This window comes from Nonomuraea mangrovi (assembly GCF_042681425.1).
GTDB classification, from domain to species: Bacteria; Actinomycetota; Actinomycetes; order Streptosporangiales; family Streptosporangiaceae; genus Nonomuraea; species Nonomuraea mangrovi.
Genome location: NZ_JBHUFV010000098.1, coordinates 57,672 through 114,738 on the forward strand (window position 1 = coordinate 57,672; position 57,067 = coordinate 114,738).

Genomic DNA, 57,067 nt, shown 5'->3' on the forward strand with positions numbered 1-57,067 from the left:
CCTGTGCTCGCCCGACGGGCGGCTGCTCGCGGCCGAGGAAGAGGCCATCGACATCGCCTCAGGCCCCGCGGAGGTCTTCGACGCGGTCGCGCAGGCGTTCGGGCGGCTCAGGTCGGCGGCAGCACCGGGACAGGCGATGCTCGGGATCGGCATGGCGCTGCCCGGTCCCGTCGAGTTCCCGCTCGGACGGCTGATCGGCCCCGCCCGCATGCCCGGCTGGAGCGGCTTCGACGCTCACGCCCACCTCAGGGAACGCTTCGGCGTGCCCGTGGTCGTCGACAACGACGCCAAGGCGGCCGCGATGGGCGAGCACATCGTCCGCGGCAGGGACACCGGCGACATGATCTACGTCAAGGCCGGCACCGGCATCGGCGGCTGCCTCGTCAGCGGCGGCCAGATCTACCGCGGCGGCCGCGGGCTCAGCGGCGACGTCACCCACGTCCGCGTGGCCGACAGCGGCGAGCGCGAGTGCTCCTGCGGCAGCCGAGGGTGCCTGGAGACCGTGGCCAGCGGCGCCGCCCTGGCCCGCCAGCTCGAGGAGCGGGGCCTGCCGGTGACGACGACCAGGGACGTCATCGCCGCAAGCGTCAACGCCGAGCCGTCCGTGGTGACGATGGTGCGCCACGCCGGCGGCCTGCTCGGGGTCGCCCTGTCCGGCCTGGTCAACTTCCTCAATCCCGACGCCGTCGTCATCGGCGGAGCGCTGTCCAGCCTCGACGTCTACGTCGCCGCGGCCAGGAGCATGCTCTACGAGCGCTGCCTGCCCTCCATGACCCAGTCCCTGTCCATCGAGGCCAGCGTCGCGGGCCCGGATGCGGCCCTGTTCGGCCTCGGGCATCTGGTGCGCGCGTCGGCCGACGTCCGACCCTCCTGAGGAGCCCCGCCCGTGTCCCGTCCCCTCCGCGTCGCCATCGGCGGCGTGCACATCGAGTCCAGCACGTTCTCGCCGCACCTGAGCACCGCCGGTGACTTCGAGGTCACCCGCGGAGACGCGCTTCTGGCCAGGTACGGCTGGCTCTCGCCCGCCGAACCGTGGGCCGCCGACGTCGAATGGGTGCCTCTCGTGCACGCACGGGCCCTGCCCGGCGGCGCGGTCACCCCCGAGACGTACGACGCCTGGCACGCCGAGATCCTCGACGGACTGGCCGCCGCCGGCCCCTTGGACGGGATCCTGCTCGACATCCACGGCGCGATGAGCGTCGTCGGGCGCGACGACGCCGAGGGCGGGCTCGTCACCGCCATCCGGTCGCTCGTCGGTCCGGAGCCGTTCGTCTCCGCGGCCATGGACCTGCACGGCAACGTCTCTCACGCGCTGTTCGACGGGTGCGACCTGCTGACGTGCTACCGCACCGCGCCCCACGTCGACGTGTGGGAGACCCGCGAGCGCGCGGCGCGCAACCTGGTCGACGCGCTCCGCCGGGGGCGGCGCCCGCACAAGGCCCTCGTCCACGTGCCGATCCTGCTGCCCGGCGAGATGACCAGCACGCGGCTCGACCCGGCCAAGGCACTGTACGCCCGCGTCCCCGAGATCGAGGCCAGGGACGGAGTCATCGACGTCGCGATCTGGATCGGCTTCGCCTGGGCCGACGAGCCCCGCTGCAGCGGCGCGGTCGTCGCCACGGGCACCGACGCGGCCGCCACGGCCGCGGCGGCCCGCGAGCTGGGCCGGCACTTCTGGGAGGCGCGCGACGACTTCACGTTCGTCGCGCCCACCGGCACCATGGACGAGTGCCTCGACGAGGCCCTGGTGGCCGTCAAGGATCCCGCCCGGCGCCCGTTCTTCATCAGCGACTCAGGCGACAACCCGGGTGCCGGCGGCGCCGACGACGTGACCTTCGCCCTCGAGCGGATGCTGACCCGGCCCGAGATCGCCGACGGCTCGGTCAGGGCGGTGTACGCCTCGCTGGTCGACCCCGACGCCGTGGCGCGGGTCGCGGACCTGCCGCCGGGCTCACCGGTCAGCGTGCGCGTCGGCGGCCGCATCGACCCGCGCGAGCCCGGCCCCCTTCCGATCGAGGGCGTCCTGGAGGCCGTCGCCGACGACCCCGACGGCGGGCGGTGCGTGAGCCTGAGGGTCGGCGGGCTCAGCGTCTTCGTCACCTCGCGCCGGATGCAGTACCGCGAGCTGGCCTCCTACAGGCGTCTGGGCGTCGAGGCGGGCACGGTGGACCTCGTGGTCGTGAAGATCGGCTACCTCGAGCCCGAGCTGTTCGAGGCGGCGGGCGACTGGCTGCTGGCGCTGACGCCGGGCGGCGTCGACCAGGACCTGCGGCGGCTGCCGTACGAGCGGCTGCTGCGGCCGGTCTTCCCCCTCGACCGCGACTTCGCCGCGGACCTCACCGTGGTGGCGCGGTGACCGTGATCACCTGAAGGGGCCTCGGCGCAGGTTGCTCGGGGCGGTGCCGCGGACGCGCTTGAAGGCGGCGCTGAAGGTGAACGGGTCCCGGTAGCCGACCCGGCGGGCCACGGAGGCGATCGCGGTGTTCGGCTCCCGCAGCAGATCGGCGGCCGGCGTCATCCGCCAGTCGGTGAGGTATCCCAGCGGCGGCCTGCCGACGAGTTCGGTGAACCTGCGGGCGAAGGCGGCCCGGGACATGCCGGCCTCGCCGGCGATATGCGGCGCGTGGGCCTGACCGGGCGAGTCCGCCGCCCAGGCCTCACCGGTTCGTACGGCGTGCCGCGGGAGCCGCGGGTCCGTCGGCGCCGCCGATGACGGCCTCGCGGCGGTACCTGCCGGGCGCGATGCCGTACTCCCGCTTGAAGGCGTTGGCGAACGCGAACTCTGAGGTGTAGCCGACGCGCCCCGCCACCTCGCCGAGCGGGGCGTCGGAGGCTCGAAGAAGTCCTGCCGCGCTGGTCAGCCGCCACCACGTCAGATAGGTCAGCGGCGGCTGCCCCACCAGGGCGGTGAAGCGGCGCGAGAAGGCCGCCCTGGACAGCCCGGCCTCGGCGGCCAGCGTCTGGACGGTCCACGGGTGGGCCGGGTCGCGATGGACGGCGTGGAGGGCCGCGCTGACCGGAGGATCGGCGAGGGCCGCCGCCCAGCCCGTCGCCCTGGCCCGCTCGGGCGGCTCGTCGAACCATGCGCGCAGGATGTACAGCAGGAGCATGTCGAGCAGGGCGAGCACGATGATGTCCGCCCCGGGCCTGGGGTTGCCGATCTCGTTGCCGAGCAGGTCGACGGCGGCGCGGAGCTCGGGGTGGTGGCCGAACCTGGCGGGCAGGTGGATGGCCTCGGGCAGGTCGCGGAGCAGCGGGTGGGAGTGACGGGGGTCGAGCCGGTAGCCGCCGCACAGCGTCACCGTGACCGGGCCGTGGCCGCCCACGAAGTCGGAGACGAACAGCTCGGCGTCCTCCAGCGGGTCGCAGACGGGCTCGGCCGGAGTCGCGGAAGGGCTGTCGGCCAGGACGTACCCGTGGCCGTGGGGGAAGAACACCACGTCGCCGACGCCGAGCGCCACGGGATCGCCGGAGGGTGGGATGAGCCAGCACGAACCCCTCAGGATCACCTGGAAGCCCGCGGATCCCGGAACCGAGGGGAAGCGCTGCGCCCATGGGCCGTGCCAGGCGACCCGCGCCGAGCGGGGCCGCCCCGAACGCATGAGCGCGATCACATCACTGAGCACATCCACAGACTGACGCTAGCACGAGACGATCGCGTATGAATCGCGCACTCTTGAGCATTGGTCGTCTCATTGCCGCCTCCTACGGTTGACCACCAGGAACAACCTTCACGGAGGGGATTCGGATGGGACGAAGCATTCTGGTCATCGGGGCGACGGGGACCGTCGGAGGCCGGGTGATGGCGCACCTGCTGAGAGCGGGCGCGGGCGTCCGCGCGCTCACCCGGACGCCGGCGGATCTCCCGCTCGGAGCCGAGCGCGCACTCGGTGATCTGTCGGAGCCCGGCTCGCTGCACGACGCCGTCGACGGGGTCGAGGCGGTGTTCCTGGTCTGGCCGTTCGCCTCGGCCGACGGGCTCGAGGCGGTGCTGAAGGTGATGGCCGCGCACGCCCGCAGGATCGTCTACCTGTCGTCGGCGGCGGTACGGGAGCACGAACGGCAGGCCGAGTCGCTGATCGAACGGTCGGGGATGGAGTGGACGATCCTGCGCCCGCACGCCTTCGCGGCCAACACGCTCCGCTGGGCCGGGCAGGTCCGCGCGGGCGACGTCGTGCGCGGGCCGTACGGCCAGGCCGCCATGTCGCTCGTCCACGAGGACGACATCGCCGCTGTCGCGGTGCGGGCCCTGACCGAGGACGGGCACGCGGGCGCCGTCCACGAGCTGACGGGCCCACGTTCGCTCACCCAGGCCGAGCAGGCGCGGATCATCGGGGAGGCCATCGGAAGGCCGGTGCGATGGGAGGAGACCGACCCGCGCGAGGCCAGGCGCGAGATGCTGGCCCGCGGCTGGCCGGCCGGGGTCGTGGACGGCATCCTGCGCGCCCAGGCCGAGATGACCGCCGATGCCGCGCCGGTCACCGCCGCCGTGGCGGAGGTCACCGCGGGCGCGCCGCGTACGTTCAGGTCCTGGGCCGACGAGCACGCGCACGCCTTCCGCGCCGGCGCGCGTGCCGCCCGCATCCACGAGTACGGCAGCGCCGAGGTCATCCGCCACGAGGAGGCGCCGCTTCCGGCGCCGGGCCCTGGCGAGGTGCTCGTCCGCGTGGCCGCGACGTCGTTCAACCCGTCGGAGACGGGCCTGCGGGCGGGCCTGCTTCAGGCCGTGCTGCCGTACACGCTGGGGTGGGACGTCTCGGGCACGGTCGTGGCCGTCGGCGCGGGAGTGACCAGGTGGAGCCGGGGAGATCGGGTCATCGGCCGGCTGGACGGGGGAGGGGCCGCGGCCGAGTACGTCGCCGCCCCCGCCGCGGCGCTGGCCGCCGCGCCACGCGCGATCCCGCCGGCCGACGCCGCCGCGATCCCGGTCGCCGCGCTCACCGCGTGGCAGGCCGTGTTCGAGCACGCGGAGGTGAGCGCGGGCACGCGCGTGCTCATCAACGGCGCGGGCGGCGGGGTCGGCGGCTTCGCCGTCCAGCTGGCCAAACGGGCGGGCGCGACGGTGATCGCCACGGCCGGCCCCCGCAGCGCCGGGGTGGTCCGCTCCCAGGGCGCCGACCGGATCGTCGACTACACGGCCGAGCCACTGCCCGGCGGGGTCGACGCGGTGATCAACCTGGTGGGCGTCGACGAGGGCAAGGCCGCCGAATTGGCCTCGCTCGTACGGCCGGGCGGGGTCGCGGTCTCCATCGCCACGCCCCTTCCCTCGCCCGCCGCCACGCATTTCGTGACCCGCAACGACCCCGCGCAGCTCGCGCAGATCGTGGCACTCGTCGACGCCGGAGACCTGACCGTCGACGTCGCCGAATCCCTTCCCCTGTCCGAGCTGGCCTCCGTCCATCGCAGAAGCGAGGCGGGGCTGACGCGGGGAAAGATCATCCTCATCCCCTGAAACGACGGCCCTGCCACCGACGCCGGCAGCACCGGTCAAGGACCCGACGGTGAGACACCGGCGGGTCCATGACCTGGTCAGGGGCGTTGCACGGCGGGTCGCGCCTAGGACCATGGGCGGAGACGAGTCCGGGACCATCGGCTGATCCGCCCGGCACCCGCGCGTGCCGATACTCGTCGTCATGCCGACCGCCCCCACCACCACGCGCGTCCCTGGCGCGCGGCCGTTCCTCGCCGGGATGTTCGTCGACGCGCTGGGCAACGGGCTCTACGTCCCGCTCACCCTGCTGTTCATCCGGGAGGTGACCGGCCTGCCCATGACCACCGTCGGCCTGGGGGTGACCATGGCGGCCCTGGTGGGACTGGCCGCCAACCCGGTGGCGGGCGCGCTGATCGACAGGTTCGACGCGCGCGGCGTGCTCATCGGCACCTACGTGCTCCGTGCTCTGGGCTTCGCCGCCTACCCGCTCGTGGACGGCTTCGCCGCGCTCGTCGCCGTCGCCGCCGTGGTCGCGGTCGGCGACCGCGCCTACTACCCCGCCTCCGGCAGCTACCTGTCGGTGCTGGCCCACGGCGCGGCTCGCGACCGGCTGTACGCGCTCATGGCCACCGCCAGGAACGTCGCCTTCGGGCTCGGCGGGCTGCTGTCGGCGGGGGCGATGTCGCTCGCGGGGGCGACAGGGTTCGTGCTCATCGCCCTGGTCAACGCGGCCAGCTTCGTGGTCGCCACCGGGTGCCTTGTCCTCTCGGGACGGCACGCGGGAGCCCCTCCCGCCGAGCCGCGGCGGGAGGGGTACCGGCGGGTCCTGGCCGACCGCCCGTTCGTCGGCCTGGTGGCGGCCGAGCAGGCGTTCACGCTCGCGCACATGATCCTTCCCGTCGCGTTGCCGGTGTACGCGGTCGCGGTCCTCGGCGCCCCCGCCTGGCTGCTGGGCGTGCTGTACACGCTCAACACCGTTCTGGTGGCGGCCGGTCAGCTCCCGGTGCGGCGGTGGCAGCGCGGTGCCCGCCGTACCCATGCCATGGCGCTGGGCGGGGCGGTGCTGATCGTCGCGTGCGGCCTGTACGGCGTGGCGGCGCTGCTGCCTCCGGGCCCGCCGCGCGTGTGGGGGCTGGTGGCCGCCACGCTCGTGTTCACCCTCGGCGAGCTCCTGCACACCACCCCCTCGTGGGCGATCGCCGCGGCGACGGCGCCCGCCGCGCTCAGAGGCCGCTACCTGGCGATCCATCAGCAGACCTGGGCGGTGGCGGCCGTCGTCGCGCCCGCGGGCTTCTCGGCACTGCTCGGCACGGCGCCGCCGCTGCTGTGGACGACGCTCGGAGTGTCGCTCGGATGCGCCTGCCTCGCCGTGCTGCGCCTGTCCCGCCGCCTCCCCGCCGAAGCCGTCGCCGCGCCAGGAGCCTGACGGCCCCCGAGATCGGGTGAAGTCGTTCGACCGGGTCCCGGTGAGGCCGTTCATCTGGTGAGACGGTCCGGTGGCTGACCACTTTCCGGCTGTCCCGAAGGTGAGCGACTCTTTACGTCCGGCCATCCGTCTGTAACACTGCCGATTCTGTAAGCGCTTACACCCGCAGGGGTGTAAGCGCTTACAGAAGGAGGAGCCGGGCAATGGAAGTGACCATCTACGAGGTCGCCCAGCGGGCGGGCGTGTCGATCGCCACCGTGTCGCGCACGCTGCGCGGGACGGGTCCCGTGGCGGACAAGACCCGCCAGAAGGTGCTGAAGGCGGTCGAGGAGCTGAGCTTCACCCCCAGCAGGCTGGGCGTGAGCCTGGCCGAGGGCAGGCACGCCGCCAACGGCATCGTCTTCCCCAACCTCGCGGGTCCGTACTACACCGAGGTGCTGCTGGGCTACGAGGAGGTCGCCTCCGAGCTGGGCCGGTCGGTCCTCATCCTGTCCACGAAAGGCCGCAGCCAGGTCCGTGACCTGGTGAAGGACCTGGCCGGCCGGGTGGACGGCATGGTCGTCTTCGGCCAGACCGTCCCCGAGGACCTGGTGGCCGAGCTGATCGCCGCCGAACTGCCGCTCGTCTTCCTGTCCCGCGACCCCGTCCCCGGCGCGGCCACGCTGCGCAGCGAGAACACGGCCGCCGCGACGCGCCTGGCCGAGCACCTGCGCGGCCACGGCTATGACTCCTACGCCTTCCTCGGCGCCCCCTACGCGGTCGGCGACGACGTCTCCGAGCGCTGGGCGGGCGTCTCTGCCGTGCTGGGCTCGGCGATCGAGCCGGTGCTGACGACCGAGTACACCGTCGAGAGCGGCTACGCGGCCGCGCTGGAGCTGCTGCGGTCCCGGCACAGGCCGCGCGCCCTCATCTGCTCGGACGACGAGGTGGCGCTCGGCGCGCTGCTGGCCGCCGAGGAACTGGGCCTGGCCGTACCCGATGACCTGGCGGTGACCGGCTGGGACGACATCATGGCCGCCCGCCACGCCCGCCCCGCGCTGACCACCATCCGCCAGCCCATGCGCGAGCTGGGCGCCAGGGCCGCCAGGACGCTGGACGAGCTGATCACCGGCGGCCGGGCCGCCGCCTCGACCCACCACGTTCTCTCCACCGAGCTGGTCGTGCGATCCAGCTGCGGCGTACACCCCCTGGAGGAATCCCCATGAACACCTACCCCCGGCGTTCCGCGGCCGGCCTGCTCGCCGTCGCGCTCGTGCTGGCCGGCTGCGGCCGCGAGGCGAGCAAGGCCCCCGAGCAGGCGAGGGACGTCACGACCGGCAAGATCGCCGGCGAGGTGACCGTCTGGGCGATCGGCGAGGAGGGCAAGGCCCTGGACGCCTTCGCCGACGACTTCGAGAAGGCCAACCCCGGGGTGAAGATCACTGTCACTCCCATGGGCTGGGACGTCGCGCACGACAAGATCACCTCCGCGATCGCCGGCGGCGCCACCCCGGACGTCACCATGATCGGCTCCACCTGGTCCGGCGAGCTGTCGAAGACCGGAGCCCTCGACCCCACCCCCGCCGACCTCTTCGACCAGGCGGCCTTCTTCCCCGGCGCGTGGGAGACCGTGAACGTCAACGGGACCGCGTACGGCGTGCCCTGGTACGTGGAGACCCGCGTCCTGTACTACCGCAAGGACGTGGCCGAGAAGGCGGCGGTGAAGGCCCCGGCCACCTGGGCCGACTTCACCGCCTTCGTCAAGGCCATGAAGGAGAAGGGCGGCGCGGACAAGGGCTTCAACCAGGGCTACCGCGCGGGCTCGTGGCAGGAACTGCTGCCGCTGATCTGGCAGGCGGGCGGCGACATCGTCAAGGACGGCGCCTACACCTTCGACACTCCCGAGGCGGTCACCGCGCTCAAGCACTACGCCTCGCTGTTCGAGCAGAAGCTCGCCCCCAACGACCTGCCCGTCGGCGCCTTCCCGCAGACCTTCATCAAGGGCGAGGTCGGCGCCTTCTACTCCGGGCCGTGGATGGCCGGCGTGCTCGCCAACGACGGCGGCGACGGATTCAAGGACAAGTTCGGCCTCGCCCTCTACCCCAAGGGCCCGGTCACGGGCACCAGCTTCGTCGGCGGCGCCGACATGGTGGTGTTCAAGAAGGCCAAGAACCGCGACGCGGCGTGGACGTTCCTGCGGTGGCTGACCGACCCCAAGGTCCAGGCGACCTGGTACACCAAGGTCAAGGCGCTGCCCAGCGTGCGGTCGGCCTGGCAGGAGCCTGCACTGACCGCCGACCCGCAACTGGCCGTCTTCGGCGAGCAGCTCAAGGACGCCAAGACCCCTCCGCCGTTCCCGACGTGGGAGCAGGTCGCCAGGGTGATCGAGACCGAGCTGGAGAAGCTGGCTCTCGGCAGGTCCACCGCCGAGGAGACCGCCAAGGCCATCCAGTCGCAGGCCGACACCATCGGCACCGGCCTGTAAGCCATGGCCATCCTCACCAGGGACCGGGAGGCGGCCGCGGCGCCCGCCCCCGTCAGGATCAGGAGCCCGCTCCGCCAGGCGGGCGTCGGCTGGATCTTCGCGGCGCCGTTCGTCGTGCTGTTCGCGGTCTTCTACCTGGGGCCGCTCCTGGTCGGCGTGGGCATGAGCTTCACCGACATGCGCAGCACGGACGTGACCGACCCGCTGGGCGTCGACGTCGTCGGCGTGGACAACTACCTGCGGCTGGCCGGCGACGAGGCGATGCGGAAGGCGGCGGTCAACACCGTGGTCTTCGTGGTCACCGCGCTGCCGCTGACCATCGGGCTCGGACTCGCGGCGGCGGTGGCGCTCAACTCCGGCATCGGGCGGCTGCCCGCGGTGTTCTTCAGGCTCGGTTACTACCTGCCCAACATCACCAGCATCATCGGGGTCGCCGTCGCGTGGAAGTTCCTCCTCGAACCCGACGCGGGGCTGGTCAACCGGCTGCTGGAGCTCGTCGGAGCGCACGGCCCCGCGTGGCTGGAGAACGAGTCCACGGCCCTGCCGTCGATCATCGTGATGACGGCGTGGCGCAGCTTCGGCTTCGACATGGTCGTCCTGCTGGCCGCGCTGCAGGCCATCCCCCGAGAGCTGTACGAGGCGGCGGAGACGGACGGCGCGGGTCGGTGGGCGAAGTTCCGATCCGTGACGGTCCCGGCGCTGCGGCCCGTGCTGATCTTCTGCTCGGTCTACAGCTCCGTCGGCTTCATGCAGTTCATGGAGGAGCCGCTGATCATGACCCAGGGCGGGCCGCTCGACTCGACGCTGTCCGCGTCCCTCGCGATCTTCAAGCAGTTCGGCGTGGGCAACTACGGCTACGCGGGAGCGGCCTCGACCGCCCTGTTCACCGTCATCGTGGCGCTGGCCGTCCTGCAGTTGCGGTTGGGGAGGAGACGATGAAGCGCACCAGAGGCCGGCACGCGGTGATCCTGGCCGGGCTGGGCGCCGGCCTGCTCCTGGTGGCAGGGCCGTTCCTGTGGACAGCGCTCAGTTCGGTCAAGCCCGAGGCGGAGATCCGGCGCGACCCGCCGACGTTCTGGCCCGAGACGTTCACGCTCGGCAACTACGCCGAGCTGTTCGACCGGGTGGACATGGGCCGGGCCTTCTTCAACAGCATGCTGGTGGCCCTCGTACTGGTGGCGGCCAACCTGCTGTTCTGCTCGATGCTCGGCTACGCGCTGGCCAAGCTGCGCTTCCCCGGCAAGAACGTGGTGTTCGCGCTGGTGCTGGTGCAGCTCGCCATTCCAGGGATCGTGCTGATGATCCCGCAGTTCGTGCTCATCGCGAAGCTGGGCATGGTCAACACCTTCATCGGGATCATCCTGCCCACGATGGTCACCCCGCTGGGCGTGTTCATGATGCGGCAGTTCATCGCCGACCTGCCCGACGAGCTGATCGACGCGGCCAGGGTGGACGGCGCGAGGGAGATCCGCATCTTCCTCAGGATGATCCTCCCGCTGTGCGGGCCGCCGCTGGCCACGCTCGGGCTGATCACCTTCCTCGGCGCGTGGAACAACTTCCTGTGGCCGGCCGTGGTGGCCCAGTCGCAGGAGATGTACACCCTGCCCGTGGCGCTGAACATCCTCAACGGCCACGAGGGAACCCACTACAACCTGCTGGTCGCCGGCTCGGTCGTGGTCATCGCGCCGATCCTGCTCCTGTTCGTCTTCCTGCAGCGCTTCTTCGTCCAAGGCATCGCCACCACCGGCATCAAGTAGCTACAAGGAGCCCCCATGCGCAAGGCGGTCCTCTCCTGCGTGCTCTCCACCGCTCTGGTCGCGACCCCGGCGGCCCACGCCCACGCCGACGCGCCGCAGCGGCACGACGGCCGGTTCTCGGCGGCCGACCTGGCCACCATGCGCCGGTACGCGGCCGACACATGGCGTTCGATGCGGGCGATGGTCGACCCCCGCACCGGCGTTCCCGCCGACAAGGTCACCGGCGACCTGCGGACCCGCGCCCGCGTCACCTCGCCCACCAACATCGCCGCCTACGTCTGGAGCACGCTCGTCGCCCGCGACCTTCACCTCATCGGCGGGTCCGAGGCCGTCCTGCGGATCGGCAGGGTGCTCACGGCGCTGGAGAAGATGACGCGCGACACTCCCACAGGGCAGTACTACAACTGGTACGACCCTGCCACCCTGGAGCTGGTGCGCGTCTGGCCCGACAACGGCGACCAGGTCAAACCGTTCGCCTCCAGCGTCGACAACGCCTGGCTCGCCGCGGCGCTCATGATGCTCCGCGAGGCCACGCCCGCCCACGCGGCCAGGGCCGACCGGCTGGCGCGGAGCATGAACTTCGCCGCCTACTACGACGCCGCCGCCCGCCCCGACGCGGGGACCGGCCTGCTGCGCGGCGGCTTCTGGCCGGACAGGCCCGACGGCTGCTCGATCGAGACCGACTACGCGGGTACCGGCGTGAAGGTCTACTCCACCTGCCACACCTACGGCGCTCCCGCCGAGACCCGCATCGCCACCTACGTCGGCATCGCCCTGGGCCAGCTCCCGCGCGAGCACTACTTCGGGATCTACCGCACCTTCCCCGACAGCGGCTGCGACTGGGCATGGCAGGAGCAGAAGCCCGTCGGCTCGTGGAAGCGGTACCTGGGCGTCAACGTCTGGCAGGGAACCTACGGCTACCGCGGCATGCGCTATGTCCCGAACTGGGGCGGTTCGATGTTCGAGGAGCTGATGCCCGACCTGGTCGTGCCGGAGGCGGCATGGGCGCCGAAGAGCTGGGGCCGCAACCACCCGGTCTTCGTGCGCGCGCAGATCGAGCACGGCCTGGCCGAGGCGAAGTACGGGTACTGGGGCTTCTCGCCGTCCAACGACCCGCACGGCGGCTACCGGGAGTACGGCGTCGACCCGCTCGGCATGGACGCGGCGGGCTACACCTCCGACAAGGAACGGACCGGCACCGACCCAGGCTACGAGGGCTGCAGGCCCGCCCAGCCCGAGCCCGCCTCCTACGGCGACGGTGTGGTCACCCCGCACGCCGCCTTCCTGGCGCTGCCGTACGCGGGACGCAGGGCGCTGGACAACCTGGCCGCGCTGAAGAGGAACTTCGACTCCTACGGCAGGGGCGGCTTCTACGACGCCGTCGCCGTCCGCTCGGGAGTCGTGTCCACCTACCACCTCGCGTTGGACCAGGGCATGGTGATGGCCGCCCTGGGCAACGTCCTGGCCCGCGACAACCTGCGGCGCTACTTCGGCGGCGCCGAGGTCGAGGCCAGGCTCCGCCCCGTGATGGAGCTGGAGGAGTGGGACGTCGTCGACACCACCACAGATCGGGGATGACTGGATGAGCAAGGCTGAGGCCGCGCGCCGCGACTGGCGGGAGCGCGTCTACCAGGCCTCGGGCGAGGTCGCGCAGGGAGCGAGGATCGAGCTCGCGGCTCCCACGGCGCTGCGGGCGACCCCCGGCGCCGGGCACGTGACGCTGACCTGGGACCCGGTTCCCGGCGCGATCGGGTACCTGGTGCACAGGGACGGCGCTCCGGTGACGCAGCCCGACGTCGACGTCGCCGCGGTGCCCGCCTGCCGGTACGTGGACACCGGGCGGCCGGGCGCCGCGTACGCGGTGGCCGCCGTCTCCGCGATGGAGGCCACGGGGCCGCTGTCGGCCGCGGTCCACGCCAAGCCGCTGGAGACCGGCGAGGCCCGGGTGAGCGTGGACGTCGACACGGAGACGGTCACGCGGCCGCTGCCCAGGCCGTGGCGGCCGATGATCGGCTCCGAGCACCTGTCCCACCTGCTCAGCACCGAGCGCACGGGCGGCAGGCCCATCGGCGCCGAGCTCACGGAGGCACTGCGGATCTCCCGTGAGGAGCTCGGCGTGCGGGCGGTGCGCGCGCACGCGATCCTGTGCGACGACCTCGGCGTCTATCGTGAGGTGAACGGCGCGCCCGTGCACGACTTCACCAGGGTCGACGAGGTGTACGACACGATCACCGGCATGGGCCTGCGGCCGGTCGTCGAGCTGTCGTTCATGCCGCGCGAGCTGGCCGCCGACCCGTCGAAGACGGTCTTCGGCTACCAGGCGATCATCTCTCCGCCCAAGGACTACGAGCGGTGGGCCGACCTGGTCAGGGCGCTGACGGCGCACCTGGTCGAGCGGTACGGCGAGCGGGAGGTCGTCGACCACTGGGCGTTCGAGGTGTGGAACGAGGCCAACCTGGAGGTCTTCTGGTCCGGCACCCCCGAGGAGTTCTTCCGCCTGTACGACGTCACCGCCGCCGCCGTCAAGTCCGTCCACCCCGGACTGCGGGTCGGCGGCCCGGCCTCGGCGGCCAACGGCTGGGTGGAGGAACTGCTCGACCATGTCGACGTCTCGGGCGCCGCGCTCGACTTCGTCTCGACCCACACCTACGGCAACGCGCCCCTGGACTGGCGCCCCGCGCTTGCCGGGCACGGCCGCGAGGGCACCCCGATCTGGTGGACCGAATGGGGGCCGACCCCCACCCACTTCCACGGCATCGGCGACGGTCCTTTCGGGGCGACGTTCCTGCTGCACGGCATGAAGTCGGCGGCCGGCAGGGTCGACGCGCTCGCGCACTGGGTTGCCTCCGACCACTTCGAGGAACTCGGCCGCCCGCCGCGGCTGCTCCACGGCGGCTTCGGCCTGCTGACCGTCGGCAACCTGCGCAAGCCCAGGTTCTACGCCCTTGCGCTGGCCGAACGGCTCGGCCAGGAGGAGCTCGCGGCAGACGTCGGAGGGGACGCGGCGGGGGTCGAGGCGTGGGCGGCCAGGCACGAGGACGGCACCGTCGGCGTGCTGGTGTGGAACGGCACGCTCAACCACGGCCAGGCGGGCGGCGCCGCCGAACTGTCCAGAACGGTGGTGCTCACCCTCGCGGGGCTGGCCGAAGGGCCGTACGAGCTGCGGCACCTGCGCATCGACGAGGAGCACAGCAACATCGGCGCCGTCTGGCGGGCGATGGGCGGCGCCGACTGGCCAGGGCAGGACCAGTGGGCCGAGCTGCGCGAAGCGAACGTCCTGCAGGACTACGAGCCTGCCCGCGTCGTCGAGCCGCCGGTCCAGGTCGTCTTCGAGCTGCCGATGCCGGGAGTGTCGTTCCTGGAGCTGAGGAGAGTCCAGAGCTGACCTCAGGCGGTTCGGTAGCGCAGCAGGACGATGCCCGAGGCGAACGCCCGGCTCTCCACCAGCCGCAGCCCCGGCACCTCGGTCGCGCCGGCGAACAGCCGCCTGCCGCGACCGAGGACGACCGGAGCCCGCCACCGTCGCGGAGCGTCCGGTCTACGGCCGGTAGCGGTCGAGCGCGCGCTCCAGTTCCTCCGCCGTGGCGCCGAGGTGGCCGTGCCTGCCCGAGACGGCGAGGACGCGGACGCCGCGCAGTTCCCCGCGAGCCAGCGGCCACAGCGCCCGCGGCCTGCCCTTGACGCGAAGGAGCAGCGCCGGCTCCTCCTCGCCCGACACCTCGGCGGCGGCGATCGCGGTCCACGGCACGCTGACCAGCTCGAGGCCGAGGAACCGGCCCCTGACACCCCACCCGTCCACCCGCAGCTCGCCCGGATCGCCGGTGACGTAGCACGCCGCGGCCATCAGGACGAGCGCGCACAGCACGACGGCGAAGGGCACGCCCTCCAGAGGGAGCGCGCCGACGACGACCGCCGCGCCGGACAGGAGCACGACCCTCGGCCACGTGAGCCGGAACGGAATCCGGGTCTCCGCCATCGTCTCCCTGACGCGGTCCCACGGCTGGAAGCCCGCCCGCCAGCGGGCTCCGCCGAACGTGGCGAGGCTCTCCTCGAGGTCCTCCCCGCGCCCGGCCACGGCCCACGAAGGGCAGAGCACCAGGGTCCCGTCGCGGGTACGCCACGGCCCGGCCAGGCCGTAGCGGGGTAGGCGCGGCAGCCTCGCGTGCGGCTTGGGACGTACGGTCACCAGCCGCGCCCCCAGCCTGCCCGGCACATCCGTCAGCGCCACCCACTCCACCTGCGCCCAGCCGAGGGCGAGCGAGCGGCCGCCCAGGGAGACGGCCAGCCCCTGCGCGTCGAGGGTCAGGTGTCCCGGGCGGAGCAGCCAGCGGCGTACGTGCCACAGGACCAGCACGGCGGCGACGGCCAGGATCGCGTAGGCGGCCGCCGCGGACAGGCCTGCCGCGCCCGTCATGATCAGCCCGAGCGGCAGGCCGATCGCCAGGACGGCGAGCACGCCGAGGGCGATCCTGACGCGGTCAGTCGGCAGCACCGCCGCCTCGGCCGCGGTGTCGAAGCTCGCGGGGTCCCATGCCTGTCCGGCGTGAGCTTCGAACGACTCGGCGATCTCTCGCGGCCTGCGGTCGACCTCGTCGAGCGCCGCGAGGACCACGCTGTCGCCGTCGACCCGATGGAGCGACCAGCGGAACCCGCGTCGCGGCGGCCTCGCCTCGGGGACGAGACCGGCGCGCAACTCGCCGTCGGACAGTTCGACCCGCGCGATCTCGTCCCACCCCAGCTGGAACGGACGGCGCAGCCCGTACCGCATCGCCAGGCCCCACCGGTCGACCTGGATCGTGTAGGACCCCCACCGCGGCACGGTCATGAGGTAGATGACGTACAAGAGGGCGAGCAGCGCGCCGGTCACCGCCCAGCCGGCCACGATCTTCAGTTGCGTGTACGCGAACGTGCTCGCGCCCACATAGAGGAGCGAGAGGTTGGCGGGAAGCCGCATCCAGCCGGGCCATTCGAGGGCGTGACGTCCCTTGATGACCAGGGGCGCGGCCCGCACCTGAGGGCGGGCGGGGGCCAGGCCCGCCCGGTTCAGCGCGAGGGGGAGCCGCTCGGCGGTGTTGATCGCGTACGACTGCGGGTCGGGCAGCGCCCGGCCCGCGCACAGCTGTTTCGTCCTGCGGTAGACATCGCCCAGGGTCAGCACCTGCGGGCATCCGGGCACGCCGTGGCGCAGCACCTCGATCAGCACGCCCGTGAACGCGGTGTGCGATGCGCCCGCGGGGGCGTACGCCTGCCGGTTGGCGGGAGTCGCGGTGATGAGGCAGCTGCCGGAGATGTCCAGGTGCTCCACCGGCGACGCGCTCATCGTGTCCGCGAGCGCCCGGCCGCTGTAGCAGCAGTCCAGGACGACCACCCTGGTCCTGGCGGGACTCCTGCGGACGGCACGCAGCAGATGGTCGACGGGCAGCGCGGTGTAGGTCAGGTCGTCAGGGTCGGCGCCGGTGAGGGCGAGGTAGAGGGTGTCCATGGTGTCGGGATCCAGCAGGCCATGCCCGGAGAAGTACACCAGCAGCACGTCGTCGGCCAGTTCGGCGGCCTGTTTGACCGCCTGGTAGACCTCCTGCGGCGTGGCGGGGTCCTCCACGACCGCGCACTGCCCCTGCGGGACCGCGCCCACGTCGCCGTCGGTGAGCAGCGCCTCCAGGTCCGACAGGTTGCCGTGGACGGCCGGCAGATCGTCCAGATGCGCGTACGTGGCGGTGCCGACCAGCACCACCCGCCACCCCGCGCGGTCAGGAAGGCTCATCGTCCGGTGGACCGGCCGGCCTGACCAACTGGATCAGCTCGGCCATGTCCTTCGCGCTGATCCGCTTGCCCTCGATCGTGCCGTCGGTCTTGACGGTGATGTCCGCCTTGCGCTGTACCAGCCAGGTCTGGACGGCCCTGGCCACGACCGTGAGCGTCCCCCCGCTGGTCAGCGCGATGACGACCGCGTCGGTCGCTCCGCCCATGCGTTCGGCGACCTGCTCCTGCCGGAGCCGCACCCGGCCGCGGAGCTCGTCCTCGCGGGACAGCCATGCCAGCAGCGACCGCAGGTCCGCCGCCGAATCCTCCGACTGGACTGCAATGACCACCTGATCCATCCGCTGATCATCTCAGGACGGTCCGGACTTTTCGATCATCCGTTTCGTCACGATCGGCGTGGGTCGGCGAACGGCGAGGTCATCGGCGTCCGGCGGCGAGCCGTTCGACGGGGGTGCGGGGGCCGGAGAGGCCGAGCGCGGCGGCCTCACGGTGTCGTCGGGGTTTCGGGACACCCCGCGCGTGCGCGCGGCCGAGATGACCTGCCCCGGAGGCGAATCTTCGGGGACCACCCCGGGGCAGGTACTCATGCACCTGCCCCGTCAGGAGGCACGAAAACCACGCCTCCGAGCCGACAGCGCCCTGGTTCTGTCAGAGACGGGGACCCAGGTGCACGCCGCCGCTGGCGTCCACCACCTGGCCGGTCACCCACCGGGCCTCGTCCGATGCGAGGAAACCCCACGTCGGCCACGTCCTCGGCTCGGCCCACCCGGTCCAGCGCCGTATGGCTGGCGAACAGGGCGCACGCTTCCGGCGTGAAGAGCGATGCGTTCGCGCAGGCTCAGGCGTTCCCGCGAGCCGGTGCGGAGGGCTGCGCAAAGCCATGCGTGGTCGGCTGATCACACCAGAGCCAAGGTCCTACGAGCTGACGGGCGTGCCCAGCACGACATCGGTTGGCGACATTCCACCCGTGATTCTGTCGGAGCGGCGCGCGGTCGACGCCAGAGTCGTCCTGACGGACACGTCTCGCGACGGGTCCGACGATCACATTCTCGATCGCGACCAGCTGCTGGAGGAAGCCGGCGTGCATGACGGTGCGGTCCTTCGCATCGAGACTGCACCAGGCTGATCACTCCGTCTATGACGTTCGGTCACCTTGATCGGTGGGGCACGGCCGGTGCTTCGATCAGGGGGACGGGGCCGCGCTCGGTCGGGGCGTGGCGCGACATGGACGCCACGACGGCGATCCCCGCCGCCGGAGCCGGACAGGGTGGCTCCGGCGGCGGGGTCATCGCCGATCGGTGAGGGCGATCTCCATGACTGACGGTGTCCAGGAGGTCAGGTGTCGGCCTGTTCCCTGGAGGCGAGCCGTTCGACGGGGGTGTAGGGGTCGGAGAGGCCGAACGCCGAAGGCCCGAAGCAGTCCAGTGCGGCGGGGGTACGCATGATCTCGGGCGTGGAGATGGCGTAGACCGTCAGCCGCTGGCCGTACGCGAGCGCCTCGGTCGTCACCGGCGCTCCGGTGTCGGCGTTGAGCGTGCAGATCAGGTCGGGCACGATCGCCACCACCTCGCCGTCGCGGCGGGCGACGAGATGCTCGTTCTGGAAGGTGATCGTCAGCCGGTCGGCGGGGTCGTCGAGCGCGGCCAGCGTCACCTGGCCGCGGGCGAACCCGGCGACCGTCTTGCGGTCGATGTCGATGACCTTGCCGCTGAACAGGACCAGGCCGTGGGTGTAGATGGTGCCGGACAGCGCCGCGGTGAGCGCGTCGAACGGGTCGTCGTGCTGCTCGCGCGCCCGCCGGAGCGCGGCGCCTATCCGCATGCCGAGGGTCAGCGTGCCCGGTACGGCGGTGCGGCGCACGGTCGCGGCGTCCATCGGATAGTCGCAGATGTAGGCGGCGCCGCCCATCTCGACGGTCATGACGCGGGCCAGCCGCTCCATGCGCACGTTGTCGCCGGCCTCGATGATGGCGACGTCGCCGTGGTCGGAGGCGATCGACATGGGCGAGCCTGGCACGCCGTACACGGCGAAGGTCTCCATCTGCAGCTCGGGAAAGGCCCTGCCCATGCCGTCGGCGTCGATGACCGGCAGATCGAGCTGGGCGCCGAGCAACAGCGGCATCATGCTGTTGAGACCGCCGCACTCGATGGGCATGGTGGCGGCGGCGGTGCGTCCCAGATGCTTCTCCAGGGCACGCAGCGCGGCGACGTTGCCCTGGCCGGAGGGCGGCCGTTCGACGAAGACCGTGGGGGCGCCCATCATCGCCGACGGCAGGACCAGCGCGTCGTCGGGCAGCTCGTCGACCGGGATGATCGTCACCCGGCGGCCCTCGCGCAGCTGCCGTTCGACCAGCAGCCTGCCGATGTAGGGGTCGCCGCCGCCTCCCGTTCCGAGGACGGCCGCGCCCTCGGCCAGGTCGCGCAGCGCTTCCACGCTCAGGTCCACGCCCGTCACGCCTGCTCCTCCTCGCTCGTCACGCCCGCTCCTCCTCGCCGGTCACGCCTGTTCCCTTTCGCCCGTCATGCCCGCTGCTCCTCCTCGCCGGTCACGCCTGCTCCTCGCTCGTCGCGATGCCGCCACCGAGCCGGAGGTCGCCGACGGCCTTGACCCGGACGCGGACGGCGTTGCCGGGCAGGTAGGCCACGTGCACTTCGTCGATGTCGACCACCTCGACGGTGCCGGGATCGGCTCCCGCTGAGATCGCCCGCTCGACGGCCTCGGCGCGAGCCTGGTCGAGGACGTCTTCGCGGGTGCGGGCGCCGGTGATGGCGAACAGCCGGTCGACGTCACCGCCGATCTGGCCGGTCGCGGCGCCGATGGCGTTGGCGACGGCGTGGTGGTCGGGCCGGAGGACGGCGGGGACGCCCGGCAGGCGATCGGGCAGCAGCACGCTGCCACCGCCCACCACCACGGCCGGCAACGGCAGGGCGGAGACGCGCATCCGGTCGACGAGCTCGCTGACCCTGGTGGCCATCCAGGCGACGCCGCTCCTGACGAGGTCCCTGCCGAGGTGCCGGACGAGGGACGGGTCGCCGATGTCGGCCATGCCGGCCGCGACGGCGAGGTCGGTCGCGGTGAGGACCTGGCCACCGAACACCAGCGCCCGGCTGGTCAGCTCGTATCCGACGCTGTCGGGCCCGACCTCCAGCGGCGGGCCGGTGGTGACGCGGCTGCCGCCGCCGAGGCCGATCGACAGCACGTCGGGCATGCGGAAGTTGGTGCGCACCCCTCCGATGTCGACCTCGCCGGTGGCCTGGCGGGGGTAGCCGCCGCTCAGCACGCCGACGTCGGTGGTGGTGCCGCCGATGTCGACCACCGCGCAGTCACCCACGTCGGCGAGGAACGCCGCGCCCCGCATGGAGTTGGTCGGCCCTGAGGCGAACGTGCGCACGGGGTAGCGGCGGGTGTGCTCGGCGTCCATCAACGTGCCGTCGTTCTGCGACAGGTAGAGCGGCGCGTGGATGCCGACCGCCACCAGTGCCGCGGTGAAGGCGTCCACGATCTCGTCGGCCAGGTCGCGCAGGCAGGCGTTGACGACGGTGGCGTTCTCCCGCTCCAGCAGCCCCACCCTGCCGATCTGGTGGGACAGGCTCACCCGCAGATGCGGCAGCTCGGCCAGCAGGATGCCGGCGGCCTGCTCCTCCACGTCGGCGTTGACGGGGGAGAAGACGCTGGTGACGGCCACGGTGTTGATGTCCCGGACGCTCAGCTCGGCCGCGACGCGTTTGAGCTGGTCGGGGTCCAGCGGGGAGATCGGGCGGCCGTCGAACTCGTGTCCTCCGTCGCACAGGTGGACGCTGGGGTCGATCGCCTTCACCAGCCGCTCCGGCCAGTCGACCAGGGGCGGCAGCGCCGCGGTCGCGGGGAGCGCCAGCCGTACGACGGCGGTGCGGGCCAGTCGGCGGCCGGTCACCAGCGCGTTGGTGAAGTGGGTCGTCCCGATCATGACCGCGGTGACGCGCGCCCTGTCGACGCCGGAGGAGGCGAGGAGCCGCTCCAGCGCGGTGACGACGCCGCTGGTCACGTCGAGGGTGGTGGCGGTTTTGATCTCGGCCAGGACGGTGGTGTCCGCCATCAGGACGGCGTCGGTGTGGGTGCCGCCCACGTCGATCCCGACACGCACGGATGCTGCTCCTGTCTGCGTCAAAGGGTGCTGGGAGGTGGAGGGGTGCTGGGAGGTTGACGGATGCGGGGAGGTCGAAGGGGGCGGGAAGGCAGAAGGGTGCGGGGAGGTCGAAGAGGGCGGGGGGAACGGCTCGGCGGGAGGGCGGTGCCAGGCGCTGCTCACGCCAGGCGGGCGCTCTCGTCGCGCGGGGCGCCGGTGAGGCCGAGCCTGCCCGCGACCGCGTAGACGGCGAAGGCGACCACGAGGGCGTTCAGCGCGGGGATGCCCCACGCGACGTACTTGCCGACCAGCGCGGAGCCGAGCCAGATGACCAGCGCGGCGGGCGCCCAGCCCGGCGCCGACTCCGGGAGCGTGCCGGAGGCGCGTGAGGCGTCGAGGGCGGGCCGCCATCGGCGGACGACGTAGTACTCGGCGACCATGATGCCGGCGACGGGCGGGATGGCGACGCCGAGCAGGACGAAGAAGTCGATGAGGTGGTCGAGGATGCCCGCGGCGGCCAGGCCGGTGCCGATGACGCCGAGCGCGACGGTGACGGCGGCCCTGTTGGCGTGTCGGCCGAAGGCGACGTGCAGGGTGTTGGTCATGCCGAGGGAGGCGGCGTACAGGTTCCAGTCGTTGATCTTGAGGGTGGCGGTGACCAGGATGACCGTGCCGACCACTCCGGAGGTGGTGGTGACGATGGCGATCACGTCGCCGGTGCGCAGCGCGTGCGCGAGCAGCACGCCGACCAGGGCCACCACGTACTCGCCGAGCGTGATGCCGAGCACGGTCTGCTTCACCACGTCGGCGGCGCTGCGGTTCCACCGGCACATGTCGGGGGAGATGACCGCGCCGACGATGAACCCGCCCGCCACGATGGTGGCGCCCTCGGCCAGGCTCAGGACGGGCCCGGGCGGCGCCGAGGCGGCCAGCGTGCCGAGCGACTGCTTCGACAGCTCGACCGCGATCGCCCACCCTGCCAGGGCGAGGAAGGCGGGGACGGTGATCCACGCGGTCCAGGCCATCCCCGCGAAGCCGTGCACGACGATCGCGGTGACCGCCAGCCCGGCCAGGATGGACCAGACCCACACGGGCGGGCCGCCCAGGATCGCGGCGAGGCCCTGCGCGAGAACGGCCGACTGGACGCCGAACCAGCCGAGCAGGCAGATCGCGATGACCATGCCGACCACGCCCGCGCCGTAGCGGCCGAACCCGGCCCACCTGGCGAGCACGGTCGTCGACAGGCCCTCCCGCATGCCCGCGACGCCGACGGCGATCGCGACGACCTCGAGGATGACGGCGCCGAGCGTGATCGCCAGGACCGCGTCCCAGAAGCCCATCCCCATGCCGAGCGTCGCGCCGAGCAGGAACTGCGAGAGCGCGCTCAGCATGCCGAACCGCTGGACCGCGACCGTCAGCCAGCCGTAACGGGCGGAGACGGGCACCCGCTGGAGCGCGTAGTCGTCGCGGGCCAGGCCCTCGTCGGATAACTCGGTGTTGATCGCCGCATCGGACATCCGATGCCCCTTTCTGCCGGTGGGAATCACGGGGCTCTTGTTGCGACGCTAGATTCACCGACGATCATTGGGAAGAGGCGATGTCGCGCCGCCCGGCCGCGCGGCCCGCCCCGGCCCTGGCGACCGGGAGCTCGAGGAGTGTCGAGGCCGGTGGTGTGGCGCAGGAGCCCGGGGGCTTGCTATACCGGGCAGGTCGCTGAAAGAGAAGGCATTGAGATCATGGAAATCTGGATCAACCCCGACTGCTCCAAGTGCCGGTCCGCGCTCTCCGTCCTGGACGCCGCGGCGGTCGGCTACACCGTGCGCCGCTACCTGGAGGATCCGCCGAAGGAGCACGAGATCCGCGACGTGCTGGTCAAGCTCGGCCTCGAACCGTGGGACATCACCAGGACGGGCGAGGCGCGAGCCGCCGACCTCGGCCTGCACGACTGGCCGCGCGACTCCCGCAGCCGTGACCGGTGGATCAGGGCACTGGCCGAGAACCCGACGCTGATCCAGCGGCCGATCATCACGGCCGACGACGGGTCGGCCGTGGTCGGGCGGACCGAGCAGGCCGTGCGATCGATACTCGGTTAGCGGCATGGTCCGCGGAGCGCGGGTGGGTTATAGTGCGCTGTCGTGGCGGTTCTCTCCCGCCCAACCTCCTGAGCGGATCCCCACGCGACCCGCCGGCCGCGGAGGCAAAGGGGACGCAGGAGCCTCGGGAGCGGCAGTCTGACCGGCTTCGCGACACTTCGCGGCCGCCAAGGGCTGCGGGCGTGGGCCGGGCCCTGGCGATGGCCGCGCGGAGAGTCGTCATGACCAGCAAGAAGCAGCTCAAGGCTCGCATCCGTGAGCGGATGGCCAAGACCGGCGAGAGTTACACCACGGCCCGCACGCACCTGCTCGGCAAGGCCGAGACGCACGCCGACGGCGGCTGGCGGTTCGTCGGCGGGCACCACCCCTCCAGCGCGGCGATCACCGCGATCCTCGCCAACCAGGGCGTCGCCATCAGCGAGCCGCTGGTGTTCCTCGCGGGTGGCGGCATCGGCGCCGGTTACATCCTGTGGGAGTTCCAGCACGACCAGACCCGGCACGTGACCCTGGGCTTTCGCAATCAGTGGCAGTACTACAACCGCTGGATGGACAAGACGCTCACCCGTCTCGGCGTGCCGTACGAGGAGCACACCACCGGCGGCGCCCGCGGGGCCAGTGACAGGCTCGCCGAGGAACTGGACGCCGGGCGGCCGTGCGTGATCCTTCCCGACCGCTATCACATCGGGTACTGGCGGCTGCCCGCCGCGCTGGACGGGCACGGCGGGCATCCCGTGGTCGCCTACCGGCGGGACGAGAACGGGGTGTACATCGACGACAGGGGCCAGGCGACGCTGCTCGTGCCGCGGGACCGCGTCGACGCCGCGCGTGCCAGGGTCGGTTCGTACAAGAACGTGACGCACGTCCTCGGCGACACCGTCTTGGACGAGGCGGCGCTGGCGAGCGCCGCACGAGAAGGGCTGCGAGACTGCGCCGGCCACCTGTCCGCGGCCTCCGACTCGTTCTCGCTGCCCGCGTGGCGCAAGTGGGCGCGGTTGCTGACCGACACCAGGAACGCCAAGGCGTGGCCGAAGGTCTTCGCCGACGGTCGCGGCCTGGCGGGGGCGCTGCTGTCGGTGTGGGAAGGCGTCGAGCCGGTCGGCATGGACGGCGGGAACCTGCGCGACCTGTTCGCCGGCTCGCTGGACGAGGCCGCGGATCTGGTGGGCGAGCCGCGCCTTTCCGGGCTGGCGGGACGGTTCAGGGAGATCCACGCGATGTGGCACGACCTCGCGGAGGCCGCGCTTCCCGCGTCGGTGCCCGAGTTCGCCAGGGCGCGCGAGCTGACCGCGGCGATCAGGGAGAGCGTCCTGGCCGAGGGAAGCGCCGGTGGCGCCCAGGCGGCAGCGGCGGGCGAGGAGCTGTGGAGGCTCAGGGCGCAGGCCGATCGGTCCGCCCCCGCCGGTGATCTGGCCGGTCTCTTCGCCGAACTCGGCACGCGGGTGGGCGCGATCTACCAGGCGGAGTCGGCGGCCATCGCGGAGCTGGCGGCACTCGTGCGCTGACCGGGGCCTCTTCGTCCGCTGAGCCTGTCCGCGGGTGACGTCAGTACCTGACGCGAGTGGCGATGATCTGCATGGCGAACTCCTGCTCCTCCTGCGAGGGCTGCCTCGTCCAGGTCGTGCCCGGGGCCTGCTCGGCCAGCATCCGGCTCAGGGCGGCGCCGAGCACGTCCGAGGGCTTGGCGCCCTGCATCTGCGTCCGGGTGGCGGCGTAGCGGTCGAGCACCCTGGCGTAGTCGACGAGCAGCGTGTTCGTGTAGCGGCTCTTCTCGCCGTCGGCCCGGTTGAGCGCCTCGACGTACTCGGGCTCGGGCTCCTCGAGGACCGCCTTCACGACGTCGAGGCGATCGCGGATCGGCTCGCTCGTGGAAAGGTCGCTCGCCTGGTCGTACATGGCCTGGACGGACTCCGGCGTGTCGCCCGCGAGCACCACGACCATGCCGTAGCCGCTGTCCTCCTCGCCGTACCCGCCTTCGACGCCGTCCACGCCGGGCGCCGACAGGGCGTCGCTCATGGCGTCGCGGAAGCCGTACTTGTCCATGCCGTCGATCTCGCAGGGCAGCCAGTTCTCCCGCAGGTGGAGCACCCCGACGCTCTCGCGGGCGGCGGCCTGGCCGAACAGGTGGCGTACGGCGCCCGCAGGATCGCTCATCGCGGCGGGTCCCATCGCCTTGAAGCGGTCGGCCATGAGGTGCATGGAGATCAGCATCGGCGGGTGATAAAGGCTCAGCACCCCGTGCTCGCCGTGGATGAAGAACGAGCCCACCTCGTTGTCGTAGGCCCTGAGCCCCGCCATGAACGCGATCTCTTCCTCCTCGCTGAGCCGCAGTTCCCACCCCCAAAGGCGGTTGACCTCGAACTGGTCGAAGCTCTCCCCTCTGAGCGGGTCGCGGAAGCGCCACCACAGCGCGACTCCGACGACCACCGCGGCTACCACCCCGAGCGCGATCCACATGGTTCGAGCGCCTTCCTGTTCGGATGCACAGGCGCAGGACCATAACACGATCTTCACTGAGCTATGGGACGGTTTGTCAGAGTCCCGGTCGAGCCGGTGATCGCAGGTGTGCGAGCATGGTCGGCGTAGGCGACGGCGGATCGAGGAAGCCGGTGAGAGTCCGGCGCGGTCCCGCCACTGTGATCGGTGAGCGGATCCCAGCAGGCCACTGCCCGAGTCGGGTGGGAAGGCGGGGACGAGCGTCGAGCCGGGAGCCAGGAGACTCGCGCGGTCGCCTCCTCAGCGGATCGGGGCGGATCTCCGCGGGAGAGGGAGGTGGTCGGCGTGCCGTACCGGCTGCCTGTGCCGCCGGCGGTGATCGCCGGAGCGGTCGCCGACGTGTCCACGATCGGCGGCTTCTTCGAGATGGGAGTCGGGCCGATCGGGCCGGGGTGGCGGCCGCTCGCCGATCTGCCCGTGAGACACCGGATCGACGACGCCGCCGTACGCCTGGGAACCGGCGAGACCAGGGTGGCGGCCTCCCTGCTGTTCCAGGGACTGGCCGCCCGCCTGTGGTCGCCCGTTGTCGGCGTGGCGGTGGCGCACGGCCTGCTCGTCGACGTCGATCCGTCCCAGGTGCACTGGTACCCGACCCCCTCCGGTCCGCTGCCGCTGCGAGCTCAGCGCCTGACCGGACGGCGGGTCGTGGGCACCTCCCTCGCCGAGCCCCTGTACCGCGCCGTGGTGCCCGGGCTGCTGGAGCCGCTCGCCCAGGCCGTCCAGGAGATCGTGAAGATCGCGCCGGGGCTGCTGTGGGGCAACGCGGCCTCCGCCCTCGCAGGCGCCGTCCAGACCCTCACCCGCGGGCGCCCCGAGCTCGCGGGACGCGCCATCGCGCTCGGTCGCGAGTTGCTCGCGCTCGGCGTGCTGCGCGGGAGCGGGGAGCTGGTCGAGCCCGCTCCCGACCGGCCGTTCTTCGTCCGGCGCAGCTGCTGCCTCTACTACCGGGTGCCCGGCGGCGGCATGTGCGGGGACTGCGTCCTGCTCGATCAGATCACGCGCCGCGAGCAGTGGGCGCTGACCATGCGCAGGGGCGGAGGATCCTGATGAGCCACGCCGCCCCGCCGATCGTCACGACGGGAGGACGCGCCGCAGCAGATAGGTGTCCATGATCCAGCCCTTGCGCTCGCGGGCCTGCGCCCGCAGCTCCCGGATGCGGTCGGCGACCTCGGGCACCGGCCCCGACACGAGGATCTCGTCCGGCGTGCCGAGGTAGGCACCCCAGTAGATGTGGTACTCCGCACCCAGGTCGGCGAAGGCGCAGCGCGCGTCGAGCATGACGACGACGTCGTCGGCCGCGACGGGGCCCTCCTGGGCCAGGCGGCGGCCCGTCGTGATGTGCACGGGCCTGGCCACCCTCGTCAGGCTGGTGCGATGCCGGGCCGTCAGCGCGGACACACTGGTGATGCCCGCGACGACCTCGTACTCGAACGCGACCCCTCCCCGCTCGACGACCTCCTCGATCCCGGCCAGCGTGCTGTCGTAGAGCCCAGGGTCGCCCCAGACGAGGATCGCGCCGGTCTCGTCGTCGCCGAGCTCGTCCCGGATGAACGCCTCGTACAGGTCGGCCCGACGCGAGCGCCACTCCTCGACGGCGGCGGCGTAGGCGGGAGTGGTCCTGTCCCGCTCGGGGTCCCGGGCCTCCACCAGCCGGTACGGCTCGCGGGCGTGCTCCTTGATCATGTCCTGGCGGAGCCCGACCAGGTCGTGCTTGGCCTCGCCCTTGTCGAGGATGAAGAAGGCGTCGGTCCTGCCGATGGCCTTGACGGCCTGGAGGGTGAGATGGTCGGGGTCGCCGGCGCCGATGCCGATGATGAGGATTCGCTTCACCCGGGAAAGTCTGCCGCCTCGGCGAATGGCCGGGCTCGCCGGGCCTGACCGAGGACGGCTCGTAGCGCAAAGTCACCGTTCAGCGCCATTGAGTGACGAGATTGTGGTGGGATGGGCTCCGTGCGACCCCCGACGAGAGGCCACCCGCATGCCCCCGATCCGACGCGCAGTCGCGCCGCTCATCGCCGTCCTGCTCCTGAGCGGCTGTGGAGCCGCCACCGGCGCGGCGCGACCCGCCGGTGAGCCGGCCGCGGCGACGCCCACGCCGGCGCCGTTCCTGACCCCGACGCCCGGGACGGGAAGGCCGCTCGGCAAGCGGCCGGCCAGGGACGGGAGCACCGTCTCGCCCAGGCCGGCCAAGAAGGCCCGCATCCCGTCGCCGCGCCCGAAGGCCACGAGGACCGCGCGACCGGCGCACCCCGCGCTCCGGATCGGTGTTCGTCCCGGCTCCTTCTGCTCGCCGCAGGGAGCGTTCGGCAGGAGCGAGGCCGGGACCCTGATGCGCTGCACCGCCCGCGGAGGCGACCCTGCCAGATGGCGGAGGGGCTGAGCCCGCCGTTCGGAAGGTCAGGCGGGCGACGGCGCGAGCAGGCGGCGCGCGACCTCGGCCGGGTGGGTGAGCTGCGGATAGTGGCCCGCTCCCGCGATCTCCGTCACGGGACGGCCGACGGCGGACACCAGCGGATCGTCGGATCCCACGACGATCTCCACGGGGACCGTGACCCTGGCGAGCAGGCGGCGCGACTCCTCGCGTTCGGCGACGGCCGTACGAAGAGCGGCGATGACCCGGCCCGCCACGCCGGGCCTGCGCAGGTCGGCCGCGGCGCTCGCCACGGCGGGCCCCTCGGGCAGGCCCAGCGTCCCGGCCAACCGGGCGGCGGACATCCGGCGCAGCATCGGGACGGCCGCCGCCGACCGGGTGAGCCGCGGGCCCGGTGCCTGCGCGAACGCAGGGGAGACCAGCACGAGCCCGCTGATCCGTTCCGGATGCCGGACGGCGAAGCGGAGCGCGGGACCGCAAGCCAGCGAGTGCGCGACCAGCACCGGCCGGGTGCGGACGGGGCCCATCAGGTCGTCCAGCCATGTGACCGGCGTCTCGTTCGCGGGGATGGGGGAGGAACGGCCCAGGCCGGGCAGGTCGGGGGCCAGGACCTTCCCGGGAAGCCGCGCGGCGAGGGGAGCCCAGAGGTCGGCGTTCATGGGCAGCCCGTGCAGGAGGACGTGGGCCGGGTCGTGGCGTTCGCCGTTCACCCAGGTGCGGCTCCCCGCCACCGGGTGGAAGCCGTACGGCTGGAGCCACGGCTCCCAGGCGCCGAAACGGGCGGCCACCAGGTCGTCGGCCCACCGGCGCAGGGCGTCGGCGACCGGCGGCATCTCCAGCCCCGCGGAGGCGGCGAAGGCGTGGGCGGAGTCCGTCGGGTAGCGGTCGGCCGACAGGAAGGACAGCGTCTCGGGGTCGGCGCCGGTCAGCGCGCGTGGCAGCCGCCGCACCAGACCCACGGGGACGGTACGGCGCGGCGCCCTGACGCCCGTGTGCTCGGCGATCGTGCTGATCAGCTCGGGCAGGAGGGGGGTGGCGTCGTCGAGCACCCAGTACTGGCCCGCCTCCGCCGTCGGCAGCCTCGCCAGGAAACGGGCGAAATAGTCGATCGTGACGACCGGCAGGAAGACGTCGGGCCCGCCGGGAAGCGCGGGCAGCCGTCCCTTCCACAGGTCCTCGACGAACGTGGCCAGGCCGATGTACTGCCCGGGGCCGATCACGGTGCTGGGGTTGGCGATGGACAGCGGGAGACCCAGCTCGCCGGCCCTGGCGCGGACGGCGAGGTCGCCCTCGAGCTTCGACGCCTCGTAGGCGCCCAGCCTGCGGTAGTCGGGGCGCCCGTCGGACGCGCTCACCCGGTAGCCGCTGACGTGCACGAGCCGCCGCAGGCCGGGCAGCGTGGCGGCCCATTCGAGCACGTTGAGCGCCCCTGTGACGTTGGTCGCCCGCGCCTCGTCCACGCCGAGTCCGAACGCGAAGCGGGCGGCGGCGTTGTAGACGTCGCGCGCGTCGGGCAGCCCGGCGAGGGGGCGGGTGATGTCGGCGTGGACGACGGTCAGGCGGCCGGTGTCGATCCCTCGCCTGGTCAGCCACGGGGTGAGGGTGTCGTCGCGGACGGCCGCCGCGACGTGCTGGTTGTCGTTGAGCAGTTCGGCGACGAGTGAGCGGCCGATGAAGCCGGTCGCCCCGAAGACGATGGCGTCCATAGAACTCCCTAATAGATCGGTCTACATATTTTCTTGCCCCGAAAGAGGCCCGCCTCCTTCTCGAGGCGGGCCTGTGCGCGACAGCCCGTTCAGCGCAGCAGCACGGCGATCCGGCGTCGGACGCGGCGCAGCGGCTCCCTGTCGCGATGCGCCCTGGCCAGCAACAGGGCTCCCTCGACCAGGGCCAGGATCGTGACCGCGAGGTCGTCGGCGTCAGGGCGGTCGCCGAGCAGTTCGCGCAGCGCCGCCTCCCAGCCGGTGTAGACCTCCGAGCACACCTCCTGCAGAGGGTCGCTGGTGGCGGCCATCTCCAGTGCCACCGTGGCCACCGGACACCCCTTGCGCCAGCCCGACTCCTCCAGCCGCTCGCCCAGCCAGTCCAGGACCCCCGCGACGAACTCCTCGGCGGATGAGCCGGCGCCGGCCAGCTCTGCCATGGCGGCGCCGATCTCCTGCCCCGCCCGGCGTACCGACTCGCCGACCAGTTGCTCCTTGCCGCCAGGGAAGTGGAAGTAAAGAGAGCCCCTGGGGGCCCCGCTGGCCGCGATCACCTGGTTGAGCCCGGCGCCGAAGTACCCGCCGCCCTCGATCAGCTCCTGGGTCGCGTCCAGCAGCCGTGTCCGCGTCTCGGCGCCCTTCTGTCCCATAAGCACAAAATAGACCGGTCTTCATATTCTGCGCAACCCGCCCACCTCGCCGGGTCCCGGGACGGTCGTCGCCGGGCCTGTCTGGTTGATCCGCACTGGGGGCCAAAAGGGGTGAAAAGGAATTACTGCCGCTATCGATATGGCGGTACGTCCAAGGTCTTTCACACATGTGATCTTTTTGCTTGGCGATAGTGTGATCGACAGACTCCCAGGGGTATCCCGGTGCGTGCCGTCGCTGTCGCAGCGCGGTCGAAACGAGGGTTGTGAGAACCCCCAAGTCACTGGGAAGTCAGATGCCCTTTAGTGGTATGAGGCGGGCCGAAGGCCCGCGTTTTGGCGGTCGGGCATTGGCGTGGGCCGCCACGGCGACGATCGTTCTCACCATGTCGATCCAGGTGGGAAATGCGCATGGCGACACAGTGCGATTCGATCGGGCAGGCGTGACGTCCGGCCCCGGAGAATACGCCGGGCGATCGGCCCTGTCGCTCAGGGAGCCGTGCACGGCCGGGCGGTGCGCCCCCTGCGACTGTGGCCGCGGCAGGTGCACATGCCCGCCAGGGCCGAAGGGCCCGCGAGGTCCTGCCGGGCCGAGAGGTCCGAAGGGAGCCACGGGTTCGACCGGTCCGACAGGCCCCAGTGGCGGACCGGTGGGCGCCACCGGGCCCACGGGACCGAGAGGGGCGACAGGCGCGACCGGGCCCGCGGGACCGAGAGGCGCGACGGGCGTCTCCGGTCCCACCGGTCCCACCGGACCACAAGGGGCGACGGGTGCCTCCGGCGAGAGCGGCCCCACAGGTCCGACAGGTCCGACGGGCGCGACGGGGGCATCCGGCGCGTCGGGGGCCTCGGGTGCGACCGGCCCCACAGGTCCCACGGGCCCCAGAGGCGCGACAGGGATGTCGGGCCCGGCGGGGCCGAGCGTGAGCATCGACAGCGCCCAGCGGAGTGACAAGTACTTCACCCTGCTCGTGCCCGCCACCGGAGGACTGTTCGTCCGCGACTCGAGCAAGTCGCCCACGTGGCAGAACCTCACGCCGATCGTTCCCGCCGGCGAGACGGTGATCGCCGCGACCATCGTCGACCAGGGCGAGCCGCCCAGCAACGATGTCCACATCTCCATCCTCACCTCGGACGGACAGGTGTTCCAGTCGGCCTGTGTCGTCACGGGAATGTACACGTGGCCGGGTAACTGCGGGCCCTTCGTGAACAACACGCCGCCGAACAACTGACGGTGAATCAGGATACGACCGCGTCATGACGGGCGCCGCGCCGGAATTCCGGGCGCGGCGCCCGCGCATTCATTACCACGTGGATGCGCGACGCATAGGCGTCGGTGGCGTTCTTCGCTCCTGACGGACAAACGCTCCCCGATATGGTGTGGCCCTATCAGCGTTATTCGTGTCGTTTCAGGGGCGATCGTGGGACCAATATCCGCCACCGTTCGGCCGGCCCATGTCATTCCGCGCACGAAAAGGCCGGCCACGCGTCACCGGTCCTGGGTGTGGGCGATCGTGGCAGGCTGGGCGGCCCAGGCCGTTCTCCGCGTCGTACTCGGTTTCCAGCACGCCAGGCCGCTGCTCATCCCCGACGAGTCCGGCTACCTCCTGGCCGCGCGGCTCCTGTCGGGCGGGGCTGCGAGTGACCTGTCCTGGCGGACGTTCTACCAGGGCGGCTACGCGCTGCTCCTCGCTCCCGCGTACTGGATCAGCGACGACCCGGAGACGGTCTACCGCCTCGTGGTGGTCGTCAACGCGGCGATCGGCGCCGGGCTCGTGCCCCTGGCCTACCTCGCGTTCCGCCGCCTGCGCGTGCCGAGGGGCAGGGCGTACGTCCTCGCCCACGCGACCGCGCTCATCCCCTCAGCGGTCTATTACTCGCAGTTCGCGCTCACCGACGCCGTCCTGCCGGTGGTCGTCCTTGGCTGGCTGCTCCTGCTGCACACCTGGCTCACCGGCGGCGGCCGATGGTACGGCGTGGCCGCGGGAGCCACCGTCGCCTTCGCCTCCAGCACGCACGCCCGCGGCCTCGTCCTCCTCGCCGTGCACGGGTGCCTGCTCGCCTTCGTCGCCGTACGGCACCGCCGTACGACAGGGCGAGGCGTCTGGCTGCCGGGCGCCGTCACGGCAGGCGCGGCGGGCGCCGGGTGGGCGATGAACGCCTGGGTGCGGGAACAGATCTACCCCGGCGGTGTCGCGCCGCTCGGCGAGTGGTTCACCACCCGGCTGAGCAGCCTGGACGGCCTGACGTGGACGCTGGCCGTGTCGACGGGCCAGATCTGGCACGCGGTCGTCGCCACCTTCGGACTGGCGGGTCTCGGACTGGTCGCGCTGGTGGCGATCACGCTGCGCAGGGTCACCCCGACGCCCGACCGACTCGTGGCGGGTGCGGCGCTGGCGGCCGTCGCCGGAATCGCCCTGGCCACGTCGGCCGCGCTGCCGAGCGAGGGCACCGTCGCCAACCTCGCCTACGGCAGATATCTCGCCTGCCTGACCCCGGTGCTCCTCATGGCGGGCCTGGTGGTGCTGACCCGCGTCCGCCGCGCGCGGGCGACCAGGGCCGTCCTCGCGACCGTGGGACTGACCCTGCTCGCGACTGCGATCGTACGGTTGCACGCCGGGGAGCGCCTGACCCGTGACTTCTTCGGCATGTTCGACTTTCCGGAGATCTGCTTCATCACCTGGAACTGGGACTCCCTGAGCCTGGTATCGGCCACGTTGGCGGCCGTGTCCGCGCTGGCCGCCGCGACGCTGGTGACGACCGTCATGAGCCGCAGGGGCGGGTTCGCCGTTCTCGTCTCGGCCTGCGTCGTCGCGGAGCTGGTGATCGCCGGGGTGACCGTGTCCAAGGTCACGGCGCCGTGGGGACGTATCCTGACGTTCGCCACCGATCTGGCGCCCGCCGGGCTGCGCGCCGACGACCGGGTGGGCGTCCATTACGCGGGTCTGCACTGGCGGATCTGGGTCTCGCAGGCGTACCAGGTGCGGACCAAGCTCGTCCCGATCGACCCGGACCATCCCGCATGGCTTCCGCCGGACGTGAGCCTCGTCGTGCTTCCCTGGCCGAAGGGCATGGACATCCGGCGCACCTGGCCCGCGGCGCCCTCCGGATGGTGGCCGATCACCGGCAACCGCAACCACACCGGCGACTGGGTGGCCTGGCGCCGCCCGGGCACGCGGGACACGTGAACGAGCGGCACCGGCCACGCGGGCAGATGACTATCCCGGGATGCGGGCGCGCAGGGCCCGGATGAACCAGTCGAGCACCGGCGCCAGGCTCTCAGGGGCGGACCACCCGTTGATCACTGCGAGCAGGTGCAGGTACCGCTCCCTGCGAGGGTCGTCGGCGCTCTCCAGCCGGGTCAGCAGCCTTCGCCGCAGGTCGAGGTCGTCAGGGCAGTCGTAGACGCGCGCGTACTGCGCCGTGACCGCTGTGACGACCGGGTCGGCCTGGGGCGAGACGGGGTCGATACCGGCGGCCAGGGCAGGGCCGGCCTGCTCGCGGACCATCGCGGCGGAGTCGCGGCGCAGGACCGCGGTGTCGCCCTGGGCGAGCTCGGCCGCGAGCTGCTCGGCCATGCGCCGGACGCCGGCGCGAAAATCCGGGTCCTGGGACAGTTCGGCCAGTTCCACCCACGCCTCGACCTGCTCGGCCCTCGGGTTGTCGGGCAGTTCGGGAGTCAGCGAGCGCCTGATCCCCGCGAAGGGGGCTTGCGCGTCCAGGCCGCCGAAGGCGGAGTCGAGGAAATCGCCGATCAGACGTCGGCGCTCGTCCTCGGATAGCTTGGCCAGCTTGTGCATGAGATCCATCTCCTCAGGGGTGGACCCGCGCTTGGCCACCGCGGTCAGCACCGCGCGCCGCAGGCGCAGCGTGCGGATCTGCACCGCCAGGGCATCGGCGTGCGCTGCGGCGACCTCGGTGAGCGGGACCTCCCGGTCCACGACCTTCCTGATCGTGGGAAGGTCCAGCCCGAGGTCGCGCAGCGTCCGTACGAGGTCCAGGCGTGCGACGGCGTCGATGCCGTACAGGCGGTAGCCGGCGGGGCTGCGGTCGGTCGGCGGCACGATCCCGGTGTCGGAGTAGAACCGAATGGCCTTGACCGTCAGCCCGGTACGCCGGGCCAGGTCGCCGATCGAATAGAGCGTGTCGCCGTCCATGCCCTCACCCTCGCGTCTCCTCCTACAGGAGACTCAAGCCCGTTCGCCCGCAGGCAGCTAACCACAGCTGACGCGCGGCCCGAACCGTCGGCGAGCGTGCTCTCGCGCACGGCTGCCACGCCTTCCCCGGTTCGGGGAAGCGGCGGACCTCGTTGACCGAGATGAACGTGGAAGACCGGTGTCGTCCACGTTCACCCGGCGCGCACAGGGTGCGCTGTCGGCTCGTTCTCGCCGGCCCGCTGCTACCTTTCCCCGCGGACGCCCTGGGCGAGTTCGGCGGTGAGGGCACGGATGGCCGCCAGTCCGGCAGCCTGGTCGGGGGCCTCGAGGAGTGCCGTGACGAAGGCGGAGCCGGCGATCACCCCGTCGGCGAAACCGGCGATCTCGGCAGCGTGCTCGGAGGCGGACACACCGATGCCGACGCAGACCGGGAGGTCGGTCGTGGCTCTGGTGCGCCGTACGAGGTCGTCGGCGGCGGTGCCGACGGTGTCGCGGGCGCCGGTGACGCCCATGCGGGAGGCGGCGTACACGAATCCGGATCCGGCTGCGGTGATCTGCTTCAGTCGTTCGTCCTTGGTGCTGGGCGCGACGACGAAGATGGTGGCCAGGCCCTGCTCGTCGGCGTGTTCGCGCCATGCCGCGGATTCCTGGACGGGGAGGTCGAGCAGGATGCAGCCGGCGCCGCCGGCGTCGGCGAGTTCGGTGGTGAAGCGTTCGATGCCGTAGCGGGCGATCGGATTCCAGTACGACATGACCAGGACGGGCTTGCCCGTGGCGGCGTGCGCCTGCTGGACGGTGCGGATGACGTCGGCGATTTTCAGGCCGCCGCGCAGAGCGATGTCGTCGGCGGTCTGGATGACCGGGCCGTCCAGGACCGGGTCGCTGTGCGGCAGTCCGACCTCGACGATGTCGGCGCCGGACTCAAGGACCGTCTTGACCGCCGCGATGCCGCCGTCGACAGTCGGGAAACCGGCCGGGAGGTAGGCGATGAGCGCGGCTCGGCCCTCGGCCCTGGTCCGGGCGAAGGTGTCGGTCAACAGCTGGATGTTGCCACTCACTTCGACTCCCCGTCGGTCTCGTACAGCCCGAAGTGGCGGGCGGCGGTGTCCATGTCCTTGTCGCCGCGGCCGGACAGGTTGACCAGGATCAGTCCGTCCTCGCCGAGCTCCCTGCCGACGTCGAGGGCTCCGGCGAGGGCGTGGGCGCTCTCGATCGCCGGGATGATCCCCTCGGTGCGCGACAGGAGCAGGAACGCCTGCATCGCCTGGTCATCGGTGACCGGGACGTATTCGGCACGGCCGAGGTCGTTGAGGTAGGCGTGCTCGGGGCCGATGCCCGGGTAGTCCAGCCCGGCGGAGATCGAGTGCGGCTCGGTGATCTGGCCCTCCTCGTCCTGCAGCACGTAGGAGCGGGAGCCGTGCAGGATGCCGGGCTCGCCCGCCGACAGCGTCGCCGCGTGCTTCCCGGTCTCGACGCCATGCCCGGCGGCCTCGCAGCCGACCAGGCGCACACTGCTGTCGGAGAGGAATCCGTGGAACAGGCCGAGGGCGTTGGACCCGCCGCCGACGCACGCGATCGCCGCGTCAGGCAGGCGGCCGGTGCGGTCCAGGATCTGGCGGCGGGCCTCGACGCCGATGACGCGCTGGAAGTCGCGGACCATGGCCGGGAACGGGTGCGGGCCGGCCGCGGTGCCGAACAGGTAGTGGGTGGACCCGACGTTGGCGACCCAGTCCCGGAACGCCTCGTTGATGGCGTCCTTGAGTGTGCGAGACCCCGACGTGACCGGGACGACGGTCGCGCCGAGCATGCGCATCCGGGCGACGTTCAGCGCCTGGCGCCGCATGTCGATCTCGCCCATGTAGATGACGCATTCGAGGCCGAACAGCGCGCAGGCGGTGGCCGTCGCGACACCGTGCGACCCGGCACCGGTCTCCGCGATCACCCGCGGCTTACCCATCCGCCTGGCGAGCAGGGCCTGCCCGAGCACGTTGTTGACCTTGTGAGAGCCCGTGTGGTTCAGATCCTCCCGCTTGAGGAACACCCGGGCGCCGCCGGCGTGCTCGGCGAACCGCGGCACCTCGGTCAGAGCACTCGGCCGCCCGGTGTAGTCGACGAGCAGAGCCCCGAACTCGGCGACGAATTCCGGATCCGTCTTCGCCTTCTCATACTCGACGGCGACCTCATCCACCGCGGCGACGAGCGCCTCCGGGATGAACGTGCCGCCGAACGCGCCGAAATAGCCCTCAGCGTCAGGGGCGCGGCCCTCAGGGGCCGGGATGAACGATTCGCTGGACATGCGACAGCTCCTACGCCGGGGCGGACGCCCCGGATATCTGGCTAACGGTGATCACGGATCGCGTCTCCGCGCAGATGGGCGAGCGCCGCCCAGCCCCTTCCGCCAGACCTGCGGCCGGCCGGCACCAGCGAGCCAGGGCGACTCCCGACGCGCTCGACGAACGGCACGAGACCGGGTGCAGCACCCGGAGGCCGAGCAGGAGATGACCCAGGAAACGGCAGGTGAGAGAACAAGCCGGTCAGGGGAAGAGGCGGGGCGGAGGAGAAGTGATCTCCCTCAGCGGCCCTGCGCCATGCGCGGCGCGCGAAGCCATCGCATCCCGTTGACCTGACCAGGATCGGAGCCGATCACAAACCGGACCCGTCGGCCACGCACCCGCCGCGCAGGCGCCCGGCAGCCACGAGGGCGGCAACCAGGGCCGAGACGGGCGGCAACAGACATGCCCGCAGCATACCCCTTCTGCCCCAGGACAACACCGGCCCCTCCTGCCTCAGGCTCTCGCCGCAGCAGAGTCCGGAATCACGCGGGAGACCGCTCCTGGCCGAGATCCTGACCTGGATCACCGCACGCGGCGATGGGTGCCGGTTCTCACCACGCGGTGCGGCCGCCTGCCCGTGGGGAGAGAACCCGCGCCTACGGCGTCTCGACGGTGCCGGTGGGCGCGGTGTCGCGTGTCCGGCGTTGGGCGTCGACCGGCTCGCCCTGATCACCCCGAGCATCAAGGCCGTCGGCATCGCGATCACCTCAGAGGACCACCGCGAGATCGCACGGCTCCGCAGGTCCGAGCCGTGGTTCACGGCAGGGCTCGCGGCCTTCGAGGCGATCGTCGCCGGCGCGGACACCCAGGACGACTGGCAGGCCGTCGCCCCCTTCTTCTACGGCCGGTGGGATGCGACCGCCAGGGCCCACCAGGCGGCTGAAGGTGGCCAGCGGAACGAGGTCGCGGCCGCGGCGTTCGCCGCCGAGGGCGCGTTCGATCCCGACGCCATCCGTGCGGCGCTCGCCATGTTCGCCGCGCCGGTGCTGCTGCTGTCCGGTGCACTCGACTGGGCCCTCGGCCCGCGTCCCGCGGCCGCGTACGCCGGGCTCTTCCCCGACGCCGAGCTCGTCGTCCAGGCGGGCGGCGGGCACTACCCCTGGCTCGACGACGCCGACCGGTTCGCGGCGACCGTCGCGGCGTTCCTGCGCTGACGACCTCGGCCGTTCTGCCCTCCCGTGAAGGAGGGCGCCGGCTTGCCCGCCGGCCCGCCGCGAAGAGCCCTTTGACCTGGGGCAGAAGGCAGGAAAGGTCCCGCGGTCACGGAACGCCGAGGTCGTGGCGGAGTGCCACGACCGCCGCTCCCCGAGCCCACTCGGTGAACGCGAACGGTTGCACGCGCACCTCGACCGGTTCGCTCGTCCAGTGGGTGTGCTCGCCCAGCGCCGCCTCGAACGCCGGCGCGCACACCTCGTGCATGTGCACCGTCTCGCCGGACAGCACCACCACCTCGGGCCCGATCAGGTTGGCGATCGTCGCCACGATCCGCCCGAGCGCCAGCCCGGCCTCGTCGAAGATCCGCCGCGCCACCAGGTCGCCCGACCGGGCCAGGCCGAGAGCCTGGTCGAAGGTCAGCAGCGGACGGTCGAGCGCCGCCCTCGCCGACCGCCTGATGGACGGGGCGGCGACGTACGCGCGGGCGCACCCGCGGTGCCCTCGCTCGCAGATGGGTCCGCTGCCGTCGATGCTCAGGTGGCCGATCTGCCCGCTGACCCCCGCCGTCCCCGCCACCAGCCGGTCGTCGACGACGATCCCGCAGCCGAGCCCTTCGCCCACGGTGACCAGCGCGAACGTCCGGTGGCCCGCGGCCGCGCCGAACCAGTGGACGGCGGCCGTCAGCGCCCGCACGTCGTTCTCCAGTACGGCCGGCAGCCCCGTCGCCTCGCTGACGAGGGAGGCCAGCGGGACGCCGTGCCAGCCCAGGAAGGGGGAGCGGTGGACGACCGCGTCCGTCCGCGACGCCGTACCGGCCAGGCTGACGCCCACGGCGGCGGGCGGATCGCCGGCGGACACGGCGGCGACGGCGGCGGCGATCCGGTCGACCACGTACGCCACGTCGTGCCCGTCGAGCGGCAGGCGCACCTCGGCGGTGACCGCGGCGCCGAGGTCGGTGCGCACCGCGAACAGCTCGGTGCCGGTGAGCTTGATCCCGGCGTAGGCGCGGCGCCCGTGATCGACCCGCAGCGGCACGGAAGGCCGGCCGGGCACGCCCGAGGGGCCCGGCTCCTCCACCAGGTACCCCGATTGAAGCAGCGGCCTGGTGAGCTTGGTCAGCACCGAGGGGGACAGCTCGAGCCGTCTGGCCACCTCCGCCCTGGACAGCGGCCCGTGCAGGAGCAGTTCGACGAAGACCGCCCGCGCCGCGGGAGAGAGATTCATGGAGTGAACAAACTTCCCCTCTGGCGATGAAGGATACGATCTGCTGTCATTGGGTTTGTGTCTAGTGTGAATATACTCTCGGTGGGCGACAGGGCCTGGGCGGCCGTCACGAAGACCTCGGCTTTCGTCTTCGGCGTCGAGGCTGCGGGCGAGGACACCCGCGTCGTGCAGTGGTACTGGGGGCCGAGGCTGCCGGAGGCGGCGCTGGCCGAGGTCGTCGGGCAGGTGCCGCGGCGGACCGGCTCCGGCTTCCACGACCCCCGCGACGTGGACGAGCTGCTGCCCGTCGAGGGCGGCCGGCGTTGGGGGGTTCCGTCGCTGCAGGCCGCCTACGCCGGTGGGGTCCGCTCGGTGGAGCTGTCGTTCGTCGAGGCCGTACTGTCGGACACGGAGATCGAACTGGTGCTGCGCGACCCGCTGGGGCTGCGGGTCGGCGTGCACGTGAAGGTGGTGTCCGAGGTCGTCGAGCGGTGGGTCAGCGTCGCCAACGAGGGCCCGCACGCCGTACGGCTCGGCAGGCTCGACTCGGGCAGCTGGGCGATCCCCGAGCAGGCGGGCTACCGCTACACCGGCGTGGCCGGCGCCTGGGCACAGGAGACGCAGCTGCACAGGGCCGAGCTGGCCGTCGGCGAGACCACGTTCACCAGCAGGACGGGCACGACCTCGCACCGCGCCAACCCGTGGATCATGATCGACGCCGGCGACGCGACCGAGGAGCGGGGCGAGGTGTGGACGGTGGCGCTGGCGTGGAGCGGCTCGTGGCGGCTGACCGCGCAGCGCCGTCCCGAGGGCGACGTCGCCGTCACCGCCGGATTCGGCCACGACGGCCCCTCGTGGCCCCTGGACCCAGGAGAGACGCTGGTCACGCCGTCGGCGCTGGGCCTGTACAGCGACGGCGGGTTCGGCGCTGCCAGCAGGGCGTGGCACGACTACGCGCGCCACCACGTCCTGCCGACGCCGTTCGAGGAGCGGCCGGTCCTCTACAACTCCTGGGAGGCCACCTGGTTCGACGTGAACGAGGAGGGGCAGATCGACCTCGCCCGCAGGGCCGCGGAGCTGGGTGTGGAGCTGTTCGTGGTCGACGACGGCTGGTTCGGCTCCCGCACCGACGACAGGCGCGGCCTCGGCGACTGGTGGCCCAACCCCGACCGCTTCCCGCAGGGCCTGTCCAAGCTCTTCGACACCGTTCGCGAGCTCGGCATGCGGGCCGGCCTGTGGGTCGAGCCCGAGATGGTCAACCCCGACAGTGACCTCTACCGTGAGCATCCGGACTGGGTGCTGCACTATCCAGGCCGCCGCCGCGACACCCTTCGTAACCAGCTCGTGCTCAACTACGGCAGGGCCGATGTGCGCGAGTGGGCGATCGGCTGGCTGTCGGGGCTGGTGTCGGACTACGGGCTCGACTACTTCAAGTGGGACATGAACCGCAGCTTCACCCAGGCAGGCTGGGCCGAGGCGGGGGAGCGGGCCGACCTGCTGTGGATCGAGCACACCCGCGGCGTCTACGCGGTCATGGACACCCTGCGCGAGCGCCACCCCCGGCTGCGCATCGAGTCGTGCTCGGGCGGCGGCGGCCGGATCGACTTCGGCATCCTGCGCCGCACGGACGAGGTGTGGACCTCCGACAACACCGACGCCCGCGACCGCCAGGCCATCCAGGACGGCTACTCCTACCTCTACCCGGCGAGCGCGATGTCGGCGTGGGTCACCGACAGCCCCAACCCGCACACCAGGCGCGAGGTGCCGCTGGCCTACCGTTTCCACGTGGCCATGGCGGGAGCGCTCGGCGTCGGCGGCGATCTCACCAGGTGGTCGCCCGCCGAGCTCGAGCAGGCGCGCGAGTTGATCGCCGCCTACAAGGCGGTACGGCCCGCCATCCAGCACGGCCGCCAGCACCGCCTGGCGGGGACGCCGGGCGTGACGGCCTCGGCCGTGCAGTACGTCCATGAGGACACCGTGGTCGTGCTCGCCTACAACCCGTTCGCGCTGTCCAAGCACCCTCCTCGCAGGGTACGGCTCGCGGGGCTCGACCCCGAGGCCGTCTACGAGGACGCCGCGGGCGAGCGCCGGCACGGGCAGACGCTCATGTCGCACGGCCTGGCCCTGCCCACCTGGTCTACGGAGGGAAGTGACTACCGCAGCGAAATGGTGGTGCTGCGCCGTCTCGGGATATAGATGATCCCATGGACATCATGAGCCTGATGGAGAAGACCAAGGACGGCGCCAGCGTCCAACGCGTCTTCGGCGAACCGGTGACGCGAGGCGACGTGACCGTCATTCCGGTGGCGAGGATCGCCCAGGGCGGCGGAGGCGGCGGGGGCAAGCAGGAGGGCGAGCGCCCGAGCCAGGGCTCGGGCGGCGGTTACGGCCTGGGCGCCACGCCCGCAGGCGTGTACGTCATCAAGAACGGCGAGGTCACCTGGCGGCCCGCGGTCGACGTGAACCGCATCGTGATCGGCGGCCAGATCGTGGCCGTCGTGCTGCTGCTCACGATCAGGTCCATCGTCAGGCACCGGCGGAAGGCGCGGCGTTGACCTCCCTCACGCAGGTCGTGGCCTTCGGCGGCGTCGTCATGCTGGGCGCGATGTCGCCGGGCCCGGACTTCGCGGTCGTGGTGCGCAGGTCGGCGGTCTCGGGCCGCGGGTACGGCATGGCGTCCGCGGCGGGCATCGCGGTGGGCATCTTCGCCTGGGTGGTGGCCGCCGCCACCGGTGTCGCGGCGCTGCTGGCGGCGTCGGCGATGGCGTTCACGGTGGTGAAGGTCGTCGGCGCCGCCTACCTGTTCTACCTCGGGGCGAAGGCGCTGCGCTCGGCGGTCAAGGGCGGCTCGCTCCGGCTCGATGTGCCCGACCCCGGCAGGCGGAGCGCGTGGGCGGCCTTCAGCGAAGGGCTGCTGACCAACGCGCTCAACCCCAAGGCCGCGCTGTTCTTCGTGGCGCTGGTGCCCCAGTTCGTCTCCGCAGGAGCCGCGCTCTCCGAAACGATGCTGCTGTCGGCGATCGCGTTGGTGGGTACCGCCGTGTGGTTCGTGGCGGTGGCCAACCTGGTGGGCGCGCTGCGCAGGCTCTTCGCCAGGTCGGCGGTGCGCAGGACGATCGACGGGCTCACCGGCGCGGCGCTGATCGTCCTCGGTGTGCGGCTGGCCGCCTCGAGCAGGCCGTAGGCTCCCGTGCTCACGCGCGTCGCGGGATGGCTCCTGCCGGGGGACACCAACAAGCACAGGCACCTGCCGGCGCTGCTCATCCCGCTGACGTTGGTCACCGGCCTCGTCGACGCCGTCAGCTTTCTGGGGTTGAACAGGGTCTTCGTCGCCAACATGACGGGCAACGTGGTCTTCGTCGGCTTCGCGCTGGCGGGAGATCGGGAACTGTCGCTGTGGTCGTCGCTGCTGGCCATCTCCACGTTCATGGTCGGCGCGTGGACGGCGGCGCGGCTGATCGCGCGCTCGGACGTGGAAAGGGCCTTCACCCCCGTCACGGCCGTCCACGCGACGCTCGTCGCGACGGCGCTGGTGATCGCGTCGATCTTCGGCCATCGGAACATCGGCGCGCAGATCGCGCTCATCTCGCTGCTCGCCTGCGGCATGGGGATGCAGAACGCGGTGGTCCGCAAGCTGGCCGTCCCCGACATGACGACCACGGTCCTCACGATCGCCATAACGGGGCTGGCCGGCGACCCCCCTGGAGCCGCCGGCAGACGCCGGCTCGTGTCAGTGTTCGGGATGTGCGCGGGCGCGCTGTGCGGCGGCCTGCTCCACTTTCACCTGGGCCCGCCCGCCGCGCTGGCGCTCGCGCTGGTGCTGCTGCTGGCCGTCGTGGTGTTCGCCCGGGGATGAGCTCGGGGGATCATCGCGTCGCATTCGGCGATCGCGCCGACCAGGAGCTCGCGAAGGATCGCGTCGGGATCGGCCACACAGGCCTGCGCGATGCCCACGACGGACAGCTGCACCGCGTTCGGCGCCGCGTACCTGCGGAATCCCTTGTCGGTGATCTTCGCGGCCCGGCTGAAGCGCCTGGCCGAGTCGGCGGCGTGCGGCGCCTGGGCGAACGCCCATCTGCTGCGCGCCTCCAGCTCCGCCGGACGGCCGTCCAGCCTGGCGAGCATCTCCTCGGCGGCCAGAACGGAGACGGCCAGCGCGAGCTGCCGCTCGGCGGCGGCGATCGGCAGCGCGGTGGTCGCGGCGCGCAGGGCCAGCCTGGCGTCGATCCGAAGGTCGTCACCGACTAGCCCGATGATGGAGGGGACGAGCGGGACGAGCCTGCTCCTGCCCTCGTCGGTGGTGTGGTCGTTGACCAGGCGGGCCAGGCCCGCGAGCAGCGGGTGTGTGCACGCGGGATGGTCGCTCCACCGTTCGCCCGCCAGATAGGAGGCCAGCTCCATGAAGCAGGCGCCCTTGCGCGGGTTGCGGTGCCTGCCTCGCGACAGGATCGGCATGTGATCGTACAGAGTGTCCACGGCTGCTCCACGCGTTCTGCGCTGATCTGCCCTTTCAGTCTGCGTTCACGTCTACCCGAAAGCCAGTGGTTAAGGCCCGGCCCTCACAGATCGGACGTCTGCCGGGGTGTGCTCGGCCGGCGTCACCAGGTGAGGTGAAGGGTCTCGGGCGAGCGGTGGATGAGGCTCGGTTCCATGGTGACGCGGCCGGAGACGAGCCGGAGGCCGGGCCGGCGGGCGGTGAGCCGCTCCAGCGTGAGGCGGACCTGCTCGCGGGCCAGTTGCGAGCCGGGGCAGCCGTGCGCGCCGTGGCCGAACGACAGGTGCCTGACCGGGTCCCGGGTGATGTCGAAGGCGTCGGCGCGCTCGAAGACGGCCTCGTCGCGGCCCGCCGAGCCGTACGAGACGAACACCTGATCGCCTTCCCGCAGCTCGTGGCCGGCCAGCGTGTAGGGCGCGGTGACCGTACGGCGGAAGCCCTGGACGGGGGCGTCGAACCTGGCGCCCTCCTCGATCGCGGCGGGGATGAGGGAGGGCCGCTCGCACAACAGCTCCCACTGCTCGCGGTGGCGCAGCAGGTTGAGCAGCAGCGTGCCGAGCAGGGCGCTGGTGGTGAGGTGTCCTGCCAGCAGCAGGTTCTGCAGGTTGGAGACCAGCTCGTGGGGATCGTTCGGGGTCAGTCCTCTGACCATCTCGCCGATGAGGTCCTCGCCGGGCTCGCGGAGGGCGTACCCGTGGAGCAGGTGCTGGAGGCCGACGGCCGCGCGGGCCGCGTCGGCCTGCTCGGCGGGGGAGAGCGGCCGGAACAGCAGCTCCTCGGCGCGCCTGCCCGCCTCGACGGCGGGGTGCACGTCGGCGGGGTCGAGGCCGAGCAGGTGGCCGAAGACCTCGGCGGGCAGCGGCCTGGCGTAGGCCGCCATCCAGTCCACCGGACCTTCGCCGGGCAGGGCGTCCATCAGCGCGTCGACCCTCTCGGCGATGTACGGCACGGCCGCGCCGACCCTGCCGGGCGACAGCCCGCGCGTGATCGGCCTGCGGTAGCGCTGGTGGGCCTCGCCGTCGGTGGTGAGCACCGTCCGCGTCTGCTGGAAGCCCTTGGCCAGCTCGGCGATCGCCTCCTGCCCAGGCACCTGGTCGGGGCGCAGCGCGCCCGCGGAGGAGAAGACGTCCGGCCTGCCGAGCACCTCGCGCACGTCGGCGTGCCGGGCGACGAGCCAGGCGTCGAGATCGCGGACGAAGGCCAGGCCAGGCGTCCGCCTGGCGATGGTGTAGACGAGGTACGGGTCACGGTAGAACGCGTAGGGGTCCACGCGTGCCATCGTCCAAGCCCGGTGGAGGGCGGACAAGATCTGAAATTTTCTTTTAGTTCATTGCGAAGTATTGAAACTTGTCACCATTGCGCGATTGAGTTCGGTCGTGCAGACCCTCCGCTACATGGCATCCGCCGCGCTCGCCTTAACCTTCGTCGCCGCCCCGGCGCACGCGGATCCACCCGCTCCCGCAGAGGACGCGCCCCCCGCGTCGTCCTACAGCTCCGACTCCACCCTCCTGCTCAACGCTCCGGCGGGACGGTCGCTGGAGACGGCCAAGAAGACCCGGCCCGTGGCGCCGGGCATCACGCTCACCTCCTTCGACCGCTTCGACGCGGCGGGCTGGCTGCGCGCCGACGCGCTCTCGGCCGACCTGTCGGGCGGTGTCACGGCCGGCTATCTCAACTCCGGTGAGGTGTCGAAGACCGAGGCGCTGTCCGGGCCCGCCAAGCGGGCGCGCGCCGTGGCCGCCGTCAACGGCGACTACTTCGACATCAACCGCTCGGGCGCCGCCCTCGGCATCGGTGTGAAGGACGGCGACCTCATCCAGTCGCCCGTCCAGGGCTGGAACAACGCGGTCGCGCTCAACGAAGGCGTCGGCCGCGTCCTCCAGATGCACTTCGAGGGCACCGCCACCCCCGAGGGCGGCACGCCGATCACCCTCACCCAGTTCAACCAGAACGTCCAGTCAGGCGGAGTCGGCCTGTTCACCCCGCTGTGGGGCTCCTACCGGCGCTCGGACGCCGCGAAGGTCACCGAAGTGGTGCTCGTGAACGGGGCCGTCACCGAGGTCAGAACCTCCGCGGGCCAGGGCCCCATCCCGGCAGGGACCACGATCCTCGTCGGCAGGGAGGCGGGCGCCGACGCCCTGGCCTCGCTCAAGGCCGGCGACCGTGTCGAGGTGAAGTACCAGCCCAAGCCTTCGGACGGCGGCGCCGTGCGGACCGCGGTCGGCGGCAGGAACGTCCTGGTCAAGGACGGCAAGGCGCAGCCCTTCACCGACACCGACAGCCACCCGCGCACCTCCGTCGGCTTCTCCGCCGACGGCAGGAAGATGTACCTGCTCACCGTCGACGGACGCCAGGCCGACAGCCGCGGCCTCACGCTCGGCGAGATGGCCGCGCTCATGGTCGAACTCGGCGCCCACAACGCGCTCGAGCTCGACGGCGGCGGCTCCTCCACCCTGCTCGCCCGGGAGCCCGGCAGCGCCGACGTCCAGGTCGAGAACAGCCCCTCCGACGGCGGGGAGCGCCACGTCCCCAACGGCCTGGCCCTCTACGCCCCGCAGGGCAGCGGCAAGCTGAAGGGCTTCTGGCTCGAGACAGCCGGCGACCCCGCCAAGGCGCCGGGTGTGGGACCGGTCGCCGGTGGCCGCCCCGACCGCGTCTTCCCCGGGCTCACCAGGCGGCTGACCGCCGCCGGGTACGACGAGACGTACGGCCCTGCCGAGGGCGTGCCGTCGTGGAACACCTCGACCTCGGTGCACGGTCGCGTCAACAAGGAAGGCGTCTTCCACGCCTGGGTCCCCGGTCAGACCACGGTCAGGGCCTCGCGCGGCGCGGCCAAGGGCAGCATCGACCTGACCGTGCTGCAGCCGCTCGTCCGCATCGGCGCGACCACTGACAGGGTCGGCCTGGCGGCGGCCGACGCCACGGGCTCCTTCGGCGTCGTCGGCTACGACCGCAACGGCAACTCCGCGCCCATCGAGCCTGACGACCTGAAGCTCGACTACGACACGTCGCTGCTGGAGGTACGGCCCAGCCAGCACGGCCTCTTCACCGTCAAGGCGCTCAAGGCGACCGGGTCCGGCCTGATCACCGCGCGCGTCGGCGCATCGACGACCGCCGTGCCCGTGACCGTCGGGTTCGAGGACGTCGCGGTCGCCGACTTCGAGAACGCCGCCTCGTGGACGTTCGCCGCGGCCAGGGCCACCGGCTCGCTCGGCGCCGGCCAGGGGCAGAGCGGCGGCGGGCTCAAGCTCACCTACGACTTCACCCAGTCGACCGCCACCCGCGCCGCCTACGCCTCGCCGCCGCAACAGCTCGTGATCCCCGGCCAGCCGCAGGCGTTCGGGCTGTGGATCAACTCCACCGGCAAGGGGGAGTGGCCCAGCCTGGAGTTCTACGACGCCCAGGGGCAGTCGCAGATCCTGCGCGGGCCTTACCTCACCTGGAGCGGCTGGAAGTACGTCGAGTTCGCGGTGCCGCCGGGCGTCAGCTACCCGCTCAGGCTGCGCCGCTTCTACGTGGCCGAGACCAGGGCCGACGCCAAGTACACCAACGAGATCGCCATCGACGGCCTGGTGGCCAGGGTGCCTCCGTCCGTGCAGGCGCCGCCGGCCGCCAAGGTGAGCGACCCGGTGGTGAAGGCGTCCGTGGACGGCATGCCGTGGCGGTTCGCGGTGATGTCCGACGCCCAGTTCGTCGCCAGGCAGCCCGACAGCGACATCGTCAAGAACGCGCGCAGGACGCTGCGCGAGCTGAAGGCCGCCAAGCCCGACTTCCTGCTGATCAACGGTGACCTGGTGGACGAGGCCTCGCCCGAGGACTTCGCGCTGGCCAAGCGGATCCTGGACGAGGAACTCGGCGGCGCCCTGCCCTACCACTACGTGCCGGGCAACCACGAGGTCATGGGCGGCAAGATCGACAACTTCAAGGCGGTGTTCGGCGACACCTACCAGGTCTTCGACCACAAGGGGACCAGGTTCATCACGCTCGACACCTCCAGGCTGAACCTGCGTGGCGGCGGCTTCGACCAGATCGCGCTCCTGCGCGACCAGCTCACCGCCGCGGCCGGCGACGACTCCGTGGGCTCGGTCGTCGTGCTCTTCCACGTGCCGCCGCGCGACCCGACGCCAGGCAAGGGCAGCCAGCTCGGAGACAGGAAGGAGGCCGCGCTCGTCGAAGGGTGGCTGGCCGACTTCCAGCGGACGACGGGCAAGGGCGCCGCCTACGTGGGGGCGCACGTCGGCACCTTCAACGCCTCCCACGTGGACGCGGTGCCGTACTTCATCAACGGCAACTCGGGCAAGAACCCGGCCACGGCCGCGGACGACGGCGGGTTCACCGGCTGGTCGCTATGGGGCGTCGACCCGGTGACGCCGCAGGAGGCCGAGCATGTCAGGCGCAACTGGTTCGTCGACGCGCCCGCCTGGATCGGCACTCAGGTGCGTCCGCACGTGGACACGTTGACGCTGACGGCTCCCGCGGCGGTGTCCGTGGGCTCGCCCGCGATGGTGAAGGCGTCGCTGACCCAGGGTGACAGGACGGTTCCCGTGGCCTACCCGGTGTCGGCCGAGTGGTCCGGATCGCCGAATCTGCACGTCGGGCCGCTGTCGAAGGCCAAGCCGTGGCACGTGGCCGCCCTCGACCCCGCGACGGGGACGCTGACCGCGTTGCGGCGCGGGCAGGTGCTGGTCGCGGTGACGGTGAACGGGGTCAAGAAGGAGGCCACGGTCGCCACCGCGACCAGGGCCGCCGCCTGACCTGCACCTCGGGGCGCCCGTCTCCCTACCGGGAGGCGGGCGCCTCCGTGTCATCGTGGGGAGCGGGGGTGAGCTGGTCCGCCCAGGGCGGGTCGGCTCCCGCCACGGCGCAGGTCAGCGCCGCGACCTCGGCCCCGAAGGCGGCGGCGTCGGCGGCCGAGGCGAGGTCCAGCCCGTCCAGCCGCCCGCCCAGCAGCCCCCTGGACTCGAGCCGGTGCAGCAACCCCGCCGTGAAGGAGTCTCCCGCGCCGACCGTGTCCACCACCTTCACCGGCACCGCAGGAACCGTCGCCATGGCCCCGTCCAGCGAGACCAGCGCCCCGGCGGCCCCCGATGTCACCACGACCAGCCGGGCCCCCGCCGCGTGCAGGTGCTCGCACGCCAGGGCCGTCGGGACGTCCGGCATCAGGAACGCCAGGTCGTCGGCGCTGAGCTTGAGGATGTCGGTCAGCGCGCACCACTGCGGCAACCGCGACAGGTAGTCCTCGCGCGAGGCCAGGCTCGGCCGCACGTTGGGATCGATGGAGACCGTCGCCGCGGCCCGCCCTGCGAACGCGGCCACGGTGCTCGCTCCAGGCTCCCTGACCAGCGCCAGCGACCCCGTGTGCAGGCAGGACGCGCCGCCGAGCCGGTCATCCGACAGCTCGGCCGCGCTCCACCCCCAGTCGGCGGTGCCTTCGGCGTGGAAGGAGTAGCGCGCCTGGCCCTCGGCGTCCAGCGTGGCGACGGCCAGCGTGCTCGGCTCGCGGGCCGTCACGCAGGCCGACAGGTCGACCCCGGAGGCGGCCATGCGCTCGCGGAACAGCGCGCCGAAGACGTCGTCGGACAGCCGGCCGAGGAATCTGCAGGGGGTTCCGAGGCGGGCCAGCGCGACCGCGGTGTTGCTGGGCCCGCCACCGGGCAGCACCCGCAGTGCCAGCTCGCCCGGGAGTCTGTCGGCGAAGGCGTCGGCGACGCACTCGCCAAGGACGGCGATCATCTGCCTCCCTTTTTCCGCTGTTGCGGTTTCGTTACAGGCCGAGGGCATTGACGTTTCCCGAAACGGAGTTCATCATCGCAGCACAGCGGATGTCAACGTTGACATATGTCAACGATGACACCGAGTCTGTCCAGCTCATGTGAGGAACACCCGCCATGAAACGACTCATCGCAGGCCTCATGGCCGCAGCTCTCATGGCCGCCGGATGCGGCGGCGGCCCCTCGTCCGGCTCAGGTTCGGACACCGTCAAGGTCGGGCTCATCACCAAGACCGAGACCAACCCGTTCTTCGTGAAGATGAAGGAGGGAGCGTCGGCCGCCGCCAAGGCGCAGGGCGCCGAGCTCATGAGCGCCGCGGGCAAGTTCGACGGCGACAACGCCAGCCAGATCACCGCCATCGAGAACATGGTCGCCGCGGGGGTGAAGGGCATCCTGATCACACCCAGTGACACCAAGGCCATCGTGCCCGCCATCAAGAAGGCCAGGGACGCGGGTGTGCTGGTGATCGCCCTGGACACCCCGACCGAACCGCAGGAGGCCACCGACGCCCTGTTCGCCACCGACAACTTCAAGGCCGGCGAGCTGATCGGCCAGTACGCCAAGGCGGCGATGGCCGGCAAGCCCGCCAAGATCGCCACGCTGGACCTGGCGCCCGGCATCACGGTCGGCAAGCTGCGCCACGACGGCTTCCTCAAGGGCTTCGGCGTCGCCGAGGGCGACCCGTCGATCGTGTGCTCGCAGGACACGCAGGGCGACCAGAGCAAGGGCCAGACGGCCATGGAGAACTGCCTGCAGAAGGCACCCGACATCAACCTCGTCTACACCATCAACGAGCCCGCCGCCCTCGGCGCGCACACCGCGCTGAAGGCCAAGGGCATCGACAAGGACGTGCTCGTGGTCTCCGTCGACGGCGGCTGCACCGGGACCAGGGCCGTGCAGAGCGGCCAGATCGCCGCGACCTCCCAGCAGTACCCGCTGAAGATGGCCGAGAGCGGCGTCAAGGCCGTCACCGACTTCGCCAAGACCGGCAAGAAGGCCACCGGCTACACCGACACCGGGGTCACGCTCATCACCGACAAGCCCGTCGCGGGCGTGGACGCCAAGGACACCGCCTTCGGCCTGGCCAACTGCTGGGGCTGACATGGCGGTCATCGAAGCGACCCTGCCGCGCAGGATCCTCACCACGCCGACGGCCGGCCCGCTGGCGGCGTTGGTGCTCGCCTGCGCGTTCTTCTCGCTGAACAGCGAGCAGTTCCTCACCGGCGGCAACTTCTCGCTCATCATCCAGCAGGTCATGGTCGTCGGCACTCTCGCCATCGGCCAGACGCTGATCATCCTCACGGGCGGCATCGACCTGTCGAACGGCGCGATCATGGCCTTCGGCGGCATCGTGATGGCCAAGCTGGCCCTGTCCATGCCGCCGCTCCTGGCGATCGCCGCAGGGCTGGCGGTCTGCGCGGGGTTCGGCCTGGTCAACGGGCTGCTGGTGACGCGGATCTCGCTGCCGCCGTTCATCGTCACTCTCGGGATGCTGAACGTGGTCTTCGCGCTCACCCACATCTACTCCCAGGACCAGACGATCACCGGACTGCCGGATGAGCTGACGTTCCTCGGCCAGACCTTCCAGATCGGCGACACCCGCGTCACCTACGGCTCCGTGCTCACGATCGCGCTCTTCCTGCTGTTCGCCTACCTGCTCGGCCAGACCGCGTGGGGCAGGCACGTCTACGCCCTCGGCAACAGCCCCGAGGTCGCGAGGCTCACCGGCATCCGCACCTCGCGGCTGCTCGTCGGCGTCTACGCCCTGGCCGGCCTGGTGTACGGCATCGCCGCCCTCCTGCTGGTCTCCCGCACCGGCGTGGGCGACCCTCAGGCGGGGCAGACCGACAACCTCGACAGCATCACCGCCGTCGTGCTCGGCGGCACGAGCCTGTTCGGCGGGCGCGGCCTGGTCATGGGCACCCTCATCGGCGCGCTCATCGTGGGCGTGTTCCGCAACGGGCTGCAGCTCATGGGAGTCCCGTCGATCTACCAGACGCTCATCACCGGCATCCTGGTGATCCTCGCGGTCAGCGTCGACCAGCTCTCCCGCAGGAGGACCCGATGACCACACCCGTTCTCCAGGCGCGCGGCCTGGTCAAGCGCTACGGACACGTCACCGCCCTGGACGGCGCCGACTTCGACCTGCTGCCCGGCGAGGTGCTCGCGGTCATCGGCGACAACGGGGCGGGCAAGACCACCCTGATCAAGGCGCTGACCGGCGCCATCCAGCCCGACTCGGGCGAGATCCTGCTCGACGGGAAGCGCGTGCGCTTCGGCGACCCGCTGGAGGCGCGCAGGGCCGGGATCGAGACCGTCTACCAGGACCTGGCGATCGCCGCCTCGCTCGACATCGCCACCAACATGTTCCTCGGCAGGGAGCTGCGCAAGCCCGGACTGCTCGGCAAGGTGTTCAGGATGCTGGACAAGCCGCGCATGCGGGCGCAGTCGGCCGAGCACATGGCCGCGCTCAAGATCGGGCTGCGCTCGCTCGCCGTACCCGTGGAGGCGCTGTCGGGCGGTCAGCGGCAGGGTGTGGCCGTCGCCAGGGCGGTGGCGTGGGCCTCCCACGTCGTCGTGATGGACGAGCCCACGGCGGCGCTCGGGGTGAAGGAGTCGGGGCAGGTGCTCGACCTGATCCGCAGGGTCCGCGACAGCGGCCTGCCCGTGGTGCTCATCAGCCACAACATGCCGCACGTCTTCGAGATCGCCGACCGGATCCACGTCCAGCGGCTGGGCCGCAGGGTCGCGCAGCTCAAGCCGGGCGACCACAACATGGCCGAGGTGGTGGCGATCATGACGGGCGCCATGGACGTGACCGACGGCAAGGCGGTCATCGCCGACCAGGACGCCGCGGAGGCGATCGGCCTGTCCTGATCCCGCTACCCTGTTCACGACACGGGGAGGTTCGATGGCGAGCGCGCGGCGCCCGACGATGACCGACGTCGCCCGTGAGGTCGGTGTCACCGCGAAGACCGTCTCCAGGGTCCTCAACGAGGAGGGCCCCGTCGCCCCCGAGACCAGGGCGCGGGTCATGGAGGTCGTGCACAGGCTCGGCTACCGGCCCAACCTGATGGCCCGCAACATGCGGGTCGGCGCCAGGGACGCGGCGATCGGCCTGGTCATCCCGGACATGGGCAACCCGTTCTTCGGCACCGTCGCCGGCGGCATCGAGAGCGCGGTGCGCGAGCGCGGCCTGACGGTGATCGTGGGCTCCTCCAGCGAGACGAAGGAGCTCGAACGCTCTCTGGTGGCCACGTTCCTCGCGCGCAGGGTGAGCGCGCTGCTCGTGGTGCCGTCGGCGAGCGGCGATCATCGCTACCTGCGCGCCGAACGCGATGCGGGGCTGCCCATCGTCTTCCTCGACCGGCCCGCGATCGGGCTGGCGGCCGACTGCGTGGTCAGCTCCAACCGGGCGGGGGCGCGCGAGGGCACCGCGCACCTCATCGCGCACGGCCATCGCAGGATCGGCTTCATCGGCGACCTGCCCGCGACGCTCTACACCAGGCGCGAGCGCTTCCAGGGCTACAGGGACGCGCTGGCGCAGGCAGGCCTGCCGTTCGACAAGACGCTGGTGGAGACCGGCCACTCCGCCGAGGCGGCCGCCGCGGCGGCCGGGCGGCTGCTGGCGCTGCCCGACCCGCCGACCGCGCTGTTCGCGGCCAACAACTTCGCCGCGACGGGCGTGGTGGTCGGCCTGGCCAAGGCGGGGCGCAAGGACGTGGCCCTGGTCGGGTACGACGACCTGCCGCTGGCTGAGGTCCTCGACCCGCCCCTGACCGTGGTGGCCCAGGACCCGGCGGGGATCGGGGCCGCGGCGGCGTCGCTGGTGCTGTCCCGCCTGGACGGCGACCGCTCGCGCGTGGCCAAGACGCTGGTGGCGACCCGGCTGATCCCCCGGGGCTCGGGCGAGCTGCGTCCGCGCTGAGACTCCCCTCCCGTACGGCACGCCCGACGGGCGCCTGCCGCGGGCCGGCGGCGTCGGCCGGTCCCTGGTGGTGACCGGCCGCAGGCCCGCGACTCCGGAGGTGGATCGCCAGGCGACCATCCGTCCGTGGGGAGGGAAACCGTCTAGACATGTGTGATTAATTGGGAAAACATCGGTTTTTGTGTACTTCGCCGATTTCGCTCCGGGAGCGGGCCGACTCGACCCCCGCGCCGCGCTCCACTCCGACGCCCCTTCGATCGACCTCGGCGGCGACTGGCGCTTCCGCCTGTCGGCCACCGCCGACGCGCCTGACGACTTCGCCGCCCCCGACTTCGACGACGCCGCATGGGACACGTTGCCCGTCCCCTCCCACTGGCCGCTGCACGGCTACGGCGAGCCCGCCTACACCAACGTCTCCTACCCCTTCCCCGTCGACCCGCCGCACGTGCCCGACGAGAACCCCACCGGCGACTACCGGCGCGCGTTCGACCTGCCCGAGGGCTGGGAAGGCGGCCGGGTCCGGTTCGAGGGCGTCGACTCCTGCGCCAGGGTCTGGCTGAACGGTCACGAACTGGGGTTCACGACGGGCAGCAGGCTCGTCGCGGAGTTCGACGCGGGGCCGTACCTCACGCCTGGACGCAACGTGCTCGCGGTACGTGTGCACCAGTGGTCGGCCGCCAGCTACCTGGAGGACCAGGACATGTGGTGGCTGCCCGGCATCTTCAGGGAGGTGACGCTCACCCGCTCCACCGCCGACGTGTTCGTGCACGCCGCCGCCGACGGCACCCTCAGCTTCGAGGGTGACGGGCTGCTGTCCGTCCCCGAGCTGGGCGTGAGCGACCTGGCGCCGGGCACGCAGGTGCGCGTCGCCGCGGAGCCTTGGTCGGCCGAGACGCCTCGCCTGTACGAGGCCACGTTCACCACCGGCGAGGAGACGGTACGGCTGCGCATCGGCTTCCGCACGATCACCATCGAGGACGGCGTGCTGAAGGCCAACGGCGTCCCTCTGGTCTTCAAGGGCGTCAACAGGCACGAGTTCCACCCCGACCACGGGCGGGCGGTGCCGTACGAGACGATGGTCGAGGACGTGCTGCTCATGAAGCGGCACAACGTCAACGCGGTCCGGACCAGCCACTACCCCCCGCATCCCGCCTTCCTCGACCTGTGCGACGAATACGGCCTGTGGGTGGTCGACGAGTGCGACCTGGAGACACACGGGTTCGGGCAGGTCGGCTGGCGCCGCAACCCGACCGACGACCCGCGCTGGAGCGAGGCGCTGCTCGACCGGATGAAGCGCACCGTCGAACGCGACAAGAACCACCCGAGCGTGGTGATGTGGTCGCTGGGCAACGAGGCGGGCGTCGGCGCCAATCTGGCGGTCATGGCCGGCTGGACCCGCGAGCGCGACCCGTCCAGGCCCATCCACTACGAGGGCGACCTGTCGTGCGCCGACGTCGACGTCTACAGCAGGATGTACGCCTCCCACGCCGAGGTCGAGGCGATCGGCCGCGGTACGGAGGACCCGCTCGACGATCCCGCCCTGGACGCGCGGCGCAGGGCGATGCCGTTCATGCAGTGCGAGTACGCGCACGCGATGGGCAACGGCCCCGGAGGGCTCGCGGAGTACCAGGAGCTGTTCGACACCTATCCCAGGCTCGCGGGCGGGTTCGTCTGGGAGTGGATCGACCACGGGCTGACCCACGAGAAGTACGGCTACGCCTACGGCGGCGACTACGGCGAGCCGCTGCACGACTCCAACTTCGTCGTGGACGGCTTGGTCTTCCCCGACCGCACGCCCTCGCCGGGGCTGCTGGACCTGAAGAAGGTGTTCGAACCCGTGAAGATCACCTTCTCGGACGGGGCGGTGACGGTGACCAGGGCGGTGCCGTACCCGTTGGAGTTCCCGTGGGCGCTGACGGCGGGTGGCGCGCTGGTCGCCGAGGGCGTCCTCGAGGTGCCCGACGGGGAACGGGCTGAGGTGAAGCTGCCCGACCTGCCCGAGGTGGGCGAGCCCGGCGAGGTGTGGCTCGCCGTGCGGGCGGTCCTCGCGCACGACCTGCCGTGGGCGCCGGCGGGACACGAGATCGCGTGGGGCGAGCTGAAGGTGGACGAGGGGCGCGCCCATCCCTCGCCCGAGCGAGGGCCGGCTCCCGTGGTGCGCGGGGAGACGGTCGAGCTGGGCGCAGCGGTGTTCGACGCCAGGACGGGGCGGCTCACCACCCTGTTCGGGCTCGACGTCGAGGGCCCGCGGCTCGACCTGTGGCGGGCGCCCGTCGACAACGAGCGCTTCGGCGGCCTCGACTGGAACTGGCGCCACCTCGGCCTGCACCGTCTCACCCATCGGGTCGAGTCCGTCTCCCACGACGACGGAGCCCTGACCGTCCGCTCGCGGGTGGCCCCCGCGGCCGCCGACCTCGGGGTCCGCGTCACCTACCGCTGGACGGCCGACGCGACAGGACTCTCCCTCGACGTGCACGCGGTGCCCGAAGGGGAGTGGACGCTGCCGCTGCCCAGGCTCGGGGTCGCCATGACGCTGCCGCAGGGCATCGCGAAGGTCATCTGGTTCGGCAGGGGACCGGGCGAGGCCTACCCCGACACGGGCATGGCGGCCGTGACCGGCGGCTTCGAAGCCACGATCGAGGAGCTGCAGACGCCGTACGTGTATCCGCAGGAGAACGGACAGCGCGCCGACGTGCGCTGGGCCATGCTGGTCGACGACGAGGGCAGGGGGGTGCGGGTGACGGGCGATCCCGCCTTCGGCCTGACCATGCGCAGGTGGAGCACCGCGGAGCTGGAGCGCGCCGCCCACCTGACGGACCTGAGGCCGGGCAGTCGCGTGCACGTCCACCTCGACCACGCCCAGCACGGCGTCGGCACCGCGGCCTGCGGGCCCGGCGTGCTTGCGCCGTACGAGCTGCGAGCGGCGGAGGCGCGGTTCGGCTTCCGCTTCTCCGCGGTGTAGACGATCGACGGCGCGCCCCGTCCCCACCTGGCGCCAGGCGGGAACGGGCCTCTCGCGCTCGGCAGTCAGGATGGCTGAACTTCGTCGAAGAGGGCGAGGGCCTCGGTGGGGTCCGGGCTCACAAGGCGTTCCAGACCGGCCATCGTGATCTTCGCCCATCCGCCGGCCCGTGCCCACATCTGTTCCTCGAAGGCGCGGACGGCCTCGTCCAGATCGGCAGGGCCAGGCGCGGCGGCGACGGACTCGGCGAGTTCGGCGCCTTCCAGCATCGCGAGGTTCGCGCCGACCCCCAACGGCGGCATCAGGTGGGCGGCGTCGCCCAGTAGCGTCACCCCGGCAACGTGGGCCCAGGTGTGGGACACGGGCAGGACGTAGAGGGGGCGGTGGACGAAAGCGGTGCCGTGGCGGAGGAGGTTGAGGACGGGAGCGGCCCAGCCGTCGAACAGAGCCAGCAGGCTTGATCGCATGGCCTCGGCGTCGGCCAGGTCCAGGCCCGTGTCCAGGCCCGTGTCCATGCCCGCGTTCATGCCCGCGCGCCGGTTCAGGCCCATATGCCGGTCCAGGCTCGTGTGCCAGTCCAGCGGCGCGCGGAACTGGGCGTACACCTTGACGTGGCCGCCGCTGTTGCGCTGGGCGACGAGGCCGCGGTTCACGCCGTACACAGCCATGGAACCGTCGCCGATCAGCCGGGCGAGGTCGGGGTGGCGGGTGTCGACGTCGTCCAGGGAGGTCTCGACCAAGGTGATGCCGGTGTAGTGCGGCGTCGCGGACGAGACTGCCGGGCGAACCCGGGACCAGGCGCCGTCCGCGCCG

The 57,067-nt window shown here is 71.9% G+C and carries 49 protein-coding genes and 1 riboswitch (2 of these 50 only partly in view); of the genes, 29 read left to right on the forward strand and 20 right to left on the reverse strand.

The window, feature by feature from the left end; translation table 11 throughout:
- Together ACFSKW_RS51325 and ACFSKW_RS51330 are read left to right on the forward strand one after the other, a co-directional pair.
- Nucleotides 1–874: the 3' portion of an ROK family transcriptional regulator gene (locus tag ACFSKW_RS51325; protein WP_379582566.1), read on the forward strand. 275 nt of this gene lie to the left of the window's left edge; 874 of the gene's 1,149 nt are visible here — the last part of the coding sequence; the start codon falls outside the window, past its left edge; the stop codon is at nucleotides 872–874.
- Between the two features lie 12 nt (nucleotides 875–886).
- Complete coding sequence (locus ACFSKW_RS51330; protein WP_379582568.1) at nucleotides 887–2,356, forward strand: M81 family metallopeptidase; 1,470 nt, start codon at nucleotides 887–889, stop codon at nucleotides 2,354–2,356.
- A 6-nt stretch (nucleotides 2,357–2,362) separates the two neighbouring features.
- Here the strand turns inward: ACFSKW_RS51330 and ACFSKW_RS51335 are convergent, their stop codons facing one another.
- Nucleotides 2,363–2,614: a helix-turn-helix transcriptional regulator gene (locus ACFSKW_RS51335; RefSeq protein WP_417629467.1), complete on the reverse strand. Its 252-nt coding sequence runs from the start codon at nucleotides 2,612–2,614 to the stop codon at nucleotides 2,363–2,365.
- A gap of 43 nt (nucleotides 2,615–2,657) precedes the next feature.
- Entirely contained in the window at nucleotides 2,658–3,632 is a 975-nt protein-coding gene (locus tag ACFSKW_RS51340) for an AraC family transcriptional regulator (RefSeq protein ID WP_379582571.1), read from the reverse strand.
- A 116-nt stretch (nucleotides 3,633–3,748) separates the two neighbouring features.
- Between ACFSKW_RS51340 and ACFSKW_RS51345 the strand changes: the two genes are divergently transcribed.
- The 8 genes from ACFSKW_RS51345 (at nucleotide 3,749) to ACFSKW_RS51380 (ending at nucleotide 14,463) form a co-directional block, all read left to right on the forward strand.
- On the forward strand, nucleotides 3,749–5,452 hold the full coding sequence (locus tag ACFSKW_RS51345; protein ID WP_379582573.1) for a zinc-binding dehydrogenase: 1,704 nt from the start codon (nucleotides 3,749–3,751) through the stop codon (nucleotides 5,450–5,452).
- A gap of 181 nt (nucleotides 5,453–5,633) precedes the next feature.
- Nucleotides 5,634–6,857, forward strand: coding sequence for an MFS transporter (locus ACFSKW_RS51350; protein WP_379582575.1), 1,224 nt, complete (start codon nucleotides 5,634–5,636; stop codon nucleotides 6,855–6,857).
- Nucleotides 6,858–7,060: 203 nt separating this feature from the next.
- Entirely contained in the window at nucleotides 7,061–8,062 is a 1,002-nt protein-coding gene (locus ACFSKW_RS51355; RefSeq protein WP_379582577.1) for a LacI family DNA-binding transcriptional regulator, read from the forward strand.
- A complete protein-coding gene (locus ACFSKW_RS51360; RefSeq protein WP_379582579.1) occupies nucleotides 8,059–9,321 on the forward strand; it encodes an extracellular solute-binding protein in 1,263 nt (420 codons plus the stop codon). The genes ACFSKW_RS51355 and ACFSKW_RS51360 overlap by 4 nt, the downstream gene beginning before the upstream one ends.
- Before the next feature lie 3 nt (nucleotides 9,322–9,324).
- Entirely contained in the window at nucleotides 9,325–10,260 is a 936-nt protein-coding gene (locus ACFSKW_RS51365; protein WP_379582581.1) for a carbohydrate ABC transporter permease, read from the forward strand.
- A complete protein-coding gene (locus ACFSKW_RS51370; protein ID WP_379582583.1) occupies nucleotides 10,257–11,078 on the forward strand; it encodes a carbohydrate ABC transporter permease in 822 nt (273 codons plus the stop codon). Before ACFSKW_RS51365 ends, ACFSKW_RS51370 begins: the two co-directional genes overlap by 4 nt.
- 15 nt (nucleotides 11,079–11,093) lie before the next feature.
- Nucleotides 11,094–12,656: a glucoamylase family protein gene (locus ACFSKW_RS51375; protein WP_379582585.1), complete on the forward strand. Its 1,563-nt coding sequence runs from the start codon at nucleotides 11,094–11,096 to the stop codon at nucleotides 12,654–12,656.
- Between the two features lie 4 nt (nucleotides 12,657–12,660).
- A complete protein-coding gene (locus ACFSKW_RS51380; RefSeq protein WP_379582587.1) occupies nucleotides 12,661–14,463 on the forward strand; it encodes a GH39 family glycosyl hydrolase in 1,803 nt (600 codons plus the stop codon).
- A 153-nt stretch (nucleotides 14,464–14,616) separates the two neighbouring features.
- Here ACFSKW_RS51380 and ACFSKW_RS51385 read toward each other — a convergent pair whose 3' ends face one another.
- Both ACFSKW_RS51385 and ACFSKW_RS51390 read right to left on the reverse strand, forming a co-directional pair.
- Entirely contained in the window at nucleotides 14,617–16,839 is a 2,223-nt protein-coding gene (locus ACFSKW_RS51385) for a caspase, EACC1-associated type (RefSeq protein WP_379582589.1), read from the reverse strand.
- Nucleotides 16,826–17,176, reverse strand: coding sequence for an effector-associated constant component EACC1 (locus tag ACFSKW_RS51390; protein ID WP_379582591.1), 351 nt, complete (start codon nucleotides 17,174–17,176; stop codon nucleotides 16,826–16,828). The genes ACFSKW_RS51385 and ACFSKW_RS51390 overlap by 14 nt, the downstream gene beginning before the upstream one ends.
- Before the next feature lie 629 nt (nucleotides 17,177–17,805).
- Here ACFSKW_RS51390 and ACFSKW_RS51395 point away from each other — a divergent pair.
- The gene (locus ACFSKW_RS51395; RefSeq protein WP_379582593.1) at nucleotides 17,806–17,964 is read left to right on the forward strand and encodes a hypothetical protein; all 159 of its coding nucleotides are present in this window, start codon (nucleotides 17,806–17,808) and stop codon (nucleotides 17,962–17,964) included.
- Nucleotides 17,965–17,975: 11 nt separating this feature from the next.
- Nucleotides 17,976–18,140 (forward strand): hypothetical protein, encoded by a 165-nt coding sequence (locus tag ACFSKW_RS51400; protein ID WP_379582595.1) that lies wholly within the window; start codon nucleotides 17,976–17,978, stop codon nucleotides 18,138–18,140.
- A gap of 33 nt (nucleotides 18,141–18,173) precedes the next feature.
- Here ACFSKW_RS51400 and ACFSKW_RS51405 read toward each other — a convergent pair whose 3' ends face one another.
- The 3 genes from ACFSKW_RS51405 to ACFSKW_RS51415 form a co-directional block, all read right to left on the reverse strand.
- The gene (locus tag ACFSKW_RS51405) at nucleotides 18,174–19,292 is read right to left on the reverse strand and encodes a DUF917 domain-containing protein (protein WP_379582597.1); all 1,119 of its coding nucleotides are present in this window, start codon (nucleotides 19,290–19,292) and stop codon (nucleotides 18,174–18,176) included.
- A 91-nt stretch (nucleotides 19,293–19,383) separates the two neighbouring features.
- Complete coding sequence (locus ACFSKW_RS51410) at nucleotides 19,384–20,961, reverse strand: hydantoinase/oxoprolinase N-terminal domain-containing protein (RefSeq protein WP_379582599.1); 1,578 nt, start codon at nucleotides 20,959–20,961, stop codon at nucleotides 19,384–19,386.
- A gap of 161 nt (nucleotides 20,962–21,122) precedes the next feature.
- Nucleotides 21,123–22,460, reverse strand: coding sequence for a purine-cytosine permease family protein (locus ACFSKW_RS51415; protein ID WP_379582601.1), 1,338 nt, complete (start codon nucleotides 22,458–22,460; stop codon nucleotides 21,123–21,125).
- 219 nt (nucleotides 22,461–22,679) lie between these two features.
- Between ACFSKW_RS51415 and ACFSKW_RS51420 the strand changes: the two genes are divergently transcribed.
- Complete coding sequence (locus tag ACFSKW_RS51420) at nucleotides 22,680–23,036, forward strand: arsenate reductase family protein (RefSeq protein WP_379582603.1); 357 nt, start codon at nucleotides 22,680–22,682, stop codon at nucleotides 23,034–23,036.
- A gap of 221 nt (nucleotides 23,037–23,257) precedes the next feature.
- Nucleotides 23,258–24,538, forward strand: a complete 1,281-nt coding sequence (locus ACFSKW_RS51425) for a BtrH N-terminal domain-containing protein (protein WP_379582605.1) — start codon at nucleotides 23,258–23,260, stop codon at nucleotides 24,536–24,538.
- 40 nt (nucleotides 24,539–24,578) lie between these two features.
- On the opposite strand, the gene ACFSKW_RS51430 is transcribed toward ACFSKW_RS51425, so the two are convergent.
- A complete protein-coding gene (locus ACFSKW_RS51430) occupies nucleotides 24,579–25,490 on the reverse strand; it encodes a hypothetical protein (protein WP_379582607.1) in 912 nt (303 codons plus the stop codon).
- Nucleotides 25,491–25,587: 97 nt separating this feature from the next.
- Nucleotides 25,588–25,773, forward strand: a riboswitch (cobalamin riboswitch).
- Nucleotides 25,774–25,814: 41 nt separating this feature from the next.
- Here ACFSKW_RS51430 and ACFSKW_RS51435 point away from each other — a divergent pair.
- Entirely contained in the window at nucleotides 25,815–26,576 is a 762-nt protein-coding gene (locus tag ACFSKW_RS51435) for a (2Fe-2S)-binding protein (RefSeq protein WP_379582609.1), read from the forward strand.
- A 24-nt stretch (nucleotides 26,577–26,600) separates the two neighbouring features.
- On the opposite strand, the gene cobF is transcribed toward ACFSKW_RS51435, so the two are convergent.
- Nucleotides 26,601–27,359, reverse strand: coding sequence for a precorrin-6A synthase (deacetylating) (cobF, locus tag ACFSKW_RS51440; RefSeq protein WP_379582611.1), 759 nt, complete (start codon nucleotides 27,357–27,359; stop codon nucleotides 26,601–26,603).
- Nucleotides 27,360–27,507: 148 nt separating this feature from the next.
- Here cobF and ACFSKW_RS51445 point away from each other — a divergent pair, with 148 nt between their 5' ends.
- Nucleotides 27,508–27,909, forward strand: coding sequence for a hypothetical protein (locus ACFSKW_RS51445; protein ID WP_379582613.1), 402 nt, complete (start codon nucleotides 27,508–27,510; stop codon nucleotides 27,907–27,909).
- Nucleotides 27,910–27,926: 17 nt separating this feature from the next.
- Here the strand turns inward: ACFSKW_RS51445 and ACFSKW_RS51450 are convergent, their stop codons facing one another.
- Nucleotides 27,927–29,606, reverse strand: coding sequence for an alpha/beta fold hydrolase (locus tag ACFSKW_RS51450; RefSeq protein WP_379582615.1), 1,680 nt, complete (start codon nucleotides 29,604–29,606; stop codon nucleotides 27,927–27,929).
- A gap of 89 nt (nucleotides 29,607–29,695) precedes the next feature.
- A complete protein-coding gene (locus ACFSKW_RS51455; protein ID WP_379582617.1) occupies nucleotides 29,696–30,253 on the reverse strand; it encodes a TetR/AcrR family transcriptional regulator in 558 nt (185 codons plus the stop codon).
- A 920-nt stretch (nucleotides 30,254–31,173) separates the two neighbouring features.
- On the opposite strand from ACFSKW_RS51455, the gene ACFSKW_RS51460 reads away from it, so the two are divergent.
- Together ACFSKW_RS51460 and ACFSKW_RS51465 are read left to right on the forward strand one after the other, a co-directional pair.
- Nucleotides 31,174–31,482 carry a hypothetical protein gene (locus tag ACFSKW_RS51460; RefSeq protein WP_379582619.1) on the forward strand — a complete coding sequence of 103 codons (309 nt, stop codon included), beginning with the start codon at nucleotides 31,174–31,176 and terminating at the stop codon, nucleotides 31,480–31,482.
- 282 nt (nucleotides 31,483–31,764) lie between these two features.
- Nucleotides 31,765–33,438, forward strand: coding sequence for a hypothetical protein (locus ACFSKW_RS51465; RefSeq protein WP_379582621.1), 1,674 nt, complete (start codon nucleotides 31,765–31,767; stop codon nucleotides 33,436–33,438).
- 30 nt (nucleotides 33,439–33,468) lie between these two features.
- On the opposite strand, the gene ACFSKW_RS51470 is transcribed toward ACFSKW_RS51465, so the two are convergent.
- From ACFSKW_RS51470 to trpM, 4 genes are all read right to left on the reverse strand, one after another.
- Complete coding sequence (locus ACFSKW_RS51470; protein ID WP_379582623.1) at nucleotides 33,469–34,407, reverse strand: MerR family transcriptional regulator; 939 nt, start codon at nucleotides 34,405–34,407, stop codon at nucleotides 33,469–33,471.
- A gap of 242 nt (nucleotides 34,408–34,649) precedes the next feature.
- Nucleotides 34,650–35,465 carry a tryptophan synthase subunit alpha gene (gene trpA / locus ACFSKW_RS51475; RefSeq protein ID WP_379582625.1) on the reverse strand — a complete coding sequence of 272 codons (816 nt, stop codon included), beginning with the start codon at nucleotides 35,463–35,465 and terminating at the stop codon, nucleotides 34,650–34,652.
- On the reverse strand, nucleotides 35,462–36,703 hold the full coding sequence (gene trpB / locus ACFSKW_RS51480; protein WP_379582627.1) for a tryptophan synthase subunit beta: 1,242 nt from the start codon (nucleotides 36,701–36,703) through the stop codon (nucleotides 35,462–35,464). Before trpB ends, trpA begins: the two co-directional genes overlap by 4 nt.
- Before the next feature lie 276 nt (nucleotides 36,704–36,979).
- On the reverse strand, nucleotides 36,980–37,144 hold the full coding sequence (trpM, locus tag ACFSKW_RS51485; RefSeq protein WP_379582629.1) for a tryptophan biosynthesis modulator TrpM: 165 nt from the start codon (nucleotides 37,142–37,144) through the stop codon (nucleotides 36,980–36,982).
- Between the two features lie 240 nt (nucleotides 37,145–37,384).
- Between trpM and ACFSKW_RS51490 the strand changes: the two genes are divergently transcribed.
- Nucleotides 37,385–37,894 carry an alpha/beta fold hydrolase gene (locus tag ACFSKW_RS51490; RefSeq protein ID WP_379582631.1) on the forward strand — a complete coding sequence of 170 codons (510 nt, stop codon included), beginning with the start codon at nucleotides 37,385–37,387 and terminating at the stop codon, nucleotides 37,892–37,894.
- A gap of 106 nt (nucleotides 37,895–38,000) precedes the next feature.
- Here ACFSKW_RS51490 and ACFSKW_RS51495 read toward each other — a convergent pair whose 3' ends face one another.
- Nucleotides 38,001–39,119, reverse strand: a complete 1,119-nt coding sequence (locus ACFSKW_RS51495) for an ROK family transcriptional regulator (RefSeq protein ID WP_379582633.1) — start codon at nucleotides 39,117–39,119, stop codon at nucleotides 38,001–38,003.
- 81 nt (nucleotides 39,120–39,200) lie between these two features.
- On the opposite strand from ACFSKW_RS51495, the gene ACFSKW_RS51500 reads away from it, so the two are divergent.
- From ACFSKW_RS51500 to ACFSKW_RS51515, 4 genes are read left to right on the forward strand one after another with little or no spacing between them, the layout of a single operon-like run.
- Nucleotides 39,201–41,294 (forward strand): alpha-galactosidase, encoded by a 2,094-nt coding sequence (locus ACFSKW_RS51500; protein ID WP_379582635.1) that lies wholly within the window; start codon nucleotides 39,201–39,203, stop codon nucleotides 41,292–41,294.
- An 8-nt stretch (nucleotides 41,295–41,302) separates the two neighbouring features.
- Nucleotides 41,303–41,653 carry a spore germination protein GerW family protein gene (locus ACFSKW_RS51505; protein ID WP_379582637.1) on the forward strand — a complete coding sequence of 117 codons (351 nt, stop codon included), beginning with the start codon at nucleotides 41,303–41,305 and terminating at the stop codon, nucleotides 41,651–41,653.
- Entirely contained in the window at nucleotides 41,650–42,282 is a 633-nt protein-coding gene (locus ACFSKW_RS51510) for a LysE family translocator (protein WP_379582639.1), read from the forward strand. Before ACFSKW_RS51505 ends, ACFSKW_RS51510 begins: the two co-directional genes overlap by 4 nt.
- Before the next feature lie 6 nt (nucleotides 42,283–42,288).
- Nucleotides 42,289–42,954 (forward strand): YoaK family protein, encoded by a 666-nt coding sequence (locus ACFSKW_RS51515; protein ID WP_379582641.1) that lies wholly within the window; start codon nucleotides 42,289–42,291, stop codon nucleotides 42,952–42,954.
- On the opposite strand, the gene ACFSKW_RS51520 is transcribed toward ACFSKW_RS51515, so the two are convergent.
- Entirely contained in the window at nucleotides 42,879–43,574 is a 696-nt protein-coding gene (locus ACFSKW_RS51520) for a hypothetical protein (RefSeq protein WP_379582643.1), read from the reverse strand. The genes ACFSKW_RS51515 and ACFSKW_RS51520 overlap by 76 nt on opposite strands.
- A gap of 122 nt (nucleotides 43,575–43,696) precedes the next feature.
- A complete protein-coding gene (locus ACFSKW_RS51525; protein WP_379582645.1) occupies nucleotides 43,697–44,863 on the reverse strand; it encodes a cytochrome P450 in 1,167 nt (388 codons plus the stop codon).
- A 94-nt stretch (nucleotides 44,864–44,957) separates the two neighbouring features.
- Between ACFSKW_RS51525 and ACFSKW_RS51530 the strand changes: the two genes are divergently transcribed.
- Entirely contained in the window at nucleotides 44,958–48,347 is a 3,390-nt protein-coding gene (locus tag ACFSKW_RS51530) for a phosphodiester glycosidase family protein (protein WP_379582647.1), read from the forward strand.
- Between the two features lie 25 nt (nucleotides 48,348–48,372).
- Here ACFSKW_RS51530 and ACFSKW_RS51535 read toward each other — a convergent pair whose 3' ends face one another.
- Entirely contained in the window at nucleotides 48,373–49,326 is a 954-nt protein-coding gene (locus ACFSKW_RS51535) for a carbohydrate kinase family protein (RefSeq protein ID WP_379582649.1), read from the reverse strand.
- 155 nt (nucleotides 49,327–49,481) lie between these two features.
- On the opposite strand from ACFSKW_RS51535, the gene ACFSKW_RS51540 reads away from it, so the two are divergent.
- The 5 genes from ACFSKW_RS51540 to ACFSKW_RS51560 all read left to right on the forward strand — a co-directional run bounded on the left by ACFSKW_RS51540 (nucleotide 49,482) and on the right by ACFSKW_RS51560 (nucleotide 56,254).
- Nucleotides 49,482–50,465, forward strand: a complete 984-nt coding sequence (locus tag ACFSKW_RS51540; RefSeq protein WP_379582651.1) for a sugar ABC transporter substrate-binding protein — start codon at nucleotides 49,482–49,484, stop codon at nucleotides 50,463–50,465.
- Between the two features lies 1 nt (nucleotide 50,466).
- Nucleotides 50,467–51,432: an ABC transporter permease gene (locus ACFSKW_RS51545; protein ID WP_379582653.1), complete on the forward strand. Its 966-nt coding sequence runs from the start codon at nucleotides 50,467–50,469 to the stop codon at nucleotides 51,430–51,432.
- Nucleotides 51,429–52,241, forward strand: a complete 813-nt coding sequence (locus ACFSKW_RS51550; protein WP_379582655.1) for an ATP-binding cassette domain-containing protein — start codon at nucleotides 51,429–51,431, stop codon at nucleotides 52,239–52,241. The genes ACFSKW_RS51545 and ACFSKW_RS51550 overlap by 4 nt, the downstream gene beginning before the upstream one ends.
- Before the next feature lie 34 nt (nucleotides 52,242–52,275).
- The gene (locus ACFSKW_RS51555; protein WP_379582657.1) at nucleotides 52,276–53,292 is read left to right on the forward strand and encodes a LacI family DNA-binding transcriptional regulator; all 1,017 of its coding nucleotides are present in this window, start codon (nucleotides 52,276–52,278) and stop codon (nucleotides 53,290–53,292) included.
- A 181-nt stretch (nucleotides 53,293–53,473) separates the two neighbouring features.
- Nucleotides 53,474–56,254, forward strand: coding sequence for a glycoside hydrolase family 2 TIM barrel-domain containing protein (locus ACFSKW_RS51560; RefSeq protein WP_379582659.1), 2,781 nt, complete (start codon nucleotides 53,474–53,476; stop codon nucleotides 56,252–56,254).
- 65 nt (nucleotides 56,255–56,319) lie between these two features.
- Here the strand turns inward: ACFSKW_RS51560 and ACFSKW_RS51565 are convergent, their stop codons facing one another.
- Nucleotides 56,320–57,067, reverse strand: partial view of an FAD-dependent oxidoreductase gene (locus ACFSKW_RS51565; RefSeq protein ID WP_379582660.1) — the 3' portion only. It continues 449 nt past the right edge of the window; the window shows 748 of its 1,197 coding nt (coding positions 450–1,197); the start codon falls outside the window, past its right edge — the gene reads right to left on this strand; its stop codon occupies nucleotides 56,320–56,322.

What these genes read in the sequence shown, in the direction of transcription:
- ACFSKW_RS51545 (WP_379582653.1), top strand. Translation starts at nt 50,467, where the DNA reads ATGGCGGTCATCGAAGCGACCCTGCCGCGCAGGATCCTCACCACGCCG.
- ACFSKW_RS51370 (WP_379582583.1), top strand. Translation starts at nt 10,257, where the DNA reads ATGAAGCGCACCAGAGGCCGGCACGCGGTGATCCTGGCCGGGCTGGGC.
- ACFSKW_RS51420 (WP_379582603.1), top strand. Translation starts at nt 22,680, where the DNA reads ATGGAAATCTGGATCAACCCCGACTGCTCCAAGTGCCGGTCCGCGCTC.
- ACFSKW_RS51415 (WP_379582601.1), bottom strand. Translation starts at nt 22,460, where the DNA reads ATGTCCGATGCGGCGATCAACACCGAGTTATCCGACGAGGGCCTGGCC.
- ACFSKW_RS51555 (WP_379582657.1), top strand. Translation starts at nt 52,276, where the DNA reads ATGGCGAGCGCGCGGCGCCCGACGATGACCGACGTCGCCCGTGAGGTC.
- ACFSKW_RS51390 (WP_379582591.1), bottom strand. Translation starts at nt 17,176, where the DNA reads ATGGATCAGGTGGTCATTGCAGTCCAGTCGGAGGATTCGGCGGCGGAC.
- ACFSKW_RS51360 (WP_379582579.1), top strand. Translation starts at nt 8,059, where the DNA reads ATGAACACCTACCCCCGGCGTTCCGCGGCCGGCCTGCTCGCCGTCGCG.
- ACFSKW_RS51445 (WP_379582613.1), top strand. Translation starts at nt 27,508, where the DNA reads ATGCCCCCGATCCGACGCGCAGTCGCGCCGCTCATCGCCGTCCTGCTC.
- ACFSKW_RS51400 (WP_379582595.1), top strand. Translation starts at nt 17,976, where the DNA reads ATGACGTTCGGTCACCTTGATCGGTGGGGCACGGCCGGTGCTTCGATC.
- ACFSKW_RS51380 (WP_379582587.1), top strand. Translation starts at nt 12,661, where the DNA reads ATGAGCAAGGCTGAGGCCGCGCGCCGCGACTGGCGGGAGCGCGTCTAC.
- ACFSKW_RS51505 (WP_379582637.1), top strand. Translation starts at nt 41,303, where the DNA reads ATGGACATCATGAGCCTGATGGAGAAGACCAAGGACGGCGCCAGCGTC.
- ACFSKW_RS51450 (WP_379582615.1), bottom strand. Translation starts at nt 29,606, where the DNA reads ATGGACGCCATCGTCTTCGGGGCGACCGGCTTCATCGGCCGCTCACTC.
- ACFSKW_RS51455 (WP_379582617.1), bottom strand. Translation starts at nt 30,253, where the DNA reads ATGGGACAGAAGGGCGCCGAGACGCGGACACGGCTGCTGGACGCGACC.
- ACFSKW_RS51470 (WP_379582623.1), bottom strand. Translation starts at nt 34,407, where the DNA reads ATGGACGGCGACACGCTCTATTCGATCGGCGACCTGGCCCGGCGTACC.
- ACFSKW_RS51350 (WP_379582575.1), top strand. Translation starts at nt 5,634, where the DNA reads ATGCCGACCGCCCCCACCACCACGCGCGTCCCTGGCGCGCGGCCGTTC.
- ACFSKW_RS51495 (WP_379582633.1), bottom strand. Translation starts at nt 39,119, where the DNA reads ATGAATCTCTCTCCCGCGGCGCGGGCGGTCTTCGTCGAACTGCTCCTG.
- ACFSKW_RS51355 (WP_379582577.1), top strand. Translation starts at nt 7,061, where the DNA reads ATGGAAGTGACCATCTACGAGGTCGCCCAGCGGGCGGGCGTGTCGATC.
- ACFSKW_RS51535 (WP_379582649.1), bottom strand. Translation starts at nt 49,326, where the DNA reads ATGATCGCCGTCCTTGGCGAGTGCGTCGCCGACGCCTTCGCCGACAGA.
- trpB (WP_379582627.1), bottom strand. Translation starts at nt 36,703, where the DNA reads ATGTCCAGCGAATCGTTCATCCCGGCCCCTGAGGGCCGCGCCCCTGAC.
- trpM (WP_379582629.1), bottom strand. Translation starts at nt 37,144, where the DNA reads ATGTCTGTTGCCGCCCGTCTCGGCCCTGGTTGCCGCCCTCGTGGCTGC.
- ACFSKW_RS51375 (WP_379582585.1), top strand. Translation starts at nt 11,094, where the DNA reads ATGCGCAAGGCGGTCCTCTCCTGCGTGCTCTCCACCGCTCTGGTCGCG.
- ACFSKW_RS51385 (WP_379582589.1), bottom strand. Translation starts at nt 16,839, where the DNA reads ATGAGCCTTCCTGACCGCGCGGGGTGGCGGGTGGTGCTGGTCGGCACC.
- ACFSKW_RS51425 (WP_379582605.1), top strand. Translation starts at nt 23,258, where the DNA reads ATGACCAGCAAGAAGCAGCTCAAGGCTCGCATCCGTGAGCGGATGGCC.
- ACFSKW_RS51550 (WP_379582655.1), top strand. Translation starts at nt 51,429, where the DNA reads ATGACCACACCCGTTCTCCAGGCGCGCGGCCTGGTCAAGCGCTACGGA.
- ACFSKW_RS51430 (WP_379582607.1), bottom strand. Translation starts at nt 25,490, where the DNA reads ATGTGGATCGCGCTCGGGGTGGTAGCCGCGGTGGTCGTCGGAGTCGCG.
- ACFSKW_RS51540 (WP_379582651.1), top strand. Translation starts at nt 49,482, where the DNA reads ATGAAACGACTCATCGCAGGCCTCATGGCCGCAGCTCTCATGGCCGCC.
- ACFSKW_RS51365 (WP_379582581.1), top strand. Translation starts at nt 9,325, where the DNA reads ATGGCCATCCTCACCAGGGACCGGGAGGCGGCCGCGGCGCCCGCCCCC.
- ACFSKW_RS51345 (WP_379582573.1), top strand. Translation starts at nt 3,749, where the DNA reads ATGGGACGAAGCATTCTGGTCATCGGGGCGACGGGGACCGTCGGAGGC.